Source organism: Microvirga solisilvae (assembly GCF_022808595.1).
Lineage (GTDB): Bacteria > Pseudomonadota > Alphaproteobacteria > Rhizobiales > Beijerinckiaceae > Microvirga > Microvirga solisilvae.
The window spans coordinates 170362-222506 of the sequence record NZ_JAKUCN010000007.1 but is presented as its reverse complement, the minus strand read 5'-3'; the positions used below and the strand labels follow the sequence as shown (position 1 = coordinate 222506).

Below are 52145 nucleotides of genomic sequence, written 5' to 3'. Positions count from 1 at the left end.
GCGCCGGAGCGATGAGGCCGGGATCGAGAAAAGCCGCGCGCGGGAGGCTTTGCGCTTTCCGAGCCCGGGCGGGTTCTCCCGTCCCGACCCCCTTTCGCGCGCTCCGCTCGAGTTCGCGAAGCATGAATGCCTCCCGCGCTTCCCCTCACTGAGGGTCGTGGACAGGATCGTCGCTGACAACTCGTCCCGTTCGGGCGCGAGGAGAAAAGCCATGCCCGGTTCAATAGCCCCGCTTCACATCCGCCAGCGCCCGGCTGAAAGCATCCGCCAAGGTCTCCCGCTCTTCCGGCGAGAGATCGCGGGCGATTACGACATGCTCGTTCCGGGACGTGAGCGCCAATTTCTGCAGGCCGAACTCGTCGTCCACCTCCCGGTCGAGACGCGTCCAGAGAGGATTGAACAGCCATTCGCGCGCCTCGCCGCGCTCGCTCACCTTGCGCAGGAGCAGGCGGATCGGCGTCAGCTCCAGAAGCTCGAAGGCCTGGCCCTGCCGGTAGCTAATGCGGAAGGCGATGTAGAGGCCGAGGAAATCGAGGCCGAAGAAACCGGCGACGGGCCAGAAGCCCATGATGACGAAAGGAAGGCTGGCAATGACGGAGGTGAGGCAAACCAGCACCATCACGATCCTGAAGCCTCTCAGGCTCAACGACCGGTGCGGGCGGATGATGGCCGAGAAGACCGGCTTCTCGAACCGGTCGGCATCATCGTCGAATGCTGCCTTGCTGCCTGCCATGGTCCAGATATAACGCAAATATGTCCGACCTGAAGTCCGCCTCCCGCCGCAAATCGTCACCGAAATCGAAAGCCGCCATTCCGGCGAAGGCCGTAAAGGCCGCCGTTCGCCTGCGCGTGCCCAAGCCCGTCGACAAGGCGACGATGACCGAGATCTTCCGCCGTCTCCATGAGGCGAATCCGGAGCCCAAGGGCGAGCTCGATTACACCAATCCCTATACGCTGCTCGTGGCGGTCGCGCTCTCCGCGCAGGCGACCGATGTGGGCGTGAACAAGGCGACGAAGGCGCTGTTCCGCATCGTCGATACGCCGAAGAAGATGCTCAAGCTCGGAGAGGATGGGCTGAAAGAGCACATCAGGACGCTGAACTTCTACAACACGAAGGCGAAGAACGTCATCGCGACGGCAAAGCGCCTCGTGGAAGAGTTCGGCGGCGAGGTGCCCAATTCCGTCGAGATATTGGAAACGTTCCCAGGCGTGGGACGAAAGACCGCGAGCGTCGTCGTCAACATCGCCTTCGGCGATCCGCGGGTCGCGGTGGACACGCATATCTTCCGCGTCACGAACCGCCTGCCGCTCGCCAACACCAAGACGCCGCTGGAAACGCAGGAGGTGCTCGAGAAGCTGATCCCGAAGGAGTATCGGCTTCACGCCCATCACTGGCTGATCCTGCACGGGCGCTACATCTGCAAGGCGCGCAAGCCCGAATGCTGGCGCTGCCCGGTCAACGACCTCTGCCGCTATCCGGACAAGACGATTCCCTAAGGCTTCAAGCAGCGCGGCGCCCTGGGTACGCAGGCGATGCCGGGCGTCGAACAGGCGAGGCCCTGTGCGCTGCGCGCGCAAACGATGCAGCCGTCCGTCCACTCGGAGCAGGTGGGCTCCCGCACGGCCTGACCTTCGCTCTGCGGCAGGGCCGAAGCGGCCGCGATCACGGCGAACGCCACGATCACGAGCGCGATGATTGCCGCCATCAGAACCGCGAAGAACTCCGTGCGCTCCATCATGCGTCACCCGAAGGCGATGAGGCCGGCAAGGCCCAACGCGCCGACGATGATGCGCCAATAGGCGAAGGGCGTGAAGCCGTGGCGGGAGATGTAGTCGAGCAGCATGCGCACCACGAGGAAGCCGGCGATGAAGGCGGCGATGAAGCCCGCCACGATGGCGGTTACGTCGTCCGCAGAGAGGATCTTGTAGTTCTTGAGGAGATCATAGACGAAGGCGCCGGCCATCGTCGGCATGGCGAGGAAGAAGGAGAACTCCGCCGCCGCGCGCTTCGACGCACCCATCAGCATGGCGCCTACGATGGTGGCGCCAGAACGCGACACGCCGGGGACCATCGCAAGGCACTGAAGAAGGCCGATCTTCAGATACATCGGCAGGGGAAAGCGCGTTGCGTCGTCCTGCGTCGCCGTCAGGGGCATGCGGTCGACCAGCAGCAGCACGAAGCCGCCGGCAATCAGCGTCATGCAGACGATCCAGGGATTGAACAGCACTTCCTTGATGAAGCCGTGCAGCACCGCGCCGATGAGGGCGGCTGGCAGGAAGGCGATCACGACGCCGATGACGAAGCGCCGTGCATCCGGATCGTAGGGCAGGGCCTTGGCGATGGTCAGCAGCTTGTTGAAATAGACCGAGAGGATCGCCAGGATCGCGCCGAGCTGGATCAGCACCTCGAAGGTCTTGCCCGTCGACTCGAAGCCGAGGAAATGCCCCACGAGGAGCAGGTGGCCGGTGGAGGAGACCGGCAGGAACTCGGTCAGTCCCTCGATGAGGCCGAGAAAGAGCGCCTCGATGATGTGTGCCATCGTTGAAAATCCTAAAACCGGCGCCAGATGCAGGGGCGCTCCCGGGCGTGTCAAGAAAGCATTGCAAGCGCAATGCTGTTTCCATGCGCTCAGAACATGAGATTCACCAAAATTCCTTACCGCCCGTTAACAAAGCGCGGCCTTATTGTCGCCGCTTGTTTCGCGTCAGACATTTTTTCATGGCCACCCTGCATTCCTACCCCTTCTGCCCGCATTCCCGGTTCGCGCGCCTCGTTCTGGCCGAGACGGGCCTCGAGCCTGATCTGGTCGAGGAGAAGCCGTGGGATCGGCGCATCCCGTTCCTGGAGATCAACCCGGCGGGCAATCTGCCGCTCCTGGTGGAGGATGGTGGCTTGGCCGTTCCTGGCGCCAGGGGTATTGCGGATTACCTGGACGACGCGAAGGGCGAAGCCTTGCAGGACCGCAGGCTCCTGCCGCAGGAATTGGCCCAGAGGGTCGAGGTTCGCCGCCTGCTCGACTGGTTCCTGGGCAAGTTCCACGACGAGGTCACGGATTACCTCGCCACGGAAAAGATCTATAAGCGCTTCATGCCCGCGGATCTGGGCGGCGGTCCGCCGGATATGAGCGCGATTCGCGCTGCGCGGACCAATGTGCGATATCACTTGCAATATATCGGATTTCTGATTTCGAAGCGGAATTGGCTGGCCGGCGACCAGATGACCTATGCGGATCTGGCGGCGGCTGCCCATCTCTCAGTAGTGGATTATCTCGGCGACGTGCCATGGGAAGAGAACGAAACGGCCAAGCATTGGTACGCCCGGGTGAAATCTCGGCCGTCGTTTCGCGCGCTCCTGGCGGATCGGGTACCGGGCATGGCGCCGGCGGATCATTACGACAATCTGGATTTCTGACAGACGAGGCGCTCAAGCGCGCCTTCGTGGAGCGCGCGAAGGAAATCGGGTTCGACACAATCCGCATCGCGTCGCCGGATTCGATTCCACTCGCGCCAGAACGGCTGAAGGCATGGCTGGAGGCGGGCCATCACGCTTCCATGGATTGGATGGTGGACACGGCTGAGCGACGCGCCGATCCACGCACGCTCTGGCCGGAAGTGCGCAGCATCATTCTGCTCGGCGTGAATTACGGGCCGACCACGGATCCTCTCGCAACGCTCTCGCAAAAGGATCGCGGCTCGATCTCGATCTATGCCCGCAACCGCGATTATCACGATGTCATCAAGGGCAAGCTGAAGGAGATCGCAGGCTTCCTCGCAGCCAAGGCGTCGTCCGATGTGAAGGTGTTCGTCGATACCGCGCCGGTGATGGAGAAGCCTCTCGCGGAGGCGGCAGGTCTCGGCTTCCAGGGCAAGCACACGGTCATCGTCTCGCGCGAGTTCGGCAATTGGCTGTTCCTGGGAGCGATCTTCACGACGGCTGAATTGCCGGTCGACGAACCGGAGCGCAATCATTGCGGTTCGTGCCGGCGCTGTCTCGACGTCTGTCCCACCAATGCGTTTCCCGCACCCTTCCAGCTCGATGCGCGACGTTGCATCTCGTATCTCACCATTGAGCACAAGGGGCATATCCCGGAAGACCTGCGCAAAGGCATCGGCAACCGCATCTTCGGCTGCGATGATTGCCTCGCCGTCTGTCCTTGGAACAAATTTGCGCAAGCAAGCCGCGAAGCAAAGCTCATGCAGCGCGAGGACCTTGCGGCCCTGCCGCTTGCGGAATTAGCGCGGCTCGACGATCCGACTTTCCGCACGCGCTTCTCCGGCACGCCGATCAAGCGCACGGGTCGCGACCGCTTCATCCGCAACGTGCTTATCGCCATCGGCAATTCCGATGATGCGGGGCTTGCTGACGAGGCGATAAGTCTTCTCGCAGATGAATCGCCGCTCGTGCGCGCCATGGCCGTTTGGGCCTTGGGCCGATTGCTCCCCCGCGAGGCGATCATGTCTCTGAGCGCGAAACACGCCGAGCATGAAGACGATGCCGATGTGCGCGAAGAATGGCGCCGTATTCTGTCAGCGAATGAGGATGCTCACGCCGCGTGACGATTCGCCGCCGGACCGAAATGGTCGATGTAGCGCGGATTGATGGCGGATACGGGCAGAATGACGAGCACGTCGGTCGTGCCGAATTGCTTGTCGATCACGGCGCCCGTGCCGAAGGTTGCGCCCAGGCGCAGATATCCCTTGATCAGCGGCGGAAGCGCATGAAGCGCCGCCTTCGGATCGACACCCTCCTTCGGGAGGATGTCCATCGCGGTAAAGCGTTCAGGCAAGGCTCTCGCCTGCCACTCGGCAGGAGCGGCGGCATAGTGATGAAGGAAGCTCAGCGGAAGGGCGATGTCCTTCGGGTTCGTGCCCTCGAGGCTGGCGCAGCCGAGCATCACGTCGATCTTGTAATGGAGCACATAGGTCCAGATGCCGTGCCACAGCAATTCGACGGTGCGCTTGTTGCGGTAAGGCTCGAGTACGCAGGAACGGCCGAGTTCGAGGAAGCGCGAGCCGGCATGCTTCTTCAGCAGCGGCGCGATGTCGTATTCGCCCTTGGTGTAGAAGCCCTCATGACGCTCGGCCACATCCTGCCGGAGCAGGCGATAGGTGCCGACGACCTTCGGCTTCGTGCGCCCGAGGCGCTTGCCCTTGGTGTCATGATCGAGAACGAGAAGGTGATCGCAGATCCAGTCGTACTCATCCACGTCGCGGCGCGAGAGCATGGAGGCTCCCTGCGGCACGGCGGACATCTCCTCAAAGAAAACCTTGAAGCGCAACTTCTGCGCGCGGCGGATCTCCTGCGCCGTTGTCGCCAGGCGCACTTCCAGGGAGCCGATGCGGCCGAGAACCGGATCGAGATTGCCGTAATCGCGGACCGTGCGTCCGACCATCTTGCGGAATCCCTTCAGGCCAGGGATCAGCGCAGGCTTCAGGGAAGAGATCGTTCCATTCAGCGAAGAGGTCATCGTGGTCTCGTGGGCCGGTCGGTTGAAGAATGTGCCGGTCTTTCGCCGTGACATAGTCATTATTTCAAAAGGTTTTGTGACAAAGTATATCGCCATTTCAGGCCCTGTTCACAAGATCGGCCCGCTCGATTTATCAAGCGGCGGAACGACGATCCGCATGGGCGCGATAGGACAAGGCCTCCGCCACGTGGATGCGCCGGACCTGATCTTCCCCGTCGAGATCTGCAAGCGTGCGGGCGACTTTCAGTACCCTGTGAAAACCGCGCGCCGAGAGGCGCATGGCATTGGCGGCGTCGCGAATAAGCGACAACCCATCCGAATCAGGCTGCGCCACCTCTTCCAGAAGGGCCGGCGGGCAAGCCGCATTGGTGGTGATGCCTTTTTGGAGCGAGGCGTAGCGCGCCTCTTGCCGCTTGCGGGCGACGGCCACGCGGGCGGCGACCTGGGCTGAGCCTTCCTCGGGAGGCGGCAGGATGAGATCGGCGGCCGTCACGGCAGGCACTTCGATCGCAAGGTCGATGCGGTCGAGAAGCGGGCCCGAGAGCCGGGCTTGATACTGCGCGATGCAGCGCTCGTTCGGCTGACGGCGACAGACATAGCCGGGCTCCGTCGCCTGTCCGCACCGGCAGGGATTCATGGCTGCCACGAGCTGGAAGCGCGACGGATAAGTCACCCGGTGATTCGCCCGCGCGATGAGGATCTCGCCGGTCTCCAGGGGCTGGCGCAGGGAATCGAGCACTTGCGGCTGGAATTCCGGCAACTCGTCGAGGAAGAGAACGCCGTGATGGGCAAGCGATGCTTCGCCCGGACGGGCATTGAGACCGCCGCCGACGAGGGCCGCCATGGAGGCGGAATGATGCGGCGCCCTGAAGGGGCGGCGGTTCGATAAGGCGCCGTCCGCCAGAAGCCCCGCTACTGACTGGATCATAGAGACTTCCAGCAGTTCGCGAGGGGAGAGGGGCGGCAGGATCGAGGGCAGGCGCTGGGCCAGCATGGATTTGCCGGCACCGGGAGGACCGTTCATCAAGAGGTTATGACCACCAGCGGCTGCGATCTCCAGGGTCCGCTTAGCGCTTTCCTGCCCCTTGATGTCGCGCAGGTCCGGCAGGGCGCCGGAGGCGGGCATGATGGCGGGCTCCGGCCGGCTCATCACCTGCGTGCCCTTGAAGTGATTGGCGAGCTGGATGAGTGAGCGGGGTGCAAGGATGTCCAGTTCGCTGCTCGCCCAAGCGGCCTCGGAACCGCAGGCTTCCGGGCAGATCAGCCCGTGCTGCCGCTCGACGGCGGCCATGGCCGCCGGGAGCACACCGGCGACCGAGGTAATGGAGCCGTCGAGGGCGAGTTCGCCCAGAACCGTGAAGCCGCTGAGCGCATCGCTTGGCATTGCACCGATAGCGGCCATGACGCCGAGAGCGATGGGAAGGTCGTAATGGCTGCCTTCCTTGGGCAGGTCGGCGGGGGCCAGGTTGACGGTGATGCGCTTGGCCGGAAGGGCGAGCCCCGAGGCGATGAGCGCCGAGCGCACGCGCTCCCGGGATTCCGCCACGGCCTTGTCGGGCAGGCCAACAATGGTGAAGGCCACCGTGCCGGGGGAAATCTGCACCTGCACGTCGACTGCGCGCGCCTCGATTCCCTCGAAGGCGACTGTTGAAACGCGCGTGACCATCAGGCTCGACCTCCTTGAACCGAGCCCTGACTCTAGCGCGGCCATATGGAATGGGATAGTGTTTCACCTGTGTGAAACGACTCTATCCAAGCCTTCCGGAAAGTTTTCGGAACCCTCCCGGCCTTACGACGTTGAGTCACGCTATGCCGGCAAAAGGGCTTCAAGCCCTATCAAGGGGATGATCCTCTCAACAAGGGAGAGCGACGATCATGGCAAAGGACGCTGCCAGAGTCAGGGTACTGCGTGCGCAGGAAGGCGCCGCTGTCCCGAATGCCTGAGCGCCCATCATGCTGATACGATTTCATTCCCCCCAAGATGTCCAAGAACTCACATTTCCCGACGAGAGATTTCTGCCGTTGACGATCCCCCAAACCGGTACTGAGACCTGGGCAGCTCCCTTCCACCGGATGGGCGGCCTGTTGACTTGCTTCAAGGCGGTGCCAGGTATGGCAATTGATCGTCTCTTGCCGGTGGATGCCGAGGAGACACGTGTTGAGTAAGCTGAAGCCTTTGCGCATCCTTATCGTCGAAGATGAGTTTCTGATCGCGCTGGAACTCGAAAGCCTTCTCCAGGAAGCTGGGCATGAAGTGGTGGGAATCGCGGCTTCTTCTGATGAGGCCGTCGCGCTCGGCCGCGAGTTGTCGCCCGACCTCGCCTTCGTGGACATTCACCTTGCCGATGGCCTGACGGGCATCGATGTCGCCCGCGAGCTTTCCGATCGGCACCACGTCACCGTGCTGTTCATGACCGCCAATGCCAAGCGGATCCCTGAGGATTTTGCCGGTGCGCGCGGCGTGATCGCCAAGCCCTATACTGAGCGTGGGGTGAAGGAAGCTCTTGCCTATGTCACGGCCGAGCGGGATGAGGATGCTTCCAACACGGATTGGGCAACCTTCATCCCTTTCGATGCCAAGAGCGCCGAAGATAGCAGCTCGAAGTTATCCTAAAGCCTTCCCTTACCGCTGAGCCTTGAGGCGATAGAGGGCGTCGAGCGCTTCTCTCGGCGTCATCTGATCCGGATCGAGAGCATCGAGCGCTTCGCGTAAGATATCCTTCTCCTGAACCTTCGGAGACTCCGCGCGCATGGGCGCCGCGAAGAGCGGCAGGTCGTCGACGAGCGCACGCTTGGGATTTTCGCGATCCGATTTCTCCAGCTCGCTCAGGATCGTCTTGGCTCGTTCGACAACGGCTGAGGGAAGTCCTGCAAGGCGCGCCACCTGGAGACCATACGAGCGGTCGGCAGCGCCCGGCACCACCTCGTGCAGGAACACCACATCGCCGTTCCACTCGGTGACCTTCAGCGTTGCGTTGGAGATGCGCGGCAGGCGCTCGGCGAGCGCCGTCAGCTCGTGGAAATGCGTGGCGAAGAGCGCGCGGCAGCGATTGGCTTCGTGCAGATGCTCGATGGCAGCCCATGCGATGGATAGGCCATCGAAGGTCGACGTGCCGCGTCCGATCTCGTCGAGGATCACCAGGGAGCGCGCAGTGGCCTGGTTGAGGATGGCGGCGGTTTCCACCATCTCGACCATGAAGGTCGAGCGACCGCGCGCGAGATCGTCGGCAGCGCCGACGCGAGAGAACAGGCGATCCACCACGCCGATATGCGCTTCCTTCGCCGGAACGAACGAGCCCATCTGGGCGAGCACGACGATCAGCGCGTTCTGGCGCAGATAGGTCGATTTACCGCCCATGTTCGGACCGGTGATCAGCTGGATATGACCGGCATCCTTGCCGGACAAATCGGAATCGTTGGCTATGAAGGCGGTGCCTTCGCGCTTCAGTGCCGCCTCGACCACGGGATGGCGTCCGCCCTTCACGGTGAAGGCCAGGCCTGTATCGACGAGAGGGCGCGTCCAGTCGAGACGCACCGCGAGGTCGGCAAGCGCCGCCGTCACGTCGATGATCGCGAGCGCCTCGGCCGCCAAAGCGACTTCGCCCGACAGATCGAGCAATTCCTGCGTCATCGCCTCGAACAGGCCGAGCTCGATCTTCAGCGCACGGTCAGAGGCGGAGGCGATCTTCGATTCCAGCTCGCCCAGTTCCTGCGTCGAGAAGCGCATGGCGCCCGCCATGGTCTGGCGGTGGATGAAGGTATCCTTGAAAGGCTCCTTCAGCAGGTCCTCGCCCACATTCTGCGGCACTTCCACGAAATAGCCGATCATGTGGTTGTGCTTCACGCGAAGCGTGCGGCAGCCTGTGTCGTTGGCGTAGCGTGTCTGAAGCGCTGCGATGAAGCGGCGCGAATCCTGCTGCAGCTCGCGCAGCTCGTCGAGATTGGCATCATAAGCGGCACGGATGAAGCCGCCGTCCCGCTTGAGAAGCGGCAGCTCATCGGCGAGCGCCGCCGCGAGCTTATCGGCCACGTCAGTGCGCAGGGATTGAAGCTTCTGCGCATTCGACAGAAGCTCCTTCGGCAGGTTGGGGGCGATGGCGAGTTCGAGGCCGAGTTCGCGTGCGGCGAACAATCCGTCGCGCACGCAAGCCAAGTCGCGCGGTCCGCCGCGTCCGAGGCTCAGGCGCGAGAGCGCGCGTGCCAGATCGGGCGAGCGTTTGAGAATGCGCCGCAGGCGCTCGCGCAGATCGGCGTTGTCGACGAGGAACTCCACCGCATCCTGCCGTGCATGGATCATGCCGGGATCGGTAAGGGGACCTGCGAGACGCTCGGCGAGGCAGCGCGCGCCGCCAGGAGTGACGGTGCAGTCGATGGTGGCGAGCAGGCTTCCCGCGCGCTCGCCGGAGAGTGTGCGCGTGAGTTCCAGATTGGCGCGTGTCGCCGCATCGATGGCAAGCGCCGCGCCGGCATTCTCGCGCGATGGCGGGTTGAGAACCGGGCGGCTGTCGATCTGCGTCTTCTCGATATAGAACAGCACGCTGCCGGCTGCCGTGATTTCGGCAGCACCGAAGGAGCCGAAGGAATCGAGCGTGGCGACGCCGAAATGCTCTTTCAGTCTTCGCTCGGCGGAAGCCGGATCGAGGCCCTCGCGAGAGAGCGGGGTGATGGAGGCGCGCGTCTCGCGCCAGAAACTTACAAGCTCCGGGTCATCATGAATGACATCCGGCACCAGGATCTCGCGCGGCTCGAAGCGGGCGATCTCCGCCGGCAGACCGAGCGCATCGGTCTCGCTCACCACGAAATGGCCGGTGGAGATGTCGACGGCGGCAAGGCCGTAGCACCATTGCGTGTCGGAGACGCGGCGGCGCGCGATGGCGAGAAGAAAGTTGGCGCGTCCCGGCTCCAGCAGGCGCTCTTCCGTAATCGTGCCGGGGGTGACGAGGCGCACCACGTCACGCCGCACCACGGATTTGGAACCGCGCTTCTTCGCCTCCGCCGGATCTTCCGTCTGCTCGCAGACCGCGACCCGGTGGCCCAAGCCGATGAGGCGCTGGAGATAATCGTCCGCCCGGTCCACGGGCACGCCGCACATGGGGATATCCTGTCCCTGGTGCTTGCCGCGCTTGGTGAGCACGATGCCGAGCGACTGGCTCGCGATCTCCGCATCCTCAAAGAACAACTCGTAGAAGTCACCCATCCGGTAGAACAGCAGACTGTCCGGATTGGCGGCCTTGATCTCGATATATTGCGCCATCATGGGCGTGACGCGGTTATCCGAGGCCGGCTTTGGGCCGGCGGTGCTGGTCTCTTCGGTGGTCTCGGGGGCTTGGTACAGGGCTTGCGACGACATCCGCCTTATGTAGCAAAGCCTGCCCCGCCTTTCACCCGTATCATCGCCTTGGAAGGAGGGGTGTGCACAAGTCTTGAGACGAAAGGTCCTAGGCCTTAAGGTCGCATCCCCTTCGAATAATGAGCCTCCAGGCCAAAACACGGCAGTTCCATGACCGACGAAACGCCCCCGACCCGCCGCAAACGCCCCACCTTCACCGATCAGGAAGCCTTGCAGTTCCATGCCCAGGGCCGGCCCGGCAAGCTCGAGGTGGTGCCCACCAAGCCCATGGCGACCCAGCGGGACCTGTCGCTGGCCTATTCGCCCGGCGTGGCGGTGCCGGTTCTGGCGATCGCGGAGAACCCTTCTCTCGCCTTCGATTACACCACCCGCTCAAACATGGTGGCGGTGATCTCGAACGGCACGGCGATTCTGGGCCTCGGCAATCTCGGCGCATTGGCGTCCAAGCCGGTGATGGAAGGCAAGTCGGTTCTCTTCAAGCGCTTCGCAGATGTGGATTCCATCGACCTCGAGGTCGACACAGAAGATGCGGATACCTTCATCAACTGCGTGCGCTATCTCGGCCCCTCCTTCGGCGGCATCAACCTGGAGGACATCAAGGCGCCCGAGTGTTTCATCATCGAGGAGCGCCTGCGGGAACTCATGGACATTCCGGTCTTCCATGACGACCAGCACGGCACAGCGATCATCGCGGCGGCGGGCCTCATCAATGCGCTGCACCTCACAGGCCGCGATATGGCGAAGACCAAGCTCGTGGTAAACGGCGCGGGCGCGGCCGGCATTGCCTGTACGGAATTGCTGAAAGCCATGGGATTTGCACCCAACAACGTGATCCTCTGCGACACGAAGGGCGTGATCTACAAGGGCCGCACGGAAGGCATGAACCAGTGGAAGTCGGCCCATGCCGCCGACACGAACGCGCGCAGTCTGGCCGATGCCCTGAAGGGGGCGGATGCGGTGTTCGGCCTTTCCGCCAAGGGTGCCTTCTCGGACGACATGATCCGCTCCATGGCGCCGAACCCGATTATCTTCGCCATGGCCAATCCCGATCCGGAAATCACGCCGGAGGAAGTGGCGCGCATCCGTGACGACGTGATCATCGCCACGGGCCGCTCGGATTATCCGAACCAGGTGAACAACGTTCTGGGCTTCCCTTACATCTTCCGTGGCGCGCTCGACGTGCAGGCCACCACGATCAACATGGAGATGAAGGTCGCAGCCGCCCAGGCGCTTGCGGAACTCGCCCGCGAGGACGTGCCGGACGAGGTGGCTGCCGCCTATCAGGGCGCGCGCCCGCGCTTCGGCCGCGATTACATCATTCCTGTGCCGTTCGATCCGCGCCTGATCCACACGATTCCGATGGCGGTGGCGAAGGCTGCGATGGATACGGGCGTTGCGCGCCGGCCCATCATCGACATGAAGGCTTACAAGGCGCATCTCTCCGCCCGCCGCGATCCCGTGGCCGGCACCCTCAACCGCATCTTCGAACGCGTGCGCAAGATGCCCAAGCGCGTGGTGTTCGCGGAAGGCGAGGAGGAGAAGGTCATTCGCGCCGCCCTGTCCTTCGTCAATCAGGGGCTTGGCCGCGCCATTCTCGTGGGACGCGAGGAGCGCATCTTCGAGACGGCGGCTCAGGCCGGAATCGATCTCGAGGGTCGCGAAGGCATCGAGATCCACAATGCGCGCCTGTCTTCCCGCAACAGCACCTATGCGCAGTTTCTCTATGAGCGCCTGCAGCGCAAGGGCTATCTGTTCCGCGACTGCCAGCGCATGATCAATCAGGACCGCAACCACTTCGCGGCATCCATGGTGGCGCTCGGCGATGCGGATGCCATGGTGACAGGCGCTACGCGCAACTATTCGACGGCCCTTGCGGACGTGCTGCACGTCATCGATCCGAAGCCCGGTCATCGGGTGATCGGCGTGTCGCTGTGCCTGGCGCGCGAGCGCACGGTGCTCGTGGCAGATACGGCCATTCATGAAATGCCGAGCGCGCAGGAACTTGCCGAGATTGCTATCGAATCCGCCGGTGTCGCTCGCCGGCTCGGCTACGAGCCGCGCGTCGCTCTTCTGTCGTTCTCTACCTTCGGCCATCCCCGCGCCGAGCGCGCCGAGAAGATCCAGGAGGCCGTGCAGATCCTCGACGGCATGCGTGTCGATTTCGAGTACGACGGAGAGATGGCGGCGGATGTGGCGCTCAACCGCGATCTGATGGCGCAATATCCGTTCAGCCGCCTCACGGATACCGCGAACGTGCTCGTCATGCCGGCCTTCCACTCGGCATCCATCTCTACGAAGATGCTGCAGGAGCTCGGCGGCGCGATGGTGATGGGACCGCTGGTGGTCGGCCTCGACAAGCCGGTTCAGATCGTCTCGCTCGGCGCCACCGACAACGACATCGTCAACATGGCGGCACTCGCGGCCTACAATATCGGCGGCTGATTCAGCGTAGGCCCTGCGCGATGAGAAGGACGCCGCCACAGACGATGGCGGCGTCGAGAATGGCATTGTGAATATGGATCGGCAGGGTTTCTGTCAGGCGCTTGGCGATGAATGCGCCTGGCGCTGCCGATAATCCGACGATCAGCGCCATGATCCAGGATGAGACCGGCAAAGCGCCGAAGAATTGAAAGACGCCGGTTTTCGCAAAAGCCAGAAAAATGGAGATCACGGCATCGGTTGCGATGACGGCGCGCCCATTGAGGCCGGATGCCATGAGGATCGAGAGCAGGACCACGCCGGAACCTGATGTTCCGCCAACGAGAAGGCCATAACCTGCACCCGCAGCGGCAAGGCCGCTGCCCGATAATTCCGCTTTGAGATGCTTCAGGATAAGCCTTGTCGGCACCATGAGCACCAGAAAGCTGCCGATGACAATGGCGGCTCCTCTTCCTGTGAGAAATGTATAGCCATAGGCACCCAGAAGGCATGTTGGCAGCGCCATGCAGCCGACGATAAGGGCCTTGCGCAGGTCCATATCCTTCCAAAAGGCAAGGACTCGACTGCTGTTGGTGAATAAGGCCGAAAGCCCGATGATGGGGACGACGGCTTCCGCACCCACGAGGGGCGTCAGGACTAACGGCATCAGGAGGCCGGTGCCATATCCTGCAACCCCGCCGATGGTGCCGGCCATCAGGGCGCAGAAGGCTACGAGGGCGTATTGCAGGATCGAGACGGATTCGATCATTTTCCTCAATCCAATGAGCAGGCAAACTTCTCTTTTCTCCTGCCGCTAGGAGAATAAGCGATAAGGTAGCGGCTATGACAGAGGTTGGTCCCTCTGAGGGCTATTTATGCCAAGCTAAAGTGCCAGAGTCGCTCAGGCTTCAGAATTCGTTCATCGAAGAGGCTGTTGAGTTGGCCGTTCTTCAGAGTGACTTCTTTGTACCTGAAGGATCAAGAACGACAGACAATCATGAGGGGTTATCTTGAGCTTTCGGCAACCTAAGACAGTCGTGTTCGATATCGGCAATGTCCTGCTGCGCTGGGACCCACGTAATCTCTATCGCCAGATCTTCGACGATGAGACGGAGATGGAATGGTTTCTCGGCAATGTCTGCACTCATGACTGGAACGTGGAGCAGGATCGCGGTCGTGACTGGGACGAAGCTGTTGCCCTTCTCGTGAAGGATCATCCCAAGCACGAGAGCGCAATCCGCGCTTTCCATGATCGCTGGACGGAGACGGTGTCCGGCGTTTTCGAGCAGAACGTCGCGCTTCTCCATCGATTGCGGGAAGCAAAGGTGCCGAATTACTGCATCACGAACTTCTCAGGCCCCAAGCTCGTCCTGGCGCAGCAGCGCTTCCCGTTCCTCGCCGGGTTCGACGGCATCATCGTTTCAGGCGATGAGCGCCTCTTGAAGCCCGATCCCGCCATCTACCATCTGCTCCTCGACCGCTATGGTCTTGAGGCCGAGGATTGCGTGTTCATCGACGACTCGCGCGCCAATATCGAGGCGGCGCGGGGCGTGGGCATGCATGCGATCCATTATCCCGATGAGACGGTCGATCTGGCCGCCGAGCTCCGCCGCTATGGCTTTCCGGTCTAAGAACGGCTTGCTCTTCTGCCCGGGTTGAGCCATCAGGCGGCATGCGCAGCTTCGACACGTTCCTTCCCATCGATGCAGTTCTCGGGTCTCTGACCGAGAGCCTGCAGGCGCGCGCCAATGCGGTGCTGGTGGCCCCGCCCGGCGCGGGTAAGACGACGCGTGTGCCCCTGGTGCTGCTCGACGAGCCCTGGGTGAAGGGTGGAAAGATCATCGTGCTGGAGCCCCGTCGCCTGGCGGCCCGAGCTGCGGCGGAACGTATGGCGCAAACTTTGGGCGAGCAGGTCGGCGAGACGGTGGGCCTGCGCGTGCGCCTCGGCTCCAAGATCAGCCGCAGGACGCGCATCGAGGTCGTGACCGAGGGTGTTTTCGCCCGTATGATCCTCGACGATCCGAGTCTCGACGGCATCGCTGCCGTGCTCTTTGACGAATTCCATGAGCGCTCCCTCGATGCCGATCTCGGCCTCGCACTTGCTCTCGATGCGCAGGGCGGACTGCGCGAGGATCTGCGCCTGCTGGTCATGTCGGCGACGCTCGACGGCGCGCGCGTGGCAAAGCTCATCGGTGATGTGCCGGTGATCGAATCCGAGGGCCGCGCTTATCCGGTGGAGACGCGCTATCTCGGGCGCGATCCCAATCGTCGCATCGAAGAGCAAGTGGCGGATGCCGTCACGCGCGCTTTGCGTGCGGAAAGCGGCTCGGTCCTCGTCTTTCTGCCGGGGCAGAGGGAGATACGACGGGTCGAAACCATTTTGCGTGAGCGCGTGACCGATCCTGCTGTCGATATCGCGCCGCTCTATGGCGCGCTTGATCGTGGCGAACAGGATCTTGCCGTGAGCCCCGCTAAAGCTGGCCGCCGCAAGGTGGTACTGGCCACATCCATCGCCGAAACCTCGCTTACCATCGAAGGCGTGCGTGTGGTGATCGATTCAGGTCTCGCGCGCGTGCCGATCTATGAGCCGAATATCGGCCTTACACGGCTTGAAACTGTGCGCGTCTCCCGCGCTGCTGCCGATCAGCGTCGTGGCCGCGCGGGGCGAATGGAGCCAGGCGTCTCCTATCGCTTGTGGGAAGAAGCCGCGACAGGTGCATTTGAAGCTTTTGCGCGTCCAGAAATTCTCGCCGCCGATCTTGCGCCCTTGCTTCTCGATTGTGCGGCCTGGGGCGTGGCTGATCCCACGTCGCTCGCCTTCCTCGACCCTCCTCCGGCTCCGGCCTTGAAGGAGGCGCGCACGCTTCTGCAGCAGCTCGATGCGCTCGATGAAGAAGGACGCATTACCGATACCGGACGTCGCCTGCGCGATCTGCCTCTGCCGCCACGTCTGGCGCGTATGGTGCTGGTCGCTGGTGAGAGCGGGCAGGCGCGCGACGCGGCCGATCTCGCCGCCGTGCTCGTGGAGCGCGGCCTTGGCGGCGACATGGTGGATCTCACGGAGCGCGTCGAGCACTTCCGCCGCGACCGATCGCGGCGCGCCGAAGACATGCGGCGCATGGCGGAAGGTTGGGCGAAGAGAGAGACAGGTGCTGCGAAGAGCGAGCCGCGCTCCCTGGGTGCCTTGCTCACGCTCGCTTATCCGGATCGTCTCGCGAAAGCGCGCGGCAAACCGGGCGAATATCTGATGGCCAACGGACGCGGCGCCTCAATGGAGGCGCATGAGCGCTTGGCGAAGGAGCCCTATCTCGCCATTGCCGAGATCTCGGGTGGCGCTGCCTCTGCGCGCATTCTCGCAGCGGCTCCTGTCGCGATTGAGGAAATCGAGGCTGCTTTCGGCGAGCATATCGATCAGAAGGACGAGGTTACGTTCGACCGACAGGCCAAGGCTCTTCGTGCGCGCGGCGTGCGCCGTCTCGGCGCGCTCGTGTTCAACGAGCGGCCGCTGAAGGTGCCAGCAACAGAAGAGGCGGCACGGGCGCTGGCCGACGGACTTATGTCGCTAGGGCTCGATGCGCTTCCCTGGTCGAAGGCACTGGCGCAATGGCGCGAGCGAGTGATGTTTCTCCGCAAGGCCGAAGGTGATGAATGGCCCGATCTCTCGGATGAGGCTTTGGTCGCGACGGCTGCGGAATGGCTCGCTCCGCATCTCGTCGGCAAGGCCGGCCTCAACGATATCGGCGCCGATCTGTTGAGTGAGGCCGTGCGTAGTCTTCTGCCGTGGAACCTGCAGCGCCGTCTCGATGCCGAGGCGCCGACGCATATCGAGGTGCCGACGGGTTCGCAGATCGCCATCGACTACAGAGGTGAGGAAGGTCCTGTTCTCGCTGTGCGCGTGCAGGAGCTGTTCGGCCTCGACAAGCATCCCACCATCGCGGCGGGACGCGTGCCGTTGATCCTGCATCTGCTCTCGCCCGCACAACGCCCCATCCAAATCACGCGCGACCTGCCGGGTTTCTGGCGTGGCTCATGGGCGGCCGTGCGCGCCGATATGCGCGGACAATACCCGAAGCATCCCTGGCCCGACGATCCGGTGACTGCGCCACCGACGCGCCGCGCGAAGCCGCGTGGGACTTAAGTGTCTTACCCTGCCTTTGTCCTCATCCTGAGGAGCAGCCACAGGCTGCGTCTCGAAGGAGGTTCCAGAGGGCATTGGAGACGCCTCGCCCTTCGAGACGCGAGCAAGCTCGCTCCGTAAGGCGTGAGGCTTCGTGAATCCGGTTATTCCCGGAATGACTCGATCAGCCGTCCCGCCGTGGCGCGGTTGAGTGCCATGGGGATATCGTAAACGAGCGCGAGGCGCATCAGAGCCTTCACGTCCACATCGTGCGGATGCGGCGAGAGCGGGTCCACGAAGAAGAACAGCGCGTCGATCTTGCCTTCCGCGATCATGGCGCCGATCTGCTGGTCGCCGCCGAGCGGGCCGCTCTTAAGGCGCGTGACCGACAATGCGGGGCAGCGTTCCATGATGCGTCCGCCGGTCGTGCCGGTGGCGAACAGGGCGAAGGGACGAATGTCGTCCTCGTACATGGCGACGAAATCCGCCATGTCGTTCTTCTTGGCGTCGTGGGCCACGAGCGCCAAAGTCAGCTTGTTCATGAAAGGGGCTCAGTTGCTCCAGCGGTCGCGCCACTGCATCTCGCCGGCCAGGCAATTCGTGGGGGACGCACTCTGAATACGTTGAATGAGGGGAGGCTGTTCGGGCATGAGGTTTGCGATCTCAAGCAGGATCTTCGTCTTGATGGCCTCGATGAATTGATCGCGCTCACGGACGGGAACCGTGAAGGCCCCTTGGCCGCCGATCACGCAATCCTTGTAATAGACATCGAGCTCTGAGATGTCGAGATAACCGGGCTTGCGCAGCATGATCGGCAGGCCATTGACGGTGATGCCCTTGGACACCGCTTCGTCACGGGCCTGGACCACGCCCCGGCCCTGGTTGTTGGGTCCATCGCCCGACACATCGATGACTTGTCGCGTGGCCTGAAGACCGCTCTCCTCAATGAGCTTCACGCTGAAATCGATGGCGCTGGAGATCGAGGTGCGCTGCGCGCGTCGCAACGGCGTCGAGGCGATCTTGTCCGCGAAGGCCATGAGGCTCTCGGGATTGTCGAGGACCGTCCAAGGCACGATCACTTTCTGATCCGGCGATCCCGCCCATTCCATGTAGGTCACGGCGACCTTGCCGATCATGCCACTACGGATGGCATCGTGGACCTGCTGTGAGCGGAAGGCCTGAGCGAAGCCTTCGCGCTGAAGCGCCTGCTCGTCGGTATCCATGGAGAAGGAGATGTCGACGGCGATCACGAGGGCGAGGTCGACTTCCGTGTCGCTCTGCGCCTGGGCTGGCGGAGCAAGACATGTCCACAGCAAGGCTAGTCCTGCGGCCAGATGGGTGAGCTTCGAGCGAACCATCGTATTCTCCTTGGCAAGGGAGGCGGACTGGTTCGCTCAGTGTGCCAGCTTCTATACATGACGCAAGGTCACGTTATAGTCAGGCAAGCTTGGCCGTGACGAGATCGAGCGCGGCCCTGAAGGCGGCGTCGGCGTCGAGATGCGTCGTATCGAGAGTGATCGCGTCGGAGGCAGGCTTCAAGGGCGCTGTCGTGCGGTTCATGTCGCGCTCGTCGCGGCGGCGGATATCTTCGAGGATCGTGGCATATTCGGTCTGCTCGCCACGCTTCTGCAATTCCAGGTGACGGCGGCGGGCACGCTCCTCGGGAGCAGCCGTGATGAAAAGCTTCACATCCGCGTGAGGGCAGACCACGGTGCCGATATCGCGCCCATCGAGCACGGCTCCCGGTTCCTGCCCGGCGAACTGGCGTTGGAAGGCGAGGAGAGCATCGCGAACCGGCTGATAGCCCGAGATCACCGAGGCTGCCTCGCCCATCTCGGCACCGCGCAGGCGCGGATCGTCGAGATGGGTCACGTCAAGGCTGAGCGCGACCTCGTGAGCGGCGTCACGGTCGGTCAGGGGGAGCTTCCGATCGAGCATCACCCGTGCAACGGCGCGGTAGAGCAGGCCGGTGTCGAGATGCGCGAAGCCGAAATGCTCCGAGAGACGCTTGCCCAGGGTTCCTTTGCCGGAGGCGGCAGGGCCGTCGATGGCGATGATCATGGGCAGCTTCAATCCTGAATCGTGGCGCCGATTTCGCGCATGAGCGGGATGAAGGTGGGGAAGCTCGTCATGATCATGGCACCGTCGTCCACGACCATCGGCTCCTGGGTCGCCAGTCCCATCACGAGGAAGGACATGGCGATGCGGTGGTCGAGATGGGTTTTCACCGGCTTGCCGCCGCCGCGAACGGTCTTGGCGCCGTGAACGATCAGGTCGTCGCCTTCGATCTCATGCTGGACGCCAGCCTCGGCGAGGCCCGCCGCAACAGCGGCGAGGCGGTCCGATTCCTTCACGCGCAGCTCGTGCAGGCCCTGCATGCGGGTGGTGCCCTCGGCGAAGGAGGCGGCAACCGCCAGGACCGGGTACTCGTCGATCATGGCAGGTGCCCGGCTATGGGGCACCGTCACGCCGGTGAGCTTGCTGTGGCGCACGCGCAGGTCCGCCACGGTCTCGCCGCCCTCGTCGCGCTCGTTCAGGCGCTCGATGGAGGCGCCCATCTCCAGAAGAGTAGTGATGAGGCCCGTGCGGAGCGGGTTCATCATCACGCCCTCGATCACGATGTCGGAGCCGGGGGTGATCAACGCCGCCACCAGCGGGAAGGCGGCGGAGGAGGGGTCGGTCGGCACCACGATATCCGTGCCGCGAAGTTCCGGCTGGCCATGGAGCGTGACGGCGCGGCCATCCGCGCCATGGGGCGCAACCTCGACCGTTGCGCCGAAATGGCGCAGCATCCGCTCCGTGTGGTCGCGGGTCGCCTCGCGCTCGATCACGGTAGTCTTGCCGGGGGAATTGAGGCCCGCCAGCAGGATCGCCGACTTGATCTGGGCCGAGGCCGCCGGGGTTTCGTAGGTGATCGGCAGGGTTTCCTTCGGGCCGCGCAGGGTCAGGGGCACGCGGCCGCCCTCGGCCTCGCTCACCACGGAGACGCCCATCTGCACGAGCGGGTCGAGGATACGGCGCATGGGGCGCTTGCGGAGCGAGGCGTCGCCGTCGAAGGTGGATGTGATCGGGTGGCTGCCGGCCACGCCCATCATGAGGCGCGAACCCGTGCCTGCATTGCCGAAATCGAGAACGTCCTTGGGCTCCACGAGCCCGCCGATGCCCACGCCCTTCACCCGCCAGCGGCCCGGGGCCTCCCGCGTGATGGTGGCGCCGAGCGCCCGGCAGGCCTCGGCCGTGCGCAGCACATCGTCGCCCTCGAGCAGCCCTTCGACTCGGGTCTCACCGATGGAGAGGAGCCCGAAAATCATGGAGCGGTGGGAAATCGACTTGTCGCCAGGAACGCGGATGCGGCCTTTCAAGGCGCTTCCAGACCTGCTGGAGACGGGGGAGGCAGGGCCATGCGCGTGGGACATTCTCTTAATTCCTTGGAGCCTTCTCTTGGAGCCGGGCTCTAACACGGGCTTTTCTCGCCGTCACGCACTAGGTGAGCAGGGGCTGGAAGCGTCTGTGCAATTTCCTATTTGACAAGGCGTTCCCTCATGACTAGGGGAGCGTTCCCAACCATTCACTTCCATGAAGGCATCACCCGTGGCCAAACCGGAACTCGGCTTGAAGCGCCAGTGCATGAGCTGCGGCGCGAAATTCTACGATCTTAGCAGGGACCCGGCGGTCTGCCCGAAATGCGGCACCGTCTTCCAGGCAGTGGCTCTGAGCCGTGCCGCTGCGCCTGCGGTCGCCCGCGCTGCCGTCAAAGATGACGACGAGGACACCGAACTGGAAGCCTCCGGTCCGGAAATGGTCTCCCTCGATGAGGTCGAGGCTGGCGAGAACGAAGTCGCCGGCGACGACGATATCGACGTGGGCGATGACGACACCGAAGACACTTTCCTCGAGGATGAGGAAGAAGGCGACGACGACGTCTCCGATCTGATCGATAGCGATCTGGAAGACGACGAAGAGGCTTGAACCTCGGACCAGAGCCGACTATAGAGACGCCGCGGCGCCCCCAAGCGCCGCGGATTTAAAGGGGCCATAGCTCAGCTGGGAGAGCGCTTGCATGGCATGCAAGAGGTCGGCGGTTCGATCCCGCCTGGCTCCACCAAATCTTCAAAAACAGCCGCCCCTTTGGGCGGCTTTTTTGTTACCCGCCGGGCTTTGTGCGGTGCATCATTCCTTTGTCTCATGGAAAGAGCGCCGATCTTCATTTTTAGTCGCTGCGCCTTACCCTCTAAGGCAAGGATGTCCACTCCACGAAAGCGGGAACAATGACGCGCGTCCAGACGAACAGCCTTCAGGTCTCAACCGTCCTTCATGACTTCATCGAGCGGGAGGCCCTGAACGGCACAGGCGTATCGGCGGATGACTTCTGGAAAGGACTGGCTGGTCTCGTAAAGACCTTCTCGCCCCGCGACCGTGAGCTGCTGGCCGTCCGCGACAAGATCCAGGCGCAGATCGACGATTATCACCGGGCCCGCAAGGGCAAGGCCTTCGATCAGGCCGAGTACGAGCGCTTCCTGCGCGATATCGGCTATGTGCTGCAGGAGCCGGAGGATTTCTCGGTCAAGACGCAGAATGTGGACGACGAGATCGCCCGCATCGCCGGCCCCCAGCTCGTGGTGCCGGTCTCCAACGCCCGTTACGCACTGAACGCCGCCAATGCCCGCTGGGGCAGCCTCTATGATGCTCTCTACGGCACGGATGCGATTCCGGAGGAGGGCGGCGCCACCCGTGCCGGTGGCTACAACAAGGTGCGCGGTTCAAAGGTGGTGGAGCGCGCCCGTGAATTGCTCGATCAGGCGGCGCCGCTCGCCAAGGGCAGCCACAAGGGCTCCACGGGTTATGCCCTTCGCGGTGGCGCTCTCATCGTGAAGCTTCAGGACGGCAGCGAGACAGGCTTAAAGGATGCAGCGCAGCTCGTGGGCTATCAGGGCGATGCGGAAAATCCTTCCGCCATCCTTCTGCGTCACAACAACCTGCATATCGAAATCAAGATCGACCGCTCGAGCCCTATCGGCGCTGATGATCCGGCGGGTGTCGCCGATCTCGTGATCGAATCGGCCGTCTCCACCATCATGGACCTGGAAGACTCGGTTGCGGCGGTGGATGCCGACGACAAGGTCGAGGTCTATCGCACCTGGCTCGGTCTCATGAAGGGCGATCTCGTGGAGCGCTTCGAGAAGGGCGGACGCACCGTCGAACGCAAGCTCAATCCGGATCGCGTCTACTCCGCACCGAATGGTGGCGAGGTGCGCCTGCATGGCCGCAGCCTCATGCTGGTGCGCAATGTGGGCCACCACATGTTCACCGATGCGGTGCTGGATGAGGCGGGCAAGGAAATCCCTGAGACCATTCTCGATGCCGCCGTGACCTCTCTGATCGCAATCCATGATCTGAAGGGCAAGGGTGATCTGCGCAACAGCCGCGCGGGCTCGGTCTATATCGTGAAGCCCAAGATGCACGGACCGGACGAAGTGGCCTTCGCAAGTGATCTGTTCGCTGCTGTCGAGGACATGCTTGGGCTTTCACGCAACACGCTGAAAATGGGCATCATGGACGAGGAGCGCCGCACCACGGTGAACCTCAAGGCCTGCATCAAGGCAGCCGCCGATCGCATCGTGTTCATCAACACGGGCTTCCTCGACCGCACCGGCGACGAGATCCATACCTCGATGGAAGCGGGGCCCATGATCCGCAAGAACGACATGAAGTCGATGGCGTGGATCAAGGCCTATGAAGACAACAATGTGGATGTGGGCTTAAGCTGCGGGTTGCCCGGCCATGCGCAGATCGGCAAGGGCATGTGGGCCGCGCCCGACAAGATGGCCGACATGATGGCGCAGAAGATCGGCCATCCCATGGCTGGCGCCAACACCGCCTGGGTGCCGTCACCGACGGCGGCGACACTGCATGCGCTGCACTATCATCAGGTGAGCGTGCCCGCGCGCCAGGCTGAATTGAAATCGCGTCCGCGCGCAAAGCTCTCCGATATTCTCACCATTCCGGTGTCGCAATCCAACTGGGCGCCGGATGCGGTGCAGCAGGAGCTCGACAACAATTGCCAGGGCATTCTCGGCTACGTGGTGCGCTGGATCGATCAGGGCGTCGGCTGCTCGAAGGTGCCGGATATTCACGATGTCGGCCTGATGGAGGATCGCGCGACGCTGCGCATCTCCAGCCAGCATCTCGCCAACTGGCTGCGCCACGGCATCGTCACGCAAGATCAGGTCATGCAGACCCTGCGTCGCATGGCCGAAGTGGTGGATCGTCAGAATGCGGGTGATCCTCTCTACAAGCCGATGGCTCCGAGCTTTAGCGGCCCTGCCTTCCAGGCGGCCTGCGATCTCATCTTCAAAGGGGTCGAACAGCCCAACGGCTATACCGAGTACGTTCTGCATGAGCGCCGCCGTGAGGCGAAGGCCTCGGGCGCGCCGGATCGCTCGGATGAGAGCGGCGTCAAAACGAAATGAGAAGGAATGGGGCGCTGATTTCAGCGCCCCAAGTCTTTTTAGGCTCAGTGATCGGATGCCTTGTGCGTGAGCGCATCCACCATGCCGCCGATCAGGTTCGTGCTGAGCAGATGCTCCGTCGTGAGGTCGAAACGCAGCGGCACGAGTGCGGACGGAAGCGCGTTCATCCATTCCTTCATCTGGCGTGCGGCTGCCACCGCCTCATCGCGCGACACGGCGCGAAAGCGGACCGGCGTGCCGGGCCGCATCTGCGCGAAGCGCGCGAGGTCGGCGCTGATGATCGCTGCGATCTTCGGATATCCGCCCGCCGTCTGCCTGTCGCGCATGAGCACGATGGGAAGCCCGCTGCCGGGCACCTGGATGTGCCCATCCACGATGCCGTCGGAGACGATATTGAAGCCTTTCGCATGTTCGAGCTGCGGACCGTTCAGCTGAAAGCCCATGCGGTCGGCCTGCGGGCTGATGCTGAATTCTGCGCTCAAGAATGTTTGGATTGCATCGTCAGTGAAGTAATCGTCCTGCGGCCCCATCATCACACGGATGGGGCCGGTCTCTTCCAGAGGTTCGAGCGGCAGCTGCATAGGTGTGACATCCTGCGCGTCGGCTTTGCAGGGCAGGCGATCTCCCGCTTTCAACGGCGCGCCATTGAGACCGCCGAGGCGCGAGCGCTGATGAAACGACAGGCTGCCGAGTTGCGGTTCGATTTGGAAGCCACCGGCAACAGAAAGATAAGCGAAGGTGCCGCTGCGTGCATGGCCGACCTGCAGCGTATCGCCTTCACGCAGCACGATGGTCGTATTCGGGGCGACAGGCGTGTCGTTGATGCTCGCAGCGCAACCGGCACCCACAAGTGCCAAACGCAGTTCGCCATCCTCGCAGACGAAGCTGCCGCCGAGATTTACGAACTCGATGGCGGCCGTTTCAGGGGCATTGCCGACAAGTGCGTTGGCCATGGCAAGGCAGCGCCGATCCATCGCGCCGGAAGGCGAGACACCGAAGCCTTGATAGCCGATGCGGCCCCAATCCTGCAGGCTGGTCAGCGGGCCGCAGCTTTTCACGACAATGCTCGTCATGCGCTCACCCGTTCCGCGACAGGCTCACCGTTGAGCGCCGCCTTTTCCAGCGCATCCCAACGCGAGGCGTCAATGGGCTCAAAGATGATTTCGTCACCGGCGGCGAAGAGGAAGGCGGGATCACGCTCGGGCGCATAGCTCAAGACCGGTGTGCGCCCCAGAAGGTGCCAGCCGCTCGGCATTTCCATGGGAACGATTCCTGCCTGCTCGCCGCCGATCATGATCGATCCGCTTGGAACTTTTAGTCTTGGCTGCGTGCGACGCGATGTGGCGATGCGTGGATCAAGCCCGCCGAGATAGGCGAAGCCCGGCAGGAAGCCGATCATGTAGATCCGATAAACCGCGCTCGCATGGATTTCGATGACCTTCGATGACGTCAATCCGTGGTGCCGGGCGACATCCTCCAGATCGATCCCGTATTCACCGCCATAAACCACCGGAACGCGCCAGCGCGTGCCGGCCGTCGCTTGAGGCTGCAGATCCCGCGTCACCTCTTCGAGCCGATGAATGAGGGCGCCGTAATCGAGCAACGTAGGATCGAATTGCAGGGTGAGGGAACGATAGGTCGGAACGGTCTCGATAAGCCCCGCAGGTGGGTTCCGGCGCAGCAGGGCATCGAGCGCGAGGACCTTGCCGTTCAGATCGCGATCGATCGCGCTACCGAACTCGACCGTCAGCGCGCTGTCGCCGCAGGGGAGAAACCTTGGTGTCTGCACCATTCACCTGTTGAATCGTTGCCCCCGATCTCTCTCACATCGGCAGAGGAGGGACAATGGCAAGCCTTCACCCAGCGCCATGCATGAGGAGCAGATGGGGACGGCTTCTGCCGATGGGCTCGGCCTTCACCTTTTGGCTAGACTTAATTCTTCTTGCCCCTTCGTGCTATGTGACCCCCATCTTCAGAGCCCTGGGGCCGGAATGGCCCATGCGGAGTAGATCATGACCTTGAAGTCCAAGAACGCCGTCATCACCGGTTCCACCAGCGGCATCGGCCTCGCCATCGCCCGCGCCTTGGCCAAGGAAGGCACGAACGTGGTCATCAACGGCCTCGGCGATGCCGCCGAGATCGAAAAGACCCGCGCCGCCATCGAGAGCGAGTTCAGCGTAAAGGCCCGTTATTCGCCGGCGAACATGCTGAAAAGCGACGAGATCGAAGGCATGATCCGACAGGCCGAGGAGGAACTCGGCAGCGTCGATATCCTGGTCAACAACGCAGGCATCCAATTCGTCTCGCCGGTCGAGGAGTTTCCGGTCGAGAAATGGGATCAGATCATCGCGATCAATCTCTCCTCCGCCTTCCACGCCATCCGCGCCGCGGTTCCCGGCATGAAGGCCCGCAAATGGGGCCGCATCATCAATACGGCCTCCGCGCACTCGCTCGTCGCCTCGCCCTTCAAGTCGGCCTATGTGGCCGCCAAGCACGGCATCGCGGGCCTCACCAAGACCGTGGCGCTGGAAGTCGCCACTCATGGCGTGACCGTGAACTGCATCAGCCCCGGCTATGTCTGGACGCCGCTCGTCGAGAACCAGATTCCCGACACCATGAAGGCGCGCGGCCTCACCAAGGAACAGGTCATCAACGACGTGCTGCTGGAGGCGCAGCCCACGAAGCAATTCGTGACCGTCGATCAGGTTGCCGCGCTTGCCGTGTTCCTGTGCTCGGACGCCGCCAGCCAGATGACCGGCACCAACCTGTCGATGGATGGCGGCTGGACTGCGAAGTAAGCCGATCAAGCGTCATCCCGGACGAAGCGTAGCGAAGATCCGGGATCGCAAGACGATTAAAGCGCCTTATTCTGCGAACGATCCCGGGTTCCGCTATGCGGCCCCGGGATGACGATCATTTATCCGCGAAAGAATCTGTTGCCTCGATGAGATGGTGCAGGATGCCGGGCTCCGTCACCGCATGGCCCGCATCCGGCACCATGATGAATTGTGCCTCGGGCCAGGCCTTGTGCAGGTCCCATGCGGTTTTCGGCGGCGTGGCGACGTCGTAGCGGCCTTGAATGATCACGCCGGGAATGCTCTTCAGCTTATGGGCATCGCGGATCAGCTGCCCCTCCTCGAACCAACCTTCATGGACGAAGTAATGGTTCTCGATGCGCGCGAACGCGATGGCGTAATGGGGATCGCCGAACTGGTCGCTGAATCCTTGATTGTGGAGGAGGGTGATGGTCTCGCCCTCCCAGAGGCTCCAAGCCTGCGCGGCCTCGGCCTGAACGGCGGGATCAGGATGCGTCAGCCGCTTGCGGTAGGCGGTCATCATGTCCGAGCGCTCTTCCGCCGGAATCGGGGCGAGGTAACGCTCCCACTTGTCCGGGAAGAGCCAGGACGCGCCTTCCTGGTAGTACCAGAGCAGCTCGGAACGGCGCAGGGTGAAGATTCCACGCACGATCAACTCGGTCACGCGCTCCGGGTGTCTTTCCGCATAGGCGAGGGCCAGCGTCGAGCCCCAGGAGCCGCCGAACACCATCCACTTGTCCACACCGATCATGGCGCGCAGGCGCTCGATATCGGCCACCAGATGCCAGGTGGTGTTGGCCTCCAGGCTCGCATAGGGCGTCGAGCGCCCGCAGCCGCGCTGGTCGAAGAGCAGGATCCTGTATTTCTTCGGGTCGAACAGCCGGCGCTGCGCCGGGGTGCAGCCGCCGCCGGGGCCGCCATGGAGGAAAACCACGGGTTTCCCATTCGGGTTGCCGCACAATTCCCAATAGACCCGGTGACCGTCGCCCACATCGAGCATGCCATGATCGTATGGCTCGATCTCGGGATAGAAGGTGCGCATGGCAAAAAGCTCCGAATAACGGAGCTTATCCTTAACGACGGGGCCCGACCCTGTCACCTCCGGAGGGTTGATGAGCCGGCTTCAGACCCCCTAGCGTGTCGTTTGACTGTCATATAACTTTGCAACTGGGGAACAGGGTAATAGCCCGTCCACATGGAGGATGAAAATGTTGACCAAGCGCACCGGCCTGAAGCTCGCTACGGCTTTCGCCGCTCTGATGATTACCGGTACGGCACATGCCGCCGAGAAGCTCCGTCTCCTGACCTGGGCCGATTACGCGCCGAAAGAGGTCGTGGATCAGTTCACGAAGGAAACCGGCATCGAAGTCGAGATCACGCTCTCGAACAATGAGGAAATGATCTCCAAGCTGCGCGCCACTCAGGGCGCAGGCTTCGACCTCGTGCAGCCGAGCCAGGACCGTATCGCCGGTCCGCAGACCGAGTTCGGCATCTACAAGCCGCTTGACCTCTCCAAGCTGAAGTCCGATCTCTTCATCGCCTCCATGCTTGAGGCCACGAAGAAGAACACCACCATCGACGGCAAGGTCTACGGCGTGCCGCACATCTGGGGCACCGACGGCCTCATCGTGAACACGAAGCTTGCTCCGAAGGTCGCCGATTACAACGACCTCTGCGATCCGGCGCTTGCCGGCAAGACCAGCTTCCGCTCCAAGCGTCCGGCTCTCATCGCGTTTGCTTTCGCCAACGGCATGGATCCCTTCGCGTCCTACGGCGATGCCAAGGCTTATGCCGCGATGATGGACAAGGTCGGCGCCAAGCTCGCCGAGTGCAAGAAGACCGTGAAGTTCTTCTGGGACGGCAAGGACCAGCTCCTCAACGCCCTGCGCTCCGGCGAAGTCGTCGCCGCCATGGCGTGGGATACGGGCGGCTGGAAGCTGAATACGGAAAGCGCGGACATCAAGTTCATCGCTCCCAAGTCGGGCGCTCTGGGCTGGGTCGACACGTTCGCGATTCCGGCGAAGGGCCGCAACGACGATGCCGCCTACAAGTGGATCAACTTCAACATGCGTCCTGAGATCGCTGCGAAGGTGGCCGCTGCCGCCGGCAACTTCACGGCTTCGAACGGCGCCGACAAGCTCATGCAGGGCAAGCTGAAGGATCAGTTCGCCGAGAGCTTCCCGAAGGCCGCCATCGACAACATCAAGTGGTATCCGGCTGTGCCGGCTGGCATCGAAGAGATCGAGGGCAAGGTTCTCGACCGTCTGAAGGCCGGCTCGTAAGCCTCCACTTCGTCTAGCCAACATCCCCCGGAGTAAGCATCGGACCCAAAAGTGGAATCCACTTTTGGGATCTATCCGATGCTCTTTTAAACCGGCGCATCGTTCACGCGGAAAACCGAGTACACTTTTCCGCAAGATGCGCTGGTCCGGGGGATGCCTGTTTTTGTATGCTTGCCCCGGCAGTGTCATGGCCCATTCTTCCGATCTCGATCTCGTCAACGTCGTCAAACGCTTCGGCACGCATGCGGCCGTCAATGACGTGAATTTCAGCGTCGCCCCCGGCGAGTTCTTCTCCATTCTGGGGCCGTCCGGCTGCGGCAAGACTACGCTGATGCGCATGATCGCGGGTTTCGAGCATCCTACTTCCGGCGACATCCGCATCCGCGGTCAATCGATGATCGGGGTTCCCGCCAACAAGCGCCCCGTGAACATGGTTTTCCAAAGCCTCGCGCTCTTTCCGATGATGAGCGTAGGCGAGAACGTCGCTTACGGCCTGACCTGCCGCGGCGTCTCCCGCGCGGAAGCCGAGGAGCGCGCCAGCCGCATGTTGGAGCGCGTGGGCCTCAAAGGTTTCGGTGAGCGCCGCGTGACGGCTCTCTCCGGCGGACAGCGGCAGCGTGTGGCGATTGCCCGCTGTCTCGTTCTTGAGCCGACGCTCGTTCTTCTCGACGAGCCGCTCGGTGCGCTCGATCTCAAGCTGCGCGAGCATATGAAGATCGAGCTCAAGCAGCTGCAGGCCACCTTCAACACCACCTTCGCCTATATCACGCACGACCAATCCGAAGCGCTCGTCATGTCCGACCGCATCGCCGTGATGAACCAGGGGCGGTTCGAGCAGGTGGGCAGTCCGCGCGAGCTTTATCACAATCCCGCAACGCCCTTCGTCGCGAGCTTCGTCGGCGAGACGAACAAGTGGCAGGGCGAAGCGGCTTCTGCTTCCGCCGGCGGCATTGCCGTGCGCCTGCCTTCGGGCACGGTGATCCAGGGGCAGGGCAAGGTGGCGGAGAAGGCTTCGCTCGCCTTCGTGCGTCCCGAGGCTGTCGCCTTGGCGCAGGATTCTTCCGCATTGAGCAGCCTGCCCAACAAATTCGAAGGCCGCGTCTCGGCGGTGTTGTTCGACGGCGCGAATTCGAGCCTGCTCATCGACACGGCTGGTTTCGAGACGCCCGTTCGCGCAGTGCTGCCGCAGGCGGGTCCGCTTGCCGGCATCCAGGTCGGCGCGCCGATCCATGTGGGCTGGACGGCGGATGCCATGAAGGTCTTCGCCGCATGAGCAGGAAACCGGCTCAGAGCCTCACGCTCTTTCTGCTTCTGGCACCCGCCGTTCTATGGCTCGGCGTGCTCATCGTGCTGCCGCATGTAGAAATCCTCGTGCTCTCCTTCAGCGAGCGCGTGGCGCCGCGCGTCTATGCCTTTGGCTTCGGCAATTATCTCGAATTCTTCACCGAGCCGCTCTATTGGCGCACTTTCGCGCGCACGGCGATCATGTCGATTCTGGTGACGGCGATCACTCTCGTGCTTGCCTTTCCCATTGCGCTCTACATCGCCCGCGTGGCGCAAGGCCGCATGAAGGCGATGCTGCTGCTGCTCTGCCTGCTGCCGTTCTGGGTATCGGAGCTGGTGCGCACGCTCGGCTGGATGATGCTGCTGCGCGAGACCGGCGTGATCTCCTACATGCTCCAGGCAATCGGAGTGACGGATCAAAGAACCGAGTTTCTCTATAATGACGGCGCGGTGATCCTCGGCCTCGTCTATGGCGGCCTGCTCTTCATGATCGTGCCGCTTGCGAACGCTTTGGAAAGCCTGGACCCGTCGGTTGTCGAAGCGGGATTCGATCTCGGCGGCAGCCGCTGGACGGTGCTTCGCCGTATCGTCATTCCGCATGCGATGCCCGGCATCGTGGCAGGCTCGATCATCGTCTTCATGCTCACCGTCGGCAATTTCGCGACGCCGGTGCTGCTCGGCGGCAAGAATGGGTTATGGTTCACGGAGCAGATCTACGCGCAGTTCATCACGCGCTTCAACTGGCCGCAGGGCGCAGCCTTCGGCATGCTCCTTCTCCTGCTGTCCTCCGCCATCGTCTGGGCAGGGCTTCGTCTCACCGGGCAGAGCCTCGGCACCACCTTGAAGCAGGCCTGATGCCATGAACCGTCCGACACTGTCCTGGAAGCTCTACATCGCGGCTTTCTACATCTTCCTGTTCGCGCCGCTTCTCGTCGTTGCGATCTTCGCCTTCAATGCAAGCCCGTTCCCGTCGCCGCCGTGGAAGGGGTTCACCCTCGACTGGTTCACCGGTTCAGGCGCCACCTTCGGCAAGCCCGGCGTGCTGGTCGATCCGATCTGGCTCGATACCATCGCCAACAGCTTCAAGGTGGCCATTCCCGTGGCGCTGCTTGCTGTCGTCATCGGCACCGTGAATGCCTGGGTGCTGGAACGCGCGGAATTTCCCGGCAAGACCTTCCTGTCGATGATGATGCTCTGGCCCCTCGTCATCCCCGGCGTGGTGCTCGGCATCTCGATCCTCGCCTTCTTCTCGCGGGTGGCGAATGGCTTGGAGGAATGGCTTCAGACCGATCTCGATTTCCTGCGTCCTGGTCTTTCGCTCGTGGTGCTGGGCCAGCTCTCGTTCATCCTGACGATCTCCACGCTGATCATCGCCGCGCGCCTGCGCAAGTTCGACCGGTCGCTGGAAGAGGCGGCCTTTGACCTCGGCGCCAGCCGCGTGCGAGTGCTGCGCACGGTGACGCTGCCCTTCTTGAGTCCGGCGCTGATCGGTGCAGGGCTTGTGGCGTTGCTGATGTCGTTCGAGAACTTCAACACGACGCTGATGCTCGTCGGCTCGGACGCGCCGCTGCCGATCACCATGTATGGCCAGATGCGCGAAGGCGCGACCCCGGCGATCAACGCAGTGAGCCTGCTGCTGATGCTGGGCGTCGGCGGAATCGCGAGCGTCTTCGCGTTGACGTCGAAGGCGGAGCGGTAGCGCGCATCGCGTGGTCATCCCGGACGGAGCGCAGCGCAGATCCGGGATCGCATGACGAGTATGGTGCTATATCCTGAAGACGATCCCGGATCGGCTCACGCCGTTCGGGATGACGATTACAGCTTAGAGGCGTTTACCGTCCCCACGTCCGCTCGAGAACGTTGATCCAGTTCTCGTAGCAGAGCTTGCGCAGCGTCGCTTCGTCATAGCCGTGCTTGCGCATGGCTTCGACGAGACGCGGCAGGCCGCGCACGTCGCCGATCTCGGCGGGAATCGTCGCGCCGTCGAAATCCGAGCCAAAGCCCACGCCGTCGACACCCACATGCTCGATGAGATGATCCATGTGACGGATCATCTCTTCCAGCGGCGTGTCCTCGCTGCGCTGGCCGTCGGGGCGGATGAAGGAGGTGGCGAAGTTCACGCCCACCATGCCGCGGCTCTCGCGAATGGCGGCGAGCTGCTTGTCGGTCAGGTTGCGGGAATGCTCGCAGACCGCATAGGCGTTCGAATGCGTGGCGACGAGAGGCGCATCGGACAGCTTGGCGACGTCCCAGAAGCCCTTTTCGTTGAGATGCGACAGATCGATCATGATCTTCAGCTGATTGCAGGCCTTGATCAACTCGCGTCCATGGTCGGTGAGACCGGGGCCGGTATCGGGCGTCGAAGGATAGCGGAACGGCACGCCGTGACCGAAGATGTTGGGGCGGCTCCAGACCGGGCCGATGGAGCGCAGGCCGGCCTCGTAGAGCACATCCAGCATGGTGAGATCGGCATCGATGCCTTCCGCGCCTTCGATATGGAGGATCGCGGCGAGCTTGCCGTTGTCCAGGCACTCCCGAATGTCGGCGGCGGAACGGCAGATCTTCACCTCGCCCTTCGATGCGCGCTCAATCCGCATCAGGATCGATGACATATGCACCGTTACCTTCTGACTCGCGGCGAGCGCGAGGGCAGGCGGCAGCGGCACGTCGTATTGCTCGTTAGTCATGAGCGCATCGACATCGATGCCCATGTCCTCGGAAGGCACGTAAACGGCGAAGAAACCGCCGAACATGCCGCCCTGCTTCATGCGCGGCCAGTCGAGATGGCCGATATTATCGCCTTCGAGGAAAGCCTTCTCCGGCTGAATCTTTCCGCGCATCAGGCGAAGGAGAACGTCGTTATGGCCATCGAAGACAGGCATCAGGGAAGTGCTGGACATGGATTTTCAACCAATGCGATGAAGCAAAATTATCTCCGGCAGCCTTAAGCCGCTGCCGGAGAAGAGTTGCGCGTGAAGCCCTGGCTCGCCTGGATCAGGGACTGAGTGTACTCGTTCGAAGCCTTGCCGGTCCGCAGAGCGCCGGAGGAGGTTTCCTCCACCGCTTCGCCATGGCGCATGACGAGCAGGCGCTCGCAAAGATGCGCCACCACGGCGAGATCGTGGCTCACCAGGATATAGGTCAGCCCCATCTGGCGGCGCAGGTCGTCAAGAAGGTTCAGGATCTCCGCCTGCACGGATGCGTCGAGCGCGGAGGTTGGCTCATCAAGCAGCAGCACCTTTGGGCGCAGGATGAGCGCGCGGGCAATGGCGATGCGCTGGCGCTGACCGCCCGAAAGCTGGTGCGGATAGCGGAAGCGGAAGGAAGGGCCGAGGCCCACTTCCTTGAGCGCTTGCAGGATGCGCGTCTCCGCATCCTTCACACTGTGGATGGCGAGCGGCTCCGCGAGCGTGCGGTCGACCGTGTGGCGCGGGTGCAGGGATGCGTAGGGATCCTGGAACACCATCTGCGCCGTGCGGTAGAATTCCTTGCTGCGCGGCGTGGTGACTTGATTGCCGTCGACGATCACGCGGCCGCCGCTCACCGGTGCGAGGCCGCAGATGGCGCGCAGCACCGTGGATTTGCCCGAGCCGGATTCGCCGACGAGGCCATAGGCCTCGCCCTGCTTCACGGTGAAGCTCACGTTCTTGACCGCATCGACCCTGAGACGGCCCATGCCGTAGACGACATTGAGATTCTGGATATCGATCATGATTACAGCGCCCAGGAAGGATCGCGGTTGAGCGTAGGCAGCGGACGAACGTCGTTCGCCAGCGTCGGCAGGCAGCGCATGAGGCCCTGCGTATAGGGGTGCTTCGCCTCACGCAGATTCTTAGCCTCCAGCTCTTCCACCACGCGGCCTGCATACATCACGAGCACGCGGTCGCAGAAGGAGGAGACGAGCTTCAGATCGTGCGAGATGAAGATGAGGCTCATGCCGCGCTCCGAGACGAGCTCGTCGAGAATGCGCAGGACTTCCATCGACACCGTCACGTCGAGAGCCGAAGTCGGCTCGTCGGCGATGAGCATGTCAGGATCGGTCACCAGCATCATGGCGATCATCGCGCGCTGGCCCATGCCGCCCGAAACCTCGTGCGGGTAGAGCGAGAACACACGGCCGGGATCGCGCATCTTCACGGCCTCCAACATGGCGAGCGCCTTGTCGCGCGCTTCCGCCTTGCTCGCCTTCGCATGAGCCTGATAGGCCTCGATGATCTGCTCGCCGATGGTCATGACCGGGTTCAGCGAATATTTCGGATCCTGCATCACCATGCTGATGCGTCCGCCCCGCAACTGGCGCAACGTGCGCTTCGACGCGGTTTGTAGATCGATTCCATCGAAGGCCAAGTGCTTGGCCGTCACTTCGCCGGGAGGCGGCGTGAGGCCGAGGATAGCGCGGCCCGTCTGCGATTTGCCGGAACCTGACTCGCCGACGATGCCGAGCCGTTCACGGCCGAGCTGGAAGGACACGCCGCGCACCGCCTCGACGGTGCCCGTGCGCAGGTGGAAACGGACGCGAAGGTCCTCGACTTCGAGAAGCGGCTTCATCATTTCGCGGCCTTCGGATCGAGAACGTCACGCAGGCCGTCGCCCAGCAGGTTGAATCCTAAGCTCACCACGAAGATGGCGATGCCCGGCATGGCGGCGACCCACCATTGATCGATGAGGTAGTTGCGGCCCGTCGCCACCATGGCGCCCCATTCCGGTGACGGCGGCTGCGCACCGAGACCGAGGAAGCCGAGGCCCGCCGCGGTGAGGATGATGCCCGCCATGTCGAGCGTCACGCGCACGATGACGGAGGAGAGGCAGAGCGGCACCACATGGCCGAAGATGATGCGCGGCGTCGAAGCGCCCTGCAGCTTCACGGCAGCGATGAAATCGCTGTTGCGGATCATCAGCGTTTCGGCGCGCGCGATGCGGGCATAAGGCGGCCAGGAGGTGATCGCGATGGCGATGACCGCATTCTCGATGCCCGGGCCTAACGCCGCCACGAAGGCAAGCGCGAGAACGAGGCGCGGGAAGGCGAGGAAGATGTCGGTGATGCGCATCAGCACCGTATCGACCCAGCCGCCGAGATAGCCGGAGACAGTGCCGATCAGAAGGCCGATAGGCGTCGCGATGATCGACACCAGCACGACCACGAAGAGCGTGATGCGCGAGCCATAGATGATGCGCGAGAGGATGTCGCGCGCCTGATCGTCCGTGCCGAGCCAGTAGGTCTCGCTCGGCGGCAGAAGACGCTGCGTGCGCAGGTCACCACCGGCGATCGGTGAATAAGGCGCGAGAAAATCGGCGAACAGAGCCACGAAAAGCAGGAGCAGCACGATTCCGAGACCAAGAACGGCAAGGTGGTTCTTGGTGAAGGAGCGCCATCCGAGATAGGCGCGGCCGAGCCGCGCCTGCCAGCGGGAATGCGGCTCCGCGGAGAGAAGCCATGCCCGCAGGCCGGTGGGTTGGGAGAGAGCAGGGGAGCCGGCCATCAGCGGGTCCTCGGGTCGAGCAGACGATAGAGCAGATCGGAGACGAGGTTGAGCAGCACGAACACGGTGCCGATCACGAGCGTTCCTCCGAGCACGGCATTCATATCCGCGTTCTGCAGTGAATTGGTGATGTACTGGCCGAGCCCCGGCCATGCGAACACGGTCTCGGTGAGCACGGAGCCTTCGAGCAAGTTTGCGTAGGAAAGCGCGATCACGGTCACCAGCGGCACGGCGGCATTGCGCAGGGCATGTTTCCAGATCACGCGCATTTCCGACAGGCCCTTCACGCGCGCTGCGATCACGTATTCCTGCGCCAGCTCATTGAGCATGAAGGAGCGCGTCATGCGGCTGATATAGGCGAGCGAGAAATAGCCGAGCAGGCACGCAGGCAGGATGATGTGCGAAGCCGCATCCCAAAACGCGTCCCACTGGCCCTGCATGGCCGTGTCGAGCAGCACGATGTTCGTGACGGGCGTGTAGAGATAGGCATAGGCCACGTCAATGCGACCCGGTCCAGGAACCCAGCCGAGCTTGGCGTAGAACAGCAGCAGGCTCATGAGGCCGAGCCAGAAGATCGGAATGGAATAGCCGGCAAGGCCGATGAAGCGCACGAACTGGTCGAGCAGGCTGCCGCGCTTCACCGCGGCGAGAACGCCGAGCGGGATGCCGATGAGCGTGCCGATGAGCGTGCCCAGGGTTGCCAGTTCGAAGGTCGCCGGGAAAGCATTCTTGATGTCCGTCATCACCGGGTTGGTGGTGAGAACCGAATTGCCGAAATCGCCGACGACGGCTTTCGTCAGATAGATCCAGAACTGCTGAATGAGCGGCAGGTCGAGGCCCATTTCCTGGCGCACGCGGGCATAAACCTGCGGCGGCGCCCTGTCGCCGACGATGGCGAGCACAGGATCGATGGGGACCACACGGCCGATGAAGAAGGTGACGGCAACAAGCCCGAGAAGGGTCGTCGCCAGCACGAGAATGAATTGAGCGGTCTTCGTAAGGTAGAAGCGGAGGGCATCGTGCCCTCCGCTTCCGTTTGCGATCGATGATGCCATTGCAGGTTTAGTTCTTCTTCGCCTGCGAGATGTCGTTGTCGCTGAACGACGGGCCGAGAACGAAGTTGCTCACGTTCTTGCGCACGGCAGCGACTTCCGTCTGCTGCAGGAAGATCACGAACGGGCCGTCATCGGAAACCGACTTCTGCAGCTCCTTGTACATCTGAGCGCGCTTCTCGCCGTCACGCTCCATCACGGCAGCGCGGGTCTTGGCGGTCAGCGGGCCCGGATCCCAGGCATTGCGCCATGCAAGGGGCTTTGCCTTCGCGCCGTCCGAGTTGTCGTCGTTGGCCGCGAAAGTGTCCGCGTTGGAGTTCGGGTCCTGATAGTCCGAGCCCCAGTTGCCGATATAGATATCGTGCTGGCGGGCGCGGTACTTGGTCAGGGCCTGCTTGGAATCCATCGGCAGGATTTCGAGCTTCACGCCGGCCTGCGCGAAGGTGCTCTGCATGGCCTGGGCGACGCCCATGATTTCAGGCGTGGAGCGGGTGTCCATGGTCACCGAGAAACCGTCCTTCAGGCCGGCCTTGGCAAGCAGTTCCTTCGCCTTGGCGACGTCGAGCTTGTAGGGGTTGTTGGTCTCGGCGCCGAGGAAGCCCTTGGGCAGGAAGTTCTGATGAACGTCGCCCTTGTACTTCATGATCGTGTCGGCGATGGCCGAATAATCCACGAGGTACTTGAGGGCTTGGCGAACTTCAGGCTTCGACAGGTTCGGGTTCTTCTGGTTCAGGCCGAGATAATAGACCGTGCCCTTCGGAGCGCTCTGGATCTGGATGTCCGAGCTCTTCGAGACGGCGTTGATCTCTTCCGGATTCAGGCTGCGCGCCACGTCGATGTCGCCCTTCTCGAGCAGAAGACGCTGGTTCGCGGTTTCCTTGATGTGGCGGTAGATCACGCGAGCGAGCGGGGTCTTCTTTTCATAGTTCGGGTTGCGCTCGAGAACGAGAACCTCGTTCGCCTTCCAGTCGCGCATGATGTAGGGGCCCGAGCCGGCATAGTGCGTCTTCAGCCAGTTATAGCCGAAATCGCCGTCCTTCTCGTTCTGCACCAGCAGCTTCTTGTCGACGACGGAGGCAACCGAGTTGCCGAGGCAGTACAGAACCAGGGTCGGGGCGTAAGCCTTATCCACCTCGAACGTAAACTCGAGCGGGCCGGTCTGCTTGACCTTGTCCTTGACGTTGTTCTTGTCGAGACCGAACTGGCCCAGGATGAACGCCGGCGACTTGTCGAGGATGACGGCGCGGTGCAGCGAATACACCACGTCTTCGGCGGTGATCGGGTTGCCGGAAGCGAACTTGCGGTTCGGCTTGATCTTGAAGGTGTAGGTCTTGCCGTCCGGCGAGACCGTCCAGGACTCTGCGACCTGGCCGGAGATCTTCGAAACGTCCTTGATGTCGTAGGAGATCAGACGCTCATAGGTGTTGCCGTTGATCTCGGAGGCGCTCATCTCGAAGATCTCGGCGGGATCGAGGGAGATGATGTCGTCCATCTGCCAGGCCTGGACGAGCGTGTCCGGGGGCGTCGCTGCCTGAACGGCAGAGAACGAGGTCGCCATGGTGGCGACCATGGCTGCCGAGAGGAGGAATTTCGGTAGTGTCTTCATAGGCCAGTTCCCTTTAGCGCTGGATGCGCCTTTGTTTAAGCCAACCGTATGAATGCAAATCACACAGGCTCTGTCGAGTCTATCAACTGGTTTTAAACTGGCAAACATTGGACAATGTGCTTAATGCAGGTGCAACCCTGCTGCGCTTTGCCTTGGGAGAGGACCTGTGGCAAAGGCTGGCAGACCTTTAAACTCGGGTGAAACACAGTGTCCGAAGAAGCCAAGAAGTCCGGTGCCAACACCATGTGGGGCGGGCGGTTCTCGTCCTCGCCGAGCGCGCTCATGGAAGCGATCAACGCCTCCATCGATTTCGACAAGCGCCTTTACGCTCAGGACATCCAGGGCTCTATCGCGCACAGCACCATGCTCGCCAAGCAGGGCATCATCGCGGAGAGCGACCGGGCCGCGATCCATGACGGCCTGCAGCGGGTGCTGGGCGAGATCGAGACAGGAAACTTCACCTATTCCAAGGCGCTCGAAGACATCCATATGAATGTGGAGAGCAGGCTTCGCGAGATTGTGGGCGATCCGGCTGCCCGCCTTCATACGGCCCGCAGCCGCAACGATCAGGTCGCCGTCGATATCCGCCTCTGGATGCGCGATGCCCATGACCGCACGGAAGAGCAGCTCACCAACCTGATCAAGGCGCTGCTGAACAAGGCGGAGAAGAACGTGGCGACCGTGATGCCCGGCTTCACGCATCTGCAGAGCGCCCAACCGGTGACCTTCGGTCATCATCTCATGGCCTATGTGGAAATGTTCGGCCGCGACCGCAGCCGCATCCGCGATTCCCGCAAGCGCCTGAACGAATGCCCGCTCGGCGCGGGCGCGCTCGCCGGCACGTCCTTCCCCATCGACAGGCACATGACGGCGAAGGCGCTGGGCTTCGATGGCCCGACCCGCAACTCGCTCGATTCCGTGTCGGATCGCGACAGCCTGCTGGAATTCATGTCGGCGGCCTCGATCTGCGCCGTGCATCTGTCGCGGCTGGCGGAAGAGATCATCATCTGGATGTCGGCGCCGTTCGGCTTCGTGAAGCTACCCGACCGTTGGACTACCGGGTCCAGCATGATGCCGCAGAAGCGCAATCCCGATGCGGCGGAACTGGTGCGCGGCAAGTCGGGCCGCATCTTCGGCTCGCTGATGGCCGTGCTCGCCATGATGAAGGGCCTGCCGCTGACCTATTCCAAGGACATGCAGGAGGACAAGGAACAGGTCTTCGACGCCGCCGACAGCATCGAGATCGTGCTCGCCGCCATGACCGGCATGATCGAGGATTTGGAGCCCGTGCCCGAGCGCATGGCGGCTGTCGCTGGAGCAGGCTTCTCCACCGCGACGGATCTCGCCGACTGGCTCGTGCGCGATCTCGGCATTCCCTTTCGTGACGCCCACCACGTCACGGGCCGCATCGTCTCCGAGGCGGAAAAGCGCGGCTGCACCCTGGAGGAGCTGCCGCTGGACGTCATGCAGGCTGTCGAGCCCAAGATCCACAAGGGCATCTTCGACGTGCTGAGCGTCGAGAACTCCGTCCGCTCCCGCACCAGCTTCGGTGGCACCTCGCCTGTGCGCGTGGCCGAGCAGGTCGCCTGGTGGCGCGGACAGGTCTGAGAAGCGGCCCGTTTACTCTGATTTCTATCCCCGCCGGGGCGCTCTGGCGGGGGTCTTGATCCACTCGGAAAGCATATCCATATTGCTGACAACGGCCTTGAGATAAGGCTGTGTGAGTGCCGCATGAGCGGGCTTACATTCAACCGAAGTGCCTCTAACCTTGGGCTTCGAATATGTCGCGTCAGTCGCCCTTTGGGCATCCGTTTCTGTTAGGCTTCGACGAGATCGAGCAGGCGCTCGACCGGGTCGCGAAAGCAGCGGGAGACGGCTATCCGCCCTACAATATCGAGCGTTTGCCTCGTACCGAACACGCTCCCGAGCGTCTGCGCATCACCCTGGCTGTCGCTGGCTTTACCCAGGACCAGCTCGAGGTGACCCTGGAAGAGAACCAACTCGTCATCCGGGGGCGTCAGTCCGACGACAAGACCAGGCACTTCCTTCATCGCGGCATCGCCGCCCGTCAGTTTCAGCGTACCTTTCTCCTTGTCGATGGCATGGAGGTTCAGGGCGCGGACCTGTCCAATGGCCTGTTGTCGATCGATCTGATCCGGCCCGAACCGGAGCGGATCATCCGCAAGATCAACATCATCGCCACGGACAAGGTTTGACGGCAGCATCCGCACAGGAGACGGCCATGAACCATAACACCAATCATCATGCCGATCGGCCTCTGAATGTGGCTGAGCTGGCTAATCTGGGCCTCGGCGAGATGGCTTATGTGAAGCCGCTGCGTTCCGACGAAGTCGCGCGGCTGTTTCCGGAGGCTCCCAAGCTCCAGCCGGGCATGAATCTCTTCGCACTTCTTTCCGCCAGCGGCGAGCCCATTATGCTCACCGACAGCCGCGAGACGGCTGTGGCTAATGCATGGGCGCATGATCTGACGACGGTGAGCCTGCATTAAGGCTCACCTTCATTCTCACGCGATTGACGCGATTGCTCCAATCAACCGCTCGATATCCTCGTCTCGCGACAGGCGATGATCGCCATCCTTGATCAGCGTGAGCGAGACGCTGTCTCCCGGCAGGTGCTCCACAAGTTCGAGCGCGTGGTTCCACGGTACGTCCGGGTCCTCCATGCCCTGAAGGATATGGACAGGGCAGCCGGTCTGGATCGGCTTGCCAAGGAGAAGGTGGCGACGCCCATCCTCGATCAGCACTTTGGTGATCGGGTAGGGATCCTCCGAATAGGCCGACGGGCGGTAATAGACCCCGGTCTCTTCCACCGCCCGCCGGATATCCTCCGGAAAGCGACCCCACATGAGCTTTTCCGTCATGTCGGTCGCCGGTGCGATGAGCACGATGCCGGCGGGTGCGAGGGCAGGGCGGGTCTGCATCAGGTGGCGTGCGGCAAGCAGCGAGATCCAGCCGCCCATGGAGGAGCCGACCAGAATCGGGCGCTCCTTCAGGAAACGCTCTATGACGGCAAGCGCCTCTTCCAGCCAGTGGGAGATGGTGCCTTGCTGGAAATCGCCGCTCGATTCCCCATGCCCACTATAATCGAAGCGAAGACAGGCGCGGCCCTGGGCTTCCGCCCAGGAATCGATGGCCGTGGCCTTGGTGGCCCGCATGTCGGACTTGAAGCCGCCGATCCACACCACCGGCGGTCCCTTGCCATCCCGGTGGAGCACGGCGATCCGGCGCGCATCGGCGCCTTCTCCGACTGTGACGCTTTGCTGCATGGTTAACCTGTCCTCAACTGCTTTGAAGCAAGGGTTTAAAGCGATTCTGTCATTCCCTACGAGAAGGCTCTTACATCGGTGAGTTTTTCAGCGCGACCCGGCGGAGGAGCATCTTTCCCGTCATCCCATATTCATCCCCTCGCTGGCCGGACGATCCTGCAGATCATCCCGGAGCTTGAAGCAGGTGGGGCGGAGCGCACCGCCGTCGACATCGCCGAGGGACTGGTGAACGCCGGCGCGCGGGCCCTGGTTGCCACCGAGGGCGGACGGCTCGTGGGCGAGCTCCAGGCCAAGGGCGGGATCTGGATTCCGTTCCCGGCGGCGACGAAGAACCCCTTTTCCATGTTTCTCAACGTGCGCAGGCTCGCCAAGATCTGCCACAAGGAGAAGGTGTCGCTGATCCATGCCCGCTCCCGTGCTCCGGCCTGGGTGGCCATGGGCGCGGCGCGCAGCCTCAACATCCCGTTCGTGACCACCTATCACGGCAGCTATTCCGGCCGCTCCTCGGTGAAGGTGCTCTACAACTCGGTCATGGCCCGGGGCGATGTGGTGATCGCCAACTCGCAATATACGAGCAACCTGATCCGCTCCCATTATCCCCAGGCCGCCGACCGGATCGGGGTGATCTATCGGGGAACGGATTTCCTGAAATTCGCGCCCGCCGCCGTGGCGCCCGAGCGAATCGAGGCCCTGCGCAAGGCCTGGGACGTGGCGCCCCACGAGCGCGTGGTGCTGCTCGCGGCGCGGCTGACAGGATGGAAGGGCCAGAAGGTTCTGATCGAGGCCGCCGCCAAGTTGCGCGATGCGGGCATGACCGATGTCGCCTATATCCTGGCGGGCGATCCGCAGGGGCGGGATTCCTATGTGAAGGAACTCGACAGTCTGATCGAGGCCAAGGGCCTGAAGGGAATCGTGCGCCGGGTCGGCCATTGCACCGATATGCCGGCCGCCTTCCTGGCGGCCGCCGTGGTCACGGTGCCTTCCACGGAGCCGGAAGCCTTCGGCCGCTCGGCGGTGGAGGCCCAGGCCATGGGAACCCCGGTGGTGGTCTCCGATCTCGGGGCCGTGCCGGAGACGGTTCTTGCCCCGCCGACGGTTCCCCAGCAGGAGCGGACCGGCTGGCGGGTGCCGGCTGGCGATGCCGAGGCCTTGGCCGAGGCGGTAGGCTCCGCCCTGACCCTGGGCGCGAGCGCCAGAATCGCCTTGAGCACCCGGGCGAGGGCCCATGTGGAGCGGAACTTCTCGCTCGAACGCATGGTTTCGAGCACGCTCAATGTGTATTCCGCTCTTCTGGATAGCTGGTCAGCCCACAGAACGAGTTGACTTCCCGCCGTTTTGAGCGAAATGTCAAAACCATTCGCGGCAATGTTGAGCTTGCTGAAGAGGCTTTTGGAAAAAGGTCTCCCCCCTCAACTGAGCCCCTAAACAGGAGATACGAGCCATTCGCCGTCCCATGAGACCCTTGCCGGTGCCGCAGAAAGAAGGCCCGCGCGCAAACCGAGACATTCGCGGCGTCCGCGAAGTTCAGCTGATCGATGATACCGGACAGAACAAAGGCGTAATGCCCTTCTTCGATGCCATGCGCCTCGCCGAGGACGCTGGTCTCGATCTGGTGGAAATCTCGCCGAACGCGACCCCTCCGGTCTGCAAGATCCTCGATTACGGCAAATTCCGCTTCCTGGAACAGAAGAAAGCCGCCGAGGCGCGCAAGAAGCAGAAGACCGTCGAGGTCAAGGAAATCAAGCTGCGCCCGGGCATCGACGACCACGATTACGACGTGAAGATGAAGGCCATGAAGAGCTTCTTCGAGGAAGGCAACAAGGTGAAGATCACCCTGCGCTTCCGTGGCCGTGAGATGGCCCACCAAGCCCTGGGCCTGAAGGTCCTCGACCGGGTCAAGGCCGATGTCGGCGATATCGCCAAGGTCGAGATGGAGCCGAACTTCGAGGGCCGTCAGGTCGTCATGGTCCTGGCACCGCGCTAAGCGACTCCTACCTAAGCGAAATTCATGGCCGTCGGGGTTCCGGCGGCCATTGCTTTTTGGGGCGGCTTCTGCCATAAGCCCCCCTTCATCGAACCGCCCGGCTGTTAGGGCTGCCGTGGCGGTTTGTTTTGCTCAAGCAGCAAGACTGGGCCTGAAAGGCGGGTTTCCCGCTCCGAAGGCCTGACCAAAGGAGAGCCAAATGCCCAAGCTGAAGACGAAATCTGGCGCGAAGAAGCGCTTCAAGATCACTGGCACCGGCAAGGTCGTTTACGCCCAGGCCGGCAAGCGCCACGGGATGATCAAGCGGACCAAGAAGCAGATCCGCAACCTGCGCGGCACCACGACGCTGTTCGAGGGCGACGCCTACAACGTGAAGAAGTACTTCCTGCCCAACGGCTAAGGCGGTCTTCCACCAATCCCGGATTTTGAAGGAGTTTTCCCATGGCACGCGTCAAACGGGGCGTTACGTCCCACGCCAAGCACAAAAAAGTTTTCAAGGCCGCCAAAGGTTTCTACGGCCGCCGCAAGAACACCATCCGCATCGCCAAGCAGGCGGTCGAGAAGAGCATGCAGTATGCGACGCGCGATCGTCGCAACAAGAAGCGCACCTTCCGCGCTCTCTGGATCCAGCGTCTCAACGCTGCCGTCCGCCTGCATGACATGACCTATTCCCGATTTATCGACGGTCTCGGCAAGGCTGGGATCGAGGTCGATCGCAAGGTCCTGTCCGAAATGGCCATCCACGAGCCGGCTGCTTTCGCCGCTTACGTGGAAGCCGCCAAGGCCGCCCTGCCGCAGCAGGCTGCCTAAGTCGGATAGACTAGCTTTCGGTGCGGCTGGCTCGTTCAGCCGCACCTGACTCCCCCTTCTCCGAGACCATCCGCGCTGACGGCTGAACGCTGTCGGTTGCGACCACGCGGCTCGGACGACTTCACGGTTCCCGCGCCGCGCCTCACTTGAAGCGCTTAGCATCTGGCTAGGGACCGATGACCGATCTCAATCAACTTGAACGTGACCTGCTTTCCCAGGTCGAAGCCGCCGGCGACGAAGCGGCGCTCGAATCCGTGCGCGTATCCGCGCTCGGCAAGAAGGGCTCCGTCTCCGAATTGCTCAAGACCCTCGGCGCCATGACGCCCGAGGAGCGGAAAGAGCGCGGGCCTCTCATCAACGGCCTGCGCGACAAGGTGCAGGGCGCCCTTGCGGCGAAGAAGGAAACGCTCGCCGAGGCCGCTCTCGGAGCGCGCCTCGCCGCAGAGCGCATCGACGTGACGCTGCCCGTGCAGGAAGCGCCGGAAGCGCGCGGCCGCATCCATCCCATCAGCCAGGTGATCGAGGAACTGACGGCGATCTTCGCCGATATGGGTTTCTCCGTGGCCGAGGGTCCGGATATCGAGACGGATTATCTCAACTTCACAGCGCTGAACTTCCCCGTCGGCCATCCGGCGCGCGAGATGCACGACACTTTCTTCCTCGCTCCCGACGAGAAGGGCGAGCGCAAGGTGCTGCGCACGCATACCTCGCCAGTGCAGATCCGCACGATGACGTCGCAAAAGCCGCCGATCCGCGTGATCATTCCCGGCCGCACCTATCGTCACGACTCGGACCAGACGCACACGCCGATGTTCCATCAGGTCGAAGGTCTCGTCATCGACAAGCAGGCCAACATCGCGCACATGAAGTGGATTCTCGAAGAATTCTGCAAGGCCTTCTTCGAGGTCGATCAGGTGAAAATGCGCTTCCGCCCGTCGTTCTTCCCCTTCACCGAACCGTCGGCTGAAGTGGATATTCAGTGCTCGCGCAAGGGCGGCGAAATCCGCTTCGGCGAAGGCACCGATTGGCTCGAAATTCTCGGCTGCGGCATGGTGCATCCGAACGTGCTGCGCAATTGCGGTCTCGATCCCGACGAGTACCAGGGCTTCGCCTGGGGCATGGGCATCGACCGCATCGCGATGCTGAAATACGGCATGCCGGACCTGCGTCCATTCTTCGAGGCCGATGTGCGCTGGCTGAACCATTACGGCTTCCGCCCGCTCGACATTCCGTCCCTCGTCAGCGGCCTGACTTCGTAAAGGAGAGCACCTATGAAATTCACTCTCTCCTGGCTCAAGGATCACCTTGAGACCAATGCATCTCTCGACGAGATCGTGGAAACGCTCACGCGCATCGGCCTCGAGGTCGAAGGCGTCGAGGACAAGGCGAAGACGCTTGGCGCCTACATCAACGCTTATGTGATCTCCGCCGAGCAGCACCCGAATGCTGATCGCCTGCGCGTATGCATGGTCGATACCGGCACCGGCTCGCCGATTCAGGTTGTCTGCGGCGCACCGAATGCGCGCACTGGCATGAAGAGCGTGTTCGCGCCTCCCGGCACTTATGTTCCGGGTAAGAACATCACGCTCGGTGTCGGCACCATTCGTGGCGTCGAGAGCGCGGGCATGCTGTGCTCGGCGGCGGAGCTGGAGCTCTCCGAGGATCATGACGGCATCATCGAGCTGCCGGAAGATGCGCCTATTGGCGTTGCCTACGCTGCTTATGCCAAGCTCGACGATCCGGTGATCGAGATCAATCTCACGCCGAACCGTCCCGATTGCACGTCGATCTTCGGTATTGCGCGCGATCTCGCGGCAGCCGGTCTCGGCACGCTCAAAGGCGGCGATGTTCCGGCCATCCAGGGCAAGGGCGCTTGCCCGGTTTCCGTCACGCTCGATTTGTCGGGCGATGACGCGAAGCTCTGTCCGACCTTTGCTCTGCGTCTTGTGCGCGGCGTGAAGAACGGTCCGTCGCCGGAATGGATGCAGCGCCGTCTGCTCTCCATTGGCCTTCGTCCGATCAACGCGCTCGTCGACATCACCAACTACATCACCTTTGATCGCGGCCGTCCGCTGCACGTGTTCGACGCCAAGAAGGTAAAGGGCAATCTCACCGTTCGTCGTGCGAGGGATGGCGAGGAGGTGCTGGCGCTCGATGGTCGCACCTACAAGCTCGATGCAGGGACGGTGGTGATCGCCGATGAGAACGGCGTTGAATCCATTGCCGGCATCATGGGCGGCGAGCATTCCGGTTCGGATGAGGGCACGACCGATGTGCTGATCGAATCCGCGCTGTGGGATCCGCTGAACATCGCCCAGACTGGCCGCAAGCACGGCATCATCACCGATGCGCGCTACCGCTTCGAGCGCGGCATCGATCCCGCCTTCACGGTGCCGGGTCTCGATCTCGCGACGAAGATGGTCATCGATCTCTGCGGCGGCGAGCCGACGGAGGCCGTTGTCGCGGGCAAGGTTCCTGATACGACGCGCGTCATCGACTTCCCGTATTCGGAAGTGCCGCGCCTGTCGGGTCTCGACGTGAAGCCTGCCGAGTCGGAAGAAATCCTGAAAAAACTCGGCTTCAAGGTTGAGGGCTCGGGCGAGCGCGTGAATGTGGTGCCGCCGTCCTGGCGTCCCGACATCGAAGGCAAGGCCGATCTCGTCGAAGAAGTGATCCGTATCGCCGGTGTCGACCGCATCGAGCCGAAGCCGCTGCCGCGTCTCGAAGCAACGGTGGCAAAGCCGATCCTCACGCTCATCCAGAAGCGCACGCGCGTCGCGCGCCGTTCGCTCGCCATGCGCGGATTGGTGGAGGCCGTCACCTGGTCCTTCATCTCGAAGGATGAAGCCGAGCTGTTCGGTGGTGGCGATGCACGCCTTGCGCTCGCCAACCCGATTGCGGCGGAACTCTCCGACATGCGTCCCTCGCTGCTGCCGGGTCTATTGAAGGCAGCCCAGCGCAATGCGGATCGCGGCATCGGTGACGTGGCGCTCTTCGAAGTCGGCCAGACCTTCGCGTCGGATGAGCCGGAAGGCCAGTCGATCAAAGCCGCCGCTGTCCGTCGCGGCACGGCGCGCGCGGAAGGCGTTGGCCGTCACTGGAATGGTGGCGCTGAAAGCGTTGATGCATTCGACGTCAAGGCTGATGTGTTCGCACTTCTGACGGCGCTCGGCATTCCGGCAGGCGGTCTTCAGATCGTCGCGGGCGGTCCGGCATGGTTCCATCCTGGCCGTTCCGGCACGCTGCAATTCGGCCCGAAGAACATCGTTGGCGCGTTCGGCGAGGTTCATCCGAAGATCCTGAAGGCGCTCGACCTGAAGGGGCCGCTGGTGGCCTTCGAGCTCAATCTCGATGCGCTCCCGCCGCCCAAGGCGAAGCCCACCAAGATGAAGCCGAAGCTCTCGCTGCCGGACTTCCAGCCGCTCACCCGCGACTTCGCCTTCGTGGTGGGTCGCGATGTGGCGGCAGGCGACATCGTGAAGGCGGCGCAAGGTGCGGAGCGTGCGCTCATCGTCGGCGTCGACGTATTCGACATCTACGAGGGCACGGGCATCGATCCGGACAAGAAGTCCGTCGCGATTGCCGTCACCTTGCAGCCCACGGAAAAGACGCTCACCGACGTGGAGATCGAGGCCGTCACGGCCAAGATCGTCGCCGAGGTGTCGAAGAAGACCGGCGCGGTGCTGCGCGGGTAATATCAGTTAGATGAAGATGGTGGAGAGACCAGTCCCAATGGTCCTCCACCAACAATTCCGGTCTTCCGCCAGCATCCCTTTTGGATCTGTGGAACTGATCCTGCGGGATCTATTCCTTATCGGCGGAAATCATATCGAAGACCTGCCGCCATGGCTCCTCGACCTGTTGAGGCGTTCGCCGACTTTGAAGCTTATAGCGAATGATCCCCAACTCCAGTTGGAGAATATCTTTTTCCATGAAGATATCGGGGATGAGATTTGGGTCTCGTACGCGGTCGAAATAATCGTCCAGCTCAGGCCACTCGTTCCGCTGGTGTTTGTATCTGTCGATCCATTGAGACCATAGATGATGTTCTTCCTCGTACCATTTAAATGTCTTTCCTGCTTTCAGAAGCTCTTCGGTCCTTGAGAGGTTGTCGGAGATGATGCTCAGGCGGATGGCTGCCAAATAATATGCCTGTGCCTGAGAATCCCATTGTCGTCCCTTATAGGGGCGACACCAATCTTCGTGGTCGATCGAGGCTTGGTGGAGAAGGGCATCGTCAAAAATGAACTCATTGCTCAGAATGGCAGTGATATAGGCCTGAGCCCGCAACAGGCGGCCGCGGTTCAAGGGAAATCCAGTTTTGCATTTCCCTGATTCGAGCTTTCGATCCTGGTGGCTCCGCTGGACAACGTGATGCCCCTTCACCAGAAAATTGAGGGCATCGGCATCGTTCAGGCCAGAATAGAAAATCTTCAGCCCCATAAAAAGCTGACGCTCTGCGGTCCAATCCGGTTTTATGTTGATGTCCCAAGTCGCGAATAGGTCTTTCTCGAGGAGTTGCCGATAGTCAGCGCGCCCTGATTGGTACCGGGCCTGCCATATAGACTTGAAGCGGCAGCTATCCACGGAGGGCTCTCTCTTCTGAAAGAGCATCGCTGCAAGTCGGCCGATGGGCGCTTTAAACATCACGCTTCCCACTCAATGGGTTCGCCTCGTCCCACCCATAACGGAACGTATCGAACCGCATTCCCAGCGCATCGACCATGAGAAGCCGTCCGACGAGGCTTTCTCCGAATCCGACGATCTCGCGGATCACCTCCATCGCCATCAGGCTTCCCATCACGCCCGCCAAAGCCCCGAGCACGCCTGCTTCCGCGCAGGTGAGAATAGCCCCCGGCGGGGGCGGGGAGGGGAAAAGGCAGCGATAGGTAGGGTTCGGCTTCCCGTCGGGGCCGGTTTCATGGGCCCGGATCGTGGTGAGCGAGCCGTCGAACTGGCCCAGAGCCGCCGTGACCAGGGGCTTTTTCTCGAAAAAACAGGCATCGGACACCGCATAGCGGGTGTCGAAATTGTCCGAGCCGTCGGCGATGATGTCGTAGCGGCGGATCAGGTCGCGGGCATTCTCAGGCGTGATCCGCAAATCGTGGGGCTCGATCTCCACATGCGGATTGAGCCTCTGGGCGGCCCTGGCCGCGCTTTCCACCTTCAAAGTCCCGATATCCGGCGTTCCGTGGATCACCTGCCGCTGCAGGTTGGAGAGGGACACCGTATCGTCGTCCACAACCCCGATGGTGCCGATTCCGGCGGCCGCCAGGTACTGGATCAGGGGGGCTCCCAGGCCCCCGGCTCCGATCACGAGGACGCGAGCCCCCTTAAGCTTCAATTGCCCGGGGCCACCCACGTCTCTCAGGACAAGATGGCGGGCATAACGGTCGATTTCGTCGGGGTTTAGAGGCATGGGGCTGACTTTAACGCCGGAGCTTGAGCTATCAACTATATCCCCGAAGGAAAATAACATCCGGCTTGACAGAGACCTTGGCGTCGTGACCCTTCCCATGCCATCGTCAAGGGGCAACCGGGTATCAATCCGGCGTCTAACAGGGAACAAAGCCGATGACAGTAACCAAGTTTGGCCTCGCGCTCGCGGGCCTCGCCTTTTCCGCCACGGCTGCCTTTGCGCAGCAGGCGGCCTTCAAGCCCGCTATCGTCTACGATCTGGGCGGCAAGTTCGACAAATCCTTCAACGAGGGCGTTCACACGGGCGCCGAGAAGTTCAAGAAGGACACGGGCACCGAATACCGCGATTTCGAGCCGCAGAACGACGCCCAGCGTGAGCAGGCCCTGCGCCGCTTCGCCCGCGACGGCTTCTCGCCCATCGTGGCCGTGGGCTTCTCCCAGGAAACCGCGCTGAAGAAGGTGGCCGAGGAGTTCCCGAACACCAAGTTCGCCATCATCGACGCCGTGGTCGAGAAGCCGAACGTCCAGTCCGTCGTGTTCAAGGAGCACGAGGGCTCGTTCCTGGTCGGCCTCCTGGCCGCCAAGGCCTCGAAGACCGGCAAGGTCGGCTTCGTGGGCGGCATGGACATCCCGCTGATCCGCAAGTTCGCCTGCGGCTACGTCCAGGGCGTCAAGTACGCCAACAAGGACGCCGAAGTGTTCCAGAACATGACCGGCACCACCGGCGCAGCCTGGAATGACCCTGTGAAGGGTGGCGAACTCGCCAAGGGCCAGATCTCCCGCGGCGCGGACGTGATCTATCATGCGGCCGGTGGCACGGGTGTCGGCGTCATGCGCGCGGCTGCCGACGCTGGCAAGCTCGGCATCGGCGTCGATTCCAACCAGAACGCCCTGCACCCCGGCAAGATGCTGACCTCCATGGTCAAGCGCGTGGATGTTGCCACCTACAACGCCTTCGACCAGGCCAAGAAGAACACCTTCAAGGCCGGCGTCTCGGTTCTCGGCCTTGCCGAAGACGGCGTGGCTTGGGCTCTCGACGACAACAACAAGTCGCTGATCACCGCCGACATGAAGGCTGCTGCCGACAAGGCCTCCGCCGACATCAAGTCGGGCGCGATCAAGGTCCACGACTACATGTCGGACTCCAAGTGCCCGATGTAATCTGACGCATCGATCCGGCCGCAGGCTTCTCTCAAGAGGGCCTGCGGCCTTTTCCGTTTTTAGGTTTGTGCTTTTTCCGATAAGGTTCGCTTCAGTTTTTCCTTGCCGGACAACCCCCTAGAGGCCGATGTCTCCCGCCATTGAACTCATTGCCATCAACAAGAGCTTCGGCGCCGTTCACGCCAACAAGGACGTGAATCTCTCCGTCGAGCGCGGCACGATCCACGGCATCGTCGGCGAGAACGGTGCGGGAAAATCGACTCTCATGTCGATCCTCTACGGTTTCTACGAGGCTGATTCCGGCGAGGTCCGCGTCAACGAAAAGCCGATCCGAATCCGCTCATCCATTGACGCCATCTGTGCCGGCATCGGCATGGTTCACCAGCATTTCATGCTGGTCGAGCCGCTGACCGTGGTCGAGAACGTGATGCTCGGCGCCGAAGGCGGCGCCATGCTGCGCGCGGGCGAGGCCAAGGTGCGCAAGGAGCTTGCGCGGCTCGCCAGCGATTACGGTCTCGAGATCGATGTGGACGCCACCGTCGGCGAACTTTCGGTAGGCCTCCAACAGCGCGTCGAAATCCTGAAAGCCCTCTATCGCGGCGCGGATATTCTCATTCTTGACGAGCCCACCGCCGTGCTCACGCCGGCGGAAGCGGATGCGTTGTTCGAGCTGCTCCGCTCGCTGAAAGCACAGGGCAAGACCGTCATTCTCATCACCCACAAGCTGCGCGAGATCATGGCGATCACGGATCGCGTGTCCGTCATGCGCCGCGGCGAGATGGTCGCGACCGTCGAGACGGCGAACACATCGCCTCCGGAACTCGCCGAGTTGATGGTCGGCCGCCGCGTGCTGCTGCGCGTCGAGAAAACCGAGAAGGTGCCGGGTGCCCCTGTTCTCGAAGTGCAAAATCTTTCCGTCGTCGATGCGCGCGGCGTGCTGCGCGTCGCGAATGCATCGCTGACCGTTCGCGCGGGCGAGATCGTCGGCATCGCGGGCGTTGCTGGCAACGGTCAGAGCGAGCTTCTCGAAGCCATTGCCGGCATGCGTCGTCCGGTGCTCGGCTCGATCCGGTTCCAGGAGCAGGACGTTCCGGCCGACGAGCACAATCCGCATCACATGCGCGAACTTGGGCTCCTGCATGT

48 protein-coding genes and 1 tRNA gene (1 of these 49 running past the window's edge) are annotated in these 52145 nt (G+C 62.5%); 26 read left to right on the top strand and 23 right to left on the bottom strand.

Features of this window, described 5'->3' with window-relative positions:
* Positions 1-220: 220 nt before the first annotated feature.
* On the bottom strand, positions 221-733 hold the full coding sequence (locus MJ639_RS15045; protein ID WP_243374489.1) for a DUF2244 domain-containing protein: 513 nt from the start codon (positions 731-733) through the stop codon (positions 221-223).
* Between the two features lie 20 nt (positions 734-753).
* Between MJ639_RS15045 and nth the strand changes: the two genes are divergently transcribed.
* Positions 754-1497 carry an endonuclease III gene (gene nth / locus MJ639_RS15040; RefSeq protein ID WP_243374486.1) on the top strand — a complete coding sequence of 248 codons (744 nt, stop codon included), beginning with the start codon at positions 754-756 and terminating at the stop codon, positions 1495-1497.
* Here nth and MJ639_RS15035 read toward each other — a convergent pair.
* Both MJ639_RS15035 and MJ639_RS15030 read right to left on the bottom strand, forming a co-directional pair.
* Complete coding sequence (locus tag MJ639_RS15035) at positions 1494-1739, bottom strand: hypothetical protein (RefSeq protein WP_243374484.1); 246 nt, start codon at positions 1737-1739, stop codon at positions 1494-1496. The two genes, nth and MJ639_RS15035, sit on opposite strands and share 4 nt — an antisense overlap.
* A gap of 3 nt (positions 1740-1742) precedes the next feature.
* A complete protein-coding gene (locus tag MJ639_RS15030) occupies positions 1743-2540 on the bottom strand; it encodes an undecaprenyl-diphosphate phosphatase (protein ID WP_243374481.1) in 798 nt (265 codons plus the stop codon).
* A 179-nt stretch (positions 2541-2719) separates the two neighbouring features.
* On the opposite strand from MJ639_RS15030, the gene MJ639_RS15025 reads away from it, so the two are divergent.
* Complete coding sequence (locus MJ639_RS15025) at positions 2720-3412, top strand: glutathione S-transferase family protein (protein WP_243374479.1); 693 nt, start codon at positions 2720-2722, stop codon at positions 3410-3412.
* 26 nt (positions 3413-3438) lie between these two features.
* Positions 3439-4557 (top strand): tRNA epoxyqueuosine(34) reductase QueG, encoded by a 1119-nt coding sequence (gene queG / locus MJ639_RS15020; RefSeq protein ID WP_243374474.1) that lies wholly within the window; start codon positions 3439-3441, stop codon positions 4555-4557.
* Here queG and olsB read toward each other — a convergent pair.
* Both olsB and MJ639_RS15010 read right to left on the bottom strand, forming a co-directional pair.
* Positions 4545-5468 carry a l-ornithine N(alpha)-acyltransferase gene (olsB, locus tag MJ639_RS15015; protein ID WP_243374473.1) on the bottom strand — a complete coding sequence of 308 codons (924 nt, stop codon included), beginning with the start codon at positions 5466-5468 and terminating at the stop codon, positions 4545-4547. The two genes, queG and olsB, sit on opposite strands and share 13 nt — an antisense overlap.
* Before the next feature lie 133 nt (positions 5469-5601).
* Positions 5602-7134, bottom strand: a complete 1533-nt coding sequence (locus MJ639_RS15010) for a YifB family Mg chelatase-like AAA ATPase (protein ID WP_243374469.1) — start codon at positions 7132-7134, stop codon at positions 5602-5604.
* Positions 7135-7626: 492 nt separating this feature from the next.
* On the opposite strand from MJ639_RS15010, the gene MJ639_RS15005 reads away from it, so the two are divergent.
* A complete protein-coding gene (locus tag MJ639_RS15005; protein ID WP_243374468.1) occupies positions 7627-8082 on the top strand; it encodes a response regulator in 456 nt (151 codons plus the stop codon).
* A 9-nt stretch (positions 8083-8091) separates the two neighbouring features.
* Here MJ639_RS15005 and mutS read toward each other — a convergent pair whose 3' ends face one another.
* Positions 8092-10818 carry a DNA mismatch repair protein MutS gene (gene mutS, locus MJ639_RS15000; protein WP_243374467.1) on the bottom strand — a complete coding sequence of 909 codons (2727 nt, stop codon included), beginning with the start codon at positions 10816-10818 and terminating at the stop codon, positions 8092-8094.
* A 150-nt stretch (positions 10819-10968) separates the two neighbouring features.
* Between mutS and MJ639_RS14995 the strand changes: the two genes are divergently transcribed.
* A complete protein-coding gene (locus MJ639_RS14995; RefSeq protein ID WP_243374464.1) occupies positions 10969-13260 on the top strand; it encodes an NADP-dependent malic enzyme in 2292 nt (763 codons plus the stop codon).
* 1 nt (position 13261) lies between these two features.
* Here the strand turns inward: MJ639_RS14995 and MJ639_RS14990 are convergent, their stop codons facing one another.
* Positions 13262-14005 (bottom strand): sulfite exporter TauE/SafE family protein, encoded by a 744-nt coding sequence (locus MJ639_RS14990; protein ID WP_243374463.1) that lies wholly within the window; start codon positions 14003-14005, stop codon positions 13262-13264.
* Positions 14006-14246: 241 nt separating this feature from the next.
* On the opposite strand from MJ639_RS14990, the gene MJ639_RS14985 reads away from it, so the two are divergent.
* Complete coding sequence (locus tag MJ639_RS14985) at positions 14247-14867, top strand: HAD family hydrolase (protein WP_243374461.1); 621 nt, start codon at positions 14247-14249, stop codon at positions 14865-14867.
* A gap of 41 nt (positions 14868-14908) precedes the next feature.
* Positions 14909-17374 carry an ATP-dependent helicase HrpB gene (gene hrpB, locus MJ639_RS14980; protein ID WP_243374459.1) on the top strand — a complete coding sequence of 822 codons (2466 nt, stop codon included), beginning with the start codon at positions 14909-14911 and terminating at the stop codon, positions 17372-17374.
* A 143-nt stretch (positions 17375-17517) separates the two neighbouring features.
* Here hrpB and MJ639_RS14975 read toward each other — a convergent pair whose 3' ends face one another.
* The 4 genes from MJ639_RS14975 to aroA all read right to left on the bottom strand — a co-directional run bounded on the left by MJ639_RS14975 (position 17518) and on the right by aroA (position 20769).
* Positions 17518-17895, bottom strand: coding sequence for a methylglyoxal synthase (locus MJ639_RS14975; protein ID WP_243374457.1), 378 nt, complete (start codon positions 17893-17895; stop codon positions 17518-17520).
* A 9-nt stretch (positions 17896-17904) separates the two neighbouring features.
* Entirely contained in the window at positions 17905-18711 is an 807-nt protein-coding gene (locus tag MJ639_RS14970) for a DUF1194 domain-containing protein (RefSeq protein WP_243374455.1), read from the bottom strand.
* A 79-nt stretch (positions 18712-18790) separates the two neighbouring features.
* Complete coding sequence (gene cmk / locus MJ639_RS14965) at positions 18791-19414, bottom strand: (d)CMP kinase (RefSeq protein WP_243374447.1); 624 nt, start codon at positions 19412-19414, stop codon at positions 18791-18793.
* Positions 19415-19422: 8 nt separating this feature from the next.
* The gene (aroA, locus tag MJ639_RS14960; RefSeq protein ID WP_243374446.1) at positions 19423-20769 is read right to left on the bottom strand and encodes a 3-phosphoshikimate 1-carboxyvinyltransferase; all 1347 of its coding nucleotides are present in this window, start codon (positions 20767-20769) and stop codon (positions 19423-19425) included.
* A gap of 175 nt (positions 20770-20944) precedes the next feature.
* Here aroA and MJ639_RS14955 point away from each other — a divergent pair, with 175 nt between their 5' ends.
* The 3 genes from MJ639_RS14955 to MJ639_RS14945 all read left to right on the top strand — a co-directional run bounded on the left by MJ639_RS14955 (position 20945) and on the right by MJ639_RS14945 (position 23823).
* Positions 20945-21322, top strand: a complete 378-nt coding sequence (locus tag MJ639_RS14955) for a TIGR02300 family protein (protein ID WP_243374509.1) — start codon at positions 20945-20947, stop codon at positions 21320-21322.
* Between the two features lie 60 nt (positions 21323-21382).
* A tRNA-Ala gene (locus tag MJ639_RS14950) sits at positions 21383-21458 on the top strand.
* A 163-nt stretch (positions 21459-21621) separates the two neighbouring features.
* Positions 21622-23823, top strand: coding sequence for a malate synthase G (locus MJ639_RS14945; RefSeq protein ID WP_243374445.1), 2202 nt, complete (start codon positions 21622-21624; stop codon positions 23821-23823).
* Between the two features lie 44 nt (positions 23824-23867).
* On the opposite strand, the gene MJ639_RS14940 is transcribed toward MJ639_RS14945, so the two are convergent.
* Positions 23868-24896, bottom strand: a complete 1029-nt coding sequence (locus MJ639_RS14940; RefSeq protein WP_243374444.1) for a 5-oxoprolinase subunit C family protein — start codon at positions 24894-24896, stop codon at positions 23868-23870.
* Positions 24893-25615, bottom strand: coding sequence for a 5-oxoprolinase subunit PxpB (gene pxpB / locus MJ639_RS14935; RefSeq protein ID WP_243374441.1), 723 nt, complete (start codon positions 25613-25615; stop codon positions 24893-24895). The genes MJ639_RS14940 and pxpB overlap by 4 nt, the downstream gene beginning before the upstream one ends.
* Positions 25616-25835: 220 nt before the next feature.
* Between pxpB and MJ639_RS14930 the strand changes: the two genes are divergently transcribed.
* Positions 25836-26621: a 3-hydroxybutyrate dehydrogenase gene (locus tag MJ639_RS14930; protein WP_243374439.1), complete on the top strand. Its 786-nt coding sequence runs from the start codon at positions 25836-25838 to the stop codon at positions 26619-26621.
* 115 nt (positions 26622-26736) lie between these two features.
* On the opposite strand, the gene pip is transcribed toward MJ639_RS14930, so the two are convergent.
* On the bottom strand, positions 26737-27681 hold the full coding sequence (gene pip, locus MJ639_RS14925; protein WP_243374438.1) for a prolyl aminopeptidase: 945 nt from the start codon (positions 27679-27681) through the stop codon (positions 26737-26739).
* A 166-nt stretch (positions 27682-27847) separates the two neighbouring features.
* On the opposite strand from pip, the gene MJ639_RS14920 reads away from it, so the two are divergent.
* The 4 genes from MJ639_RS14920 (at position 27848) to MJ639_RS14905 (ending at position 31904) form a co-directional block, all read left to right on the top strand.
* On the top strand, positions 27848-28921 hold the full coding sequence (locus MJ639_RS14920; protein WP_243374436.1) for an extracellular solute-binding protein: 1074 nt from the start codon (positions 27848-27850) through the stop codon (positions 28919-28921).
* Between the two features lie 187 nt (positions 28922-29108).
* Complete coding sequence (locus tag MJ639_RS14915; RefSeq protein ID WP_243374434.1) at positions 29109-30194, top strand: ABC transporter ATP-binding protein; 1086 nt, start codon at positions 29109-29111, stop codon at positions 30192-30194.
* Positions 30191-31060, top strand: coding sequence for an ABC transporter permease (locus tag MJ639_RS14910; RefSeq protein ID WP_243374432.1), 870 nt, complete (start codon positions 30191-30193; stop codon positions 31058-31060). Before MJ639_RS14915 ends, MJ639_RS14910 begins: the two co-directional genes overlap by 4 nt.
* A 4-nt stretch (positions 31061-31064) precedes the next feature.
* Positions 31065-31904, top strand: coding sequence for an ABC transporter permease (locus MJ639_RS14905; protein WP_243374430.1), 840 nt, complete (start codon positions 31065-31067; stop codon positions 31902-31904).
* Positions 31905-32037: 133 nt separating this feature from the next.
* Here MJ639_RS14905 and MJ639_RS14900 read toward each other — a convergent pair whose 3' ends face one another.
* From MJ639_RS14900 to MJ639_RS14875, 6 genes are read right to left on the bottom strand one after another with little or no spacing between them, the layout of a single operon-like run.
* Positions 32038-33105 (bottom strand): dipeptidase, encoded by a 1068-nt coding sequence (locus MJ639_RS14900; protein ID WP_243374428.1) that lies wholly within the window; start codon positions 33103-33105, stop codon positions 32038-32040.
* Positions 33106-33149: 44 nt separating this feature from the next.
* Positions 33150-33917 (bottom strand): ABC transporter ATP-binding protein, encoded by a 768-nt coding sequence (locus MJ639_RS14895; protein ID WP_243374426.1) that lies wholly within the window; start codon positions 33915-33917, stop codon positions 33150-33152.
* A 2-nt stretch (positions 33918-33919) separates the two neighbouring features.
* A complete protein-coding gene (locus MJ639_RS14890) occupies positions 33920-34753 on the bottom strand; it encodes an ABC transporter ATP-binding protein (protein WP_243374508.1) in 834 nt (277 codons plus the stop codon).
* Positions 34753-35685: a nickel transporter permease gene (nikC, locus tag MJ639_RS14885; RefSeq protein WP_243374424.1), complete on the bottom strand. Its 933-nt coding sequence runs from the start codon at positions 35683-35685 to the stop codon at positions 34753-34755. The genes MJ639_RS14890 and nikC overlap by 1 nt, the downstream gene beginning before the upstream one ends.
* A complete protein-coding gene (locus MJ639_RS14880; protein ID WP_243374422.1) occupies positions 35685-36740 on the bottom strand; it encodes an ABC transporter permease in 1056 nt (351 codons plus the stop codon). The genes nikC and MJ639_RS14880 overlap by 1 nt, the downstream gene beginning before the upstream one ends.
* Positions 36741-36747: 7 nt before the next feature.
* On the bottom strand, positions 36748-38343 hold the full coding sequence (locus tag MJ639_RS14875; protein ID WP_243374420.1) for an ABC transporter substrate-binding protein: 1596 nt from the start codon (positions 38341-38343) through the stop codon (positions 36748-36750).
* Positions 38344-38550: 207 nt separating this feature from the next.
* Here MJ639_RS14875 and argH point away from each other — a divergent pair, with 207 nt between their 5' ends.
* From argH to MJ639_RS14860, 3 genes are all read left to right on the top strand, one after another.
* A complete protein-coding gene (argH, locus tag MJ639_RS14870) occupies positions 38551-39951 on the top strand; it encodes an argininosuccinate lyase (RefSeq protein ID WP_423790803.1) in 1401 nt (466 codons plus the stop codon).
* Positions 39952-40124: 173 nt separating this feature from the next.
* Complete coding sequence (locus tag MJ639_RS14865; protein WP_243374418.1) at positions 40125-40559, top strand: Hsp20 family protein; 435 nt, start codon at positions 40125-40127, stop codon at positions 40557-40559.
* A 26-nt stretch (positions 40560-40585) separates the two neighbouring features.
* Positions 40586-40852, top strand: a complete 267-nt coding sequence (locus MJ639_RS14860) for a BQ00720 family protein (protein ID WP_243374416.1) — start codon at positions 40586-40588, stop codon at positions 40850-40852.
* Positions 40853-40867: 15 nt separating this feature from the next.
* On the opposite strand, the gene MJ639_RS14855 is transcribed toward MJ639_RS14860, so the two are convergent.
* Entirely contained in the window at positions 40868-41629 is a 762-nt protein-coding gene (locus MJ639_RS14855; protein WP_243374414.1) for an alpha/beta hydrolase, read from the bottom strand.
* 78 nt (positions 41630-41707) lie between these two features.
* On the opposite strand from MJ639_RS14855, the gene MJ639_RS14850 reads away from it, so the two are divergent.
* From MJ639_RS14850 to pheT, 6 genes are all read left to right on the top strand, one after another.
* Positions 41708-42952, top strand: a complete 1245-nt coding sequence (locus MJ639_RS14850; RefSeq protein ID WP_243374413.1) for a glycosyltransferase family 4 protein — start codon at positions 41708-41710, stop codon at positions 42950-42952.
* A 130-nt stretch (positions 42953-43082) separates the two neighbouring features.
* Positions 43083-43613 (top strand): translation initiation factor IF-3, encoded by a 531-nt coding sequence (gene infC / locus MJ639_RS14845; RefSeq protein WP_243374411.1) that lies wholly within the window; start codon positions 43083-43085, stop codon positions 43611-43613.
* Between the two features lie 199 nt (positions 43614-43812).
* Positions 43813-44013 carry a 50S ribosomal protein L35 gene (gene rpmI, locus MJ639_RS14840; RefSeq protein WP_009494553.1) on the top strand — a complete coding sequence of 67 codons (201 nt, stop codon included), beginning with the start codon at positions 43813-43815 and terminating at the stop codon, positions 44011-44013.
* A 41-nt stretch (positions 44014-44054) separates the two neighbouring features.
* On the top strand, positions 44055-44423 hold the full coding sequence (gene rplT, locus MJ639_RS14835) for a 50S ribosomal protein L20 (RefSeq protein ID WP_243374409.1): 369 nt from the start codon (positions 44055-44057) through the stop codon (positions 44421-44423).
* A gap of 176 nt (positions 44424-44599) precedes the next feature.
* The gene (gene pheS / locus MJ639_RS14830) at positions 44600-45682 is read left to right on the top strand and encodes a phenylalanine--tRNA ligase subunit alpha (RefSeq protein ID WP_243374399.1); all 1083 of its coding nucleotides are present in this window, start codon (positions 44600-44602) and stop codon (positions 45680-45682) included.
* Between the two features lie 12 nt (positions 45683-45694).
* The gene (gene pheT, locus MJ639_RS14825; RefSeq protein WP_243374398.1) at positions 45695-48118 is read left to right on the top strand and encodes a phenylalanine--tRNA ligase subunit beta; all 2424 of its coding nucleotides are present in this window, start codon (positions 45695-45697) and stop codon (positions 48116-48118) included.
* Positions 48119-48227: 109 nt separating this feature from the next.
* Here pheT and MJ639_RS14820 read toward each other — a convergent pair whose 3' ends face one another.
* Both MJ639_RS14820 and MJ639_RS14815 read right to left on the bottom strand, forming a co-directional pair.
* Positions 48228-49070 carry a hypothetical protein gene (locus MJ639_RS14820; protein WP_243374396.1) on the bottom strand — a complete coding sequence of 281 codons (843 nt, stop codon included), beginning with the start codon at positions 49068-49070 and terminating at the stop codon, positions 48228-48230.
* Entirely contained in the window at positions 49063-49842 is a 780-nt protein-coding gene (locus MJ639_RS14815) for a HesA/MoeB/ThiF family protein (protein ID WP_243374394.1), read from the bottom strand. The genes MJ639_RS14820 and MJ639_RS14815 overlap by 8 nt, the downstream gene beginning before the upstream one ends.
* Positions 49843-49997: 155 nt before the next feature.
* Between MJ639_RS14815 and MJ639_RS14810 the strand changes: the two genes are divergently transcribed.
* Both MJ639_RS14810 and MJ639_RS14805 read left to right on the top strand, forming a co-directional pair.
* A complete protein-coding gene (locus tag MJ639_RS14810; protein WP_243374392.1) occupies positions 49998-51002 on the top strand; it encodes a BMP family lipoprotein in 1005 nt (334 codons plus the stop codon).
* A gap of 127 nt (positions 51003-51129) precedes the next feature.
* Positions 51130-52145 carry the 5' portion of an ABC transporter ATP-binding protein gene (locus tag MJ639_RS14805; RefSeq protein ID WP_243374390.1) on the top strand. Its footprint extends 508 nt past the window's final position, so 1016 of the gene's 1524 nt are visible here — the first part of the coding sequence; the start codon lies at positions 51130-51132; the stop codon falls past the right edge of the window.

Excerpts from the sequence above, each read along its gene's own strand:
- MJ639_RS15045 (WP_243374489.1), bottom strand. The coding sequence starts at position 733 with ATGGCAGGCAGCAAGGCAGCATTCGACGATGATGCCGACCGGTTCGAG.
- nth (WP_243374486.1), top strand. The coding sequence starts at position 754 with ATGTCCGACCTGAAGTCCGCCTCCCGCCGCAAATCGTCACCGAAATCG.
- MJ639_RS15035 (WP_243374484.1), bottom strand. The coding sequence starts at position 1,739 with ATGATGGAGCGCACGGAGTTCTTCGCGGTTCTGATGGCGGCAATCATC.
- MJ639_RS15030 (WP_243374481.1), bottom strand. The coding sequence starts at position 2,540 with ATGGCACACATCATCGAGGCGCTCTTTCTCGGCCTCATCGAGGGACTG.
- MJ639_RS15025 (WP_243374479.1), top strand. The coding sequence starts at position 2,720 with ATGGCCACCCTGCATTCCTACCCCTTCTGCCCGCATTCCCGGTTCGCG.
- olsB (WP_243374473.1), bottom strand. The coding sequence starts at position 5,468 with ATGACCTCTTCGCTGAATGGAACGATCTCTTCCCTGAAGCCTGCGCTG.
- MJ639_RS15010 (WP_243374469.1), bottom strand. The coding sequence starts at position 7,134 with ATGGTCACGCGCGTTTCAACAGTCGCCTTCGAGGGAATCGAGGCGCGC.
- mutS (WP_243374467.1), bottom strand. The coding sequence starts at position 10,818 with ATGTCGTCGCAAGCCCTGTACCAAGCCCCCGAGACCACCGAAGAGACC.
- MJ639_RS14995 (WP_243374464.1), top strand. The coding sequence starts at position 10,969 with ATGACCGACGAAACGCCCCCGACCCGCCGCAAACGCCCCACCTTCACC.
- MJ639_RS14990 (WP_243374463.1), bottom strand. The coding sequence starts at position 14,005 with ATGATCGAATCCGTCTCGATCCTGCAATACGCCCTCGTAGCCTTCTGC.
- hrpB (WP_243374459.1), top strand. The coding sequence starts at position 14,909 with ATGCGCAGCTTCGACACGTTCCTTCCCATCGATGCAGTTCTCGGGTCT.
- MJ639_RS14975 (WP_243374457.1), bottom strand. The coding sequence starts at position 17,895 with ATGAACAAGCTGACTTTGGCGCTCGTGGCCCACGACGCCAAGAAGAAC.
- MJ639_RS14970 (WP_243374455.1), bottom strand. The coding sequence starts at position 18,711 with ATGGTTCGCTCGAAGCTCACCCATCTGGCCGCAGGACTAGCCTTGCTG.
- cmk (WP_243374447.1), bottom strand. The coding sequence starts at position 19,414 with ATGATCATCGCCATCGACGGCCCTGCCGCCTCCGGCAAAGGAACCCTG.
- aroA (WP_243374446.1), bottom strand. The coding sequence starts at position 20,769 with ATGTCCCACGCGCATGGCCCTGCCTCCCCCGTCTCCAGCAGGTCTGGA.
- MJ639_RS14945 (WP_243374445.1), top strand. The coding sequence starts at position 21,622 with ATGACGCGCGTCCAGACGAACAGCCTTCAGGTCTCAACCGTCCTTCAT.
- MJ639_RS14940 (WP_243374444.1), bottom strand. The coding sequence starts at position 24,896 with ATGACGAGCATTGTCGTGAAAAGCTGCGGCCCGCTGACCAGCCTGCAG.
- pxpB (WP_243374441.1), bottom strand. The coding sequence starts at position 25,615 with ATGGTGCAGACACCAAGGTTTCTCCCCTGCGGCGACAGCGCGCTGACG.
- MJ639_RS14930 (WP_243374439.1), top strand. The coding sequence starts at position 25,836 with ATGACCTTGAAGTCCAAGAACGCCGTCATCACCGGTTCCACCAGCGGC.
- pip (WP_243374438.1), bottom strand. The coding sequence starts at position 27,681 with ATGCGCACCTTCTATCCCGAGATCGAGCCATACGATCATGGCATGCTC.
- MJ639_RS14920 (WP_243374436.1), top strand. The coding sequence starts at position 27,848 with ATGTTGACCAAGCGCACCGGCCTGAAGCTCGCTACGGCTTTCGCCGCT.
- MJ639_RS14915 (WP_243374434.1), top strand. The coding sequence starts at position 29,109 with ATGGCCCATTCTTCCGATCTCGATCTCGTCAACGTCGTCAAACGCTTC.
- MJ639_RS14910 (WP_243374432.1), top strand. The coding sequence starts at position 30,191 with ATGAGCAGGAAACCGGCTCAGAGCCTCACGCTCTTTCTGCTTCTGGCA.
- MJ639_RS14905 (WP_243374430.1), top strand. The coding sequence starts at position 31,065 with ATGAACCGTCCGACACTGTCCTGGAAGCTCTACATCGCGGCTTTCTAC.
- MJ639_RS14900 (WP_243374428.1), bottom strand. The coding sequence starts at position 33,105 with ATGTCCAGCACTTCCCTGATGCCTGTCTTCGATGGCCATAACGACGTT.
- MJ639_RS14895 (WP_243374426.1), bottom strand. The coding sequence starts at position 33,917 with ATGATCGATATCCAGAATCTCAATGTCGTCTACGGCATGGGCCGTCTC.
- MJ639_RS14890 (WP_243374508.1), bottom strand. The coding sequence starts at position 34,753 with ATGAAGCCGCTTCTCGAAGTCGAGGACCTTCGCGTCCGTTTCCACCTG.
- nikC (WP_243374424.1), bottom strand. The coding sequence starts at position 35,685 with ATGGCCGGCTCCCCTGCTCTCTCCCAACCCACCGGCCTGCGGGCATGG.
- MJ639_RS14880 (WP_243374422.1), bottom strand. The coding sequence starts at position 36,740 with ATGGCATCATCGATCGCAAACGGAAGCGGAGGGCACGATGCCCTCCGC.
- MJ639_RS14875 (WP_243374420.1), bottom strand. The coding sequence starts at position 38,343 with ATGAAGACACTACCGAAATTCCTCCTCTCGGCAGCCATGGTCGCCACC.
- MJ639_RS14865 (WP_243374418.1), top strand. The coding sequence starts at position 40,125 with ATGTCGCGTCAGTCGCCCTTTGGGCATCCGTTTCTGTTAGGCTTCGAC.
- MJ639_RS14860 (WP_243374416.1), top strand. The coding sequence starts at position 40,586 with ATGAACCATAACACCAATCATCATGCCGATCGGCCTCTGAATGTGGCT.
- MJ639_RS14855 (WP_243374414.1), bottom strand. The coding sequence starts at position 41,629 with ATGCAGCAAAGCGTCACAGTCGGAGAAGGCGCCGATGCGCGCCGGATC.
- infC (WP_243374411.1), top strand. The coding sequence starts at position 43,083 with ATGAGACCCTTGCCGGTGCCGCAGAAAGAAGGCCCGCGCGCAAACCGA.
- rpmI (WP_009494553.1), top strand. The coding sequence starts at position 43,813 with ATGCCCAAGCTGAAGACGAAATCTGGCGCGAAGAAGCGCTTCAAGATC.
- rplT (WP_243374409.1), top strand. The coding sequence starts at position 44,055 with ATGGCACGCGTCAAACGGGGCGTTACGTCCCACGCCAAGCACAAAAAA.
- pheS (WP_243374399.1), top strand. The coding sequence starts at position 44,600 with ATGACCGATCTCAATCAACTTGAACGTGACCTGCTTTCCCAGGTCGAA.
- pheT (WP_243374398.1), top strand. The coding sequence starts at position 45,695 with ATGAAATTCACTCTCTCCTGGCTCAAGGATCACCTTGAGACCAATGCA.
- MJ639_RS14820 (WP_243374396.1), bottom strand. The coding sequence starts at position 49,070 with ATGTTTAAAGCGCCCATCGGCCGACTTGCAGCGATGCTCTTTCAGAAG.
- MJ639_RS14815 (WP_243374394.1), bottom strand. The coding sequence starts at position 49,842 with ATGCCTCTAAACCCCGACGAAATCGACCGTTATGCCCGCCATCTTGTC.
- MJ639_RS14810 (WP_243374392.1), top strand. The coding sequence starts at position 49,998 with ATGACAGTAACCAAGTTTGGCCTCGCGCTCGCGGGCCTCGCCTTTTCC.